The 44,712-nt window shown below is 58.5% G+C and carries 52 protein-coding genes and 4 pseudogenes (1 of these 56 cut by a window edge); 26 read left to right on the top strand and 30 right to left on the bottom strand.

Going from position 1 to position 44,712, the window contains the following annotated elements:
- The coding region (locus MF6396_RS21260; RefSeq protein WP_078481489.1) for a BufA1 family periplasmic bufferin-type metallophore at nucleotides 1–248 on the bottom strand (248 nt) is incomplete at its 3' end.
- Between the two features lie 342 nt (nucleotides 249–590).
- Between MF6396_RS21260 and MF6396_RS21255 the strand changes: the two genes are divergently transcribed.
- Nucleotides 591–1,232, top strand: a complete 642-nt coding sequence (locus tag MF6396_RS21255; protein WP_021703079.1) for a DUF1109 domain-containing protein — start codon at nucleotides 591–593, stop codon at nucleotides 1,230–1,232.
- Nucleotides 1,233–1,243: 11 nt separating this feature from the next.
- Here the strand turns inward: MF6396_RS21255 and MF6396_RS21250 are convergent, their stop codons facing one another.
- The 4 genes and pseudogenes from MF6396_RS21250 to MF6396_RS21240 form a co-directional block, all read right to left on the bottom strand.
- Nucleotides 1,244–2,134 carry an HD-GYP domain-containing protein gene (locus tag MF6396_RS21250; RefSeq protein ID WP_021703080.1) on the bottom strand — a complete coding sequence of 297 codons (891 nt, stop codon included), beginning with the start codon at nucleotides 2,132–2,134 and terminating at the stop codon, nucleotides 1,244–1,246.
- 40 nt (nucleotides 2,135–2,174) lie between these two features.
- Nucleotides 2,175–2,888, bottom strand: a complete 714-nt coding sequence (locus tag MF6396_RS29590) for a methyl-accepting chemotaxis protein (RefSeq protein ID WP_443217216.1) — start codon at nucleotides 2,886–2,888, stop codon at nucleotides 2,175–2,177.
- A gap of 141 nt (nucleotides 2,889–3,029) precedes the next feature.
- Nucleotides 3,030–4,106: pseudogene (locus MF6396_RS29585) on the bottom strand (methyl-accepting chemotaxis protein); the annotation flags it as partial.
- 206 nt (nucleotides 4,107–4,312) lie between these two features.
- Nucleotides 4,313–4,585: a BufA1 family periplasmic bufferin-type metallophore gene (locus tag MF6396_RS21240; protein WP_021703082.1), complete on the bottom strand. Its 273-nt coding sequence runs from the start codon at nucleotides 4,583–4,585 to the stop codon at nucleotides 4,313–4,315.
- A gap of 215 nt (nucleotides 4,586–4,800) precedes the next feature.
- Between MF6396_RS21240 and MF6396_RS21235 the strand changes: the two genes are divergently transcribed.
- The 3 genes from MF6396_RS21235 to MF6396_RS29580 all read left to right on the top strand — a co-directional run bounded on the left by MF6396_RS21235 (nucleotide 4,801) and on the right by MF6396_RS29580 (nucleotide 7,068).
- The gene (locus tag MF6396_RS21235; RefSeq protein ID WP_034011917.1) at nucleotides 4,801–5,382 is read left to right on the top strand and encodes a sigma-70 family RNA polymerase sigma factor; all 582 of its coding nucleotides are present in this window, start codon (nucleotides 4,801–4,803) and stop codon (nucleotides 5,380–5,382) included.
- A complete protein-coding gene (locus MF6396_RS21230; RefSeq protein ID WP_021703084.1) occupies nucleotides 5,369–6,010 on the top strand; it encodes a DUF1109 domain-containing protein in 642 nt (213 codons plus the stop codon). The genes MF6396_RS21235 and MF6396_RS21230 overlap by 14 nt, the downstream gene beginning before the upstream one ends.
- Nucleotides 6,011–6,780: 770 nt before the next feature.
- Entirely contained in the window at nucleotides 6,781–7,068 is a 288-nt protein-coding gene (locus MF6396_RS29580; RefSeq protein ID WP_073656513.1) for a helix-turn-helix transcriptional regulator, read from the top strand.
- Between the two features lie 107 nt (nucleotides 7,069–7,175).
- Here the strand turns inward: MF6396_RS29580 and MF6396_RS21220 are convergent, their stop codons facing one another.
- Nucleotides 7,176–8,102: a recombinase family protein gene (locus tag MF6396_RS21220; RefSeq protein WP_004574516.1), complete on the bottom strand. Its 927-nt coding sequence runs from the start codon at nucleotides 8,100–8,102 to the stop codon at nucleotides 7,176–7,178.
- A 201-nt stretch (nucleotides 8,103–8,303) separates the two neighbouring features.
- On the opposite strand from MF6396_RS21220, the gene MF6396_RS21215 reads away from it, so the two are divergent.
- Genes MF6396_RS21215 through MF6396_RS21205 form a run of 3 tightly spaced genes read left to right on the top strand, consistent with a single transcriptional unit; the run spans nucleotide 8,304 to nucleotide 11,953 of the window.
- On the top strand, nucleotides 8,304–8,543 hold the full coding sequence (locus MF6396_RS21215; RefSeq protein WP_004574517.1) for a ribbon-helix-helix domain-containing protein: 240 nt from the start codon (nucleotides 8,304–8,306) through the stop codon (nucleotides 8,541–8,543).
- A complete protein-coding gene (locus tag MF6396_RS21210; RefSeq protein WP_004574518.1) occupies nucleotides 8,543–8,953 on the top strand; it encodes a putative toxin-antitoxin system toxin component, PIN family in 411 nt (136 codons plus the stop codon). The genes MF6396_RS21215 and MF6396_RS21210 overlap by 1 nt, the downstream gene beginning before the upstream one ends.
- Before the next feature lie 3 nt (nucleotides 8,954–8,956).
- Entirely contained in the window at nucleotides 8,957–11,953 is a 2,997-nt protein-coding gene (locus tag MF6396_RS21205; protein WP_004574519.1) for a Tn3 family transposase, read from the top strand.
- A 137-nt stretch (nucleotides 11,954–12,090) separates the two neighbouring features.
- Here the strand turns inward: MF6396_RS21205 and MF6396_RS21200 are convergent, their stop codons facing one another.
- The 8 genes from MF6396_RS21200 to merT all read right to left on the bottom strand — a co-directional run bounded on the left by MF6396_RS21200 (nucleotide 12,091) and on the right by merT (nucleotide 16,236).
- Nucleotides 12,091–12,303 (bottom strand): DUF3330 domain-containing protein, encoded by a 213-nt coding sequence (locus MF6396_RS21200; RefSeq protein ID WP_004574520.1) that lies wholly within the window; start codon nucleotides 12,301–12,303, stop codon nucleotides 12,091–12,093.
- Between the two features lie 123 nt (nucleotides 12,304–12,426).
- Nucleotides 12,427–12,663, bottom strand: coding sequence for a broad-spectrum mercury transporter MerE (gene merE / locus MF6396_RS21195; RefSeq protein WP_004574521.1), 237 nt, complete (start codon nucleotides 12,661–12,663; stop codon nucleotides 12,427–12,429).
- Entirely contained in the window at nucleotides 12,656–13,018 is a 363-nt protein-coding gene (gene merD / locus MF6396_RS21190; protein WP_004574522.1) for a mercuric resistance transcriptional repressor MerD, read from the bottom strand. Before merD ends, merE begins: the two co-directional genes overlap by 8 nt.
- A complete protein-coding gene (locus MF6396_RS21185; protein ID WP_004574523.1) occupies nucleotides 13,018–13,434 on the bottom strand; it encodes a hypothetical protein in 417 nt (138 codons plus the stop codon). Before MF6396_RS21185 ends, merD begins: the two co-directional genes overlap by 1 nt.
- Nucleotides 13,435–13,454: 20 nt before the next feature.
- A complete protein-coding gene (merA, locus tag MF6396_RS21180) occupies nucleotides 13,455–15,137 on the bottom strand; it encodes a mercury(II) reductase (RefSeq protein ID WP_004574524.1) in 1,683 nt (560 codons plus the stop codon).
- Nucleotides 15,138–15,149: 12 nt separating this feature from the next.
- Nucleotides 15,150–15,581: an organomercurial transporter MerC gene (gene merC / locus MF6396_RS21175; protein WP_004574525.1), complete on the bottom strand. Its 432-nt coding sequence runs from the start codon at nucleotides 15,579–15,581 to the stop codon at nucleotides 15,150–15,152.
- A gap of 12 nt (nucleotides 15,582–15,593) precedes the next feature.
- Nucleotides 15,594–15,872 (bottom strand): mercury resistance system periplasmic binding protein MerP, encoded by a 279-nt coding sequence (gene merP / locus MF6396_RS21170; protein ID WP_004574526.1) that lies wholly within the window; start codon nucleotides 15,870–15,872, stop codon nucleotides 15,594–15,596.
- Between the two features lie 13 nt (nucleotides 15,873–15,885).
- Nucleotides 15,886–16,236, bottom strand: coding sequence for a mercuric ion transporter MerT (merT, locus tag MF6396_RS21165; protein ID WP_004574527.1), 351 nt, complete (start codon nucleotides 16,234–16,236; stop codon nucleotides 15,886–15,888).
- Nucleotides 16,237–16,307: 71 nt separating this feature from the next.
- On the opposite strand from merT, the gene merR reads away from it, so the two are divergent.
- Nucleotides 16,308–16,727, top strand: a complete 420-nt coding sequence (merR, locus tag MF6396_RS21160) for an Hg(II)-responsive transcriptional regulator (protein WP_004574528.1) — start codon at nucleotides 16,308–16,310, stop codon at nucleotides 16,725–16,727.
- 152 nt (nucleotides 16,728–16,879) lie between these two features.
- Here merR and MF6396_RS28255 read toward each other — a convergent pair whose 3' ends face one another.
- Entirely contained in the window at nucleotides 16,880–17,098 is a 219-nt protein-coding gene (locus MF6396_RS28255) for a co-regulatory protein PtrA N-terminal domain-containing protein (RefSeq protein ID WP_004574529.1), read from the bottom strand.
- Nucleotides 17,099–17,255: 157 nt separating this feature from the next.
- Here MF6396_RS28255 and MF6396_RS21155 point away from each other — a divergent pair.
- Nucleotides 17,256–18,056 (top strand): annotated as a pseudogene (locus tag MF6396_RS21155) (LysR family transcriptional regulator); the annotation flags it as partial.
- 335 nt (nucleotides 18,057–18,391) lie between these two features.
- On the opposite strand, the gene MF6396_RS21150 reads toward MF6396_RS21155, so the two are convergent.
- Nucleotides 18,392–19,579: a GGDEF domain-containing protein gene (locus tag MF6396_RS21150; RefSeq protein ID WP_060765293.1), complete on the bottom strand. Its 1,188-nt coding sequence runs from the start codon at nucleotides 19,577–19,579 to the stop codon at nucleotides 18,392–18,394.
- 261 nt (nucleotides 19,580–19,840) lie between these two features.
- On the opposite strand from MF6396_RS21150, the gene MF6396_RS29575 reads away from it, so the two are divergent.
- A complete protein-coding gene (locus MF6396_RS29575; protein WP_078481484.1) occupies nucleotides 19,841–20,008 on the top strand; it encodes a flagellin in 168 nt (55 codons plus the stop codon).
- A gap of 105 nt (nucleotides 20,009–20,113) precedes the next feature.
- On the opposite strand, the pseudogene MF6396_RS21140 reads toward MF6396_RS29575, so the two are convergent.
- The 7 genes and pseudogenes from MF6396_RS21140 to MF6396_RS21115 form a co-directional block, all read right to left on the bottom strand.
- A pseudogene (locus MF6396_RS21140) lies at nucleotides 20,114–20,372 on the bottom strand (Tn3 family transposase); the annotation flags it as partial.
- 20 nt (nucleotides 20,373–20,392) lie between these two features.
- Entirely contained in the window at nucleotides 20,393–20,851 is a 459-nt protein-coding gene (locus tag MF6396_RS29570; RefSeq protein ID WP_255260238.1) for a methyl-accepting chemotaxis protein, read from the bottom strand.
- An 87-nt stretch (nucleotides 20,852–20,938) separates the two neighbouring features.
- Nucleotides 20,939–21,697: pseudogene (locus MF6396_RS29565) on the bottom strand (PAS domain-containing protein); the annotation flags it as partial.
- A 252-nt stretch (nucleotides 21,698–21,949) separates the two neighbouring features.
- Nucleotides 21,950–22,516: an OsmC family protein gene (locus tag MF6396_RS21130; protein WP_004574805.1), complete on the bottom strand. Its 567-nt coding sequence runs from the start codon at nucleotides 22,514–22,516 to the stop codon at nucleotides 21,950–21,952.
- A gap of 14 nt (nucleotides 22,517–22,530) precedes the next feature.
- Nucleotides 22,531–23,307 carry an SDR family NAD(P)-dependent oxidoreductase gene (locus MF6396_RS21125; protein WP_004574804.1) on the bottom strand — a complete coding sequence of 259 codons (777 nt, stop codon included), beginning with the start codon at nucleotides 23,305–23,307 and terminating at the stop codon, nucleotides 22,531–22,533.
- A gap of 59 nt (nucleotides 23,308–23,366) precedes the next feature.
- On the bottom strand, nucleotides 23,367–23,951 hold the full coding sequence (locus MF6396_RS21120) for a TetR/AcrR family transcriptional regulator (protein WP_004574803.1): 585 nt from the start codon (nucleotides 23,949–23,951) through the stop codon (nucleotides 23,367–23,369).
- Nucleotides 23,948–24,628, bottom strand: coding sequence for a cupin domain-containing protein (locus tag MF6396_RS21115; protein WP_004574802.1), 681 nt, complete (start codon nucleotides 24,626–24,628; stop codon nucleotides 23,948–23,950). Before MF6396_RS21115 ends, MF6396_RS21120 begins: the two co-directional genes overlap by 4 nt.
- A gap of 336 nt (nucleotides 24,629–24,964) precedes the next feature.
- Between MF6396_RS21115 and MF6396_RS21110 the strand changes: the two genes are divergently transcribed.
- Nucleotides 24,965–26,023: a tyrosine-type recombinase/integrase gene (locus MF6396_RS21110; RefSeq protein WP_064492202.1), complete on the top strand. Its 1,059-nt coding sequence runs from the start codon at nucleotides 24,965–24,967 to the stop codon at nucleotides 26,021–26,023.
- A gap of 51 nt (nucleotides 26,024–26,074) precedes the next feature.
- Here the strand turns inward: MF6396_RS21110 and MF6396_RS21105 are convergent, their stop codons facing one another.
- Complete coding sequence (locus MF6396_RS21105; protein WP_177346340.1) at nucleotides 26,075–26,563, bottom strand: hypothetical protein; 489 nt, start codon at nucleotides 26,561–26,563, stop codon at nucleotides 26,075–26,077.
- A 538-nt stretch (nucleotides 26,564–27,101) separates the two neighbouring features.
- Between MF6396_RS21105 and MF6396_RS21100 the strand changes: the two genes are divergently transcribed.
- From MF6396_RS21100 to MF6396_RS21075, 6 genes are all read left to right on the top strand, one after another.
- On the top strand, nucleotides 27,102–27,968 hold the full coding sequence (locus tag MF6396_RS21100) for a hypothetical protein (RefSeq protein WP_004574797.1): 867 nt from the start codon (nucleotides 27,102–27,104) through the stop codon (nucleotides 27,966–27,968).
- A gap of 310 nt (nucleotides 27,969–28,278) precedes the next feature.
- On the top strand, nucleotides 28,279–29,769 hold the full coding sequence (locus tag MF6396_RS21095; protein ID WP_153046105.1) for a hypothetical protein: 1,491 nt from the start codon (nucleotides 28,279–28,281) through the stop codon (nucleotides 29,767–29,769).
- Between the two features lie 338 nt (nucleotides 29,770–30,107).
- Nucleotides 30,108–30,371: a hypothetical protein gene (locus tag MF6396_RS21090; RefSeq protein WP_061305565.1), complete on the top strand. Its 264-nt coding sequence runs from the start codon at nucleotides 30,108–30,110 to the stop codon at nucleotides 30,369–30,371.
- A gap of 10 nt (nucleotides 30,372–30,381) precedes the next feature.
- Nucleotides 30,382–30,630 (top strand): hypothetical protein, encoded by a 249-nt coding sequence (locus MF6396_RS21085; protein ID WP_061305567.1) that lies wholly within the window; start codon nucleotides 30,382–30,384, stop codon nucleotides 30,628–30,630.
- Nucleotides 30,631–30,769: 139 nt separating this feature from the next.
- On the top strand, nucleotides 30,770–30,994 hold the full coding sequence (locus MF6396_RS21080) for a hypothetical protein (RefSeq protein WP_078481483.1): 225 nt from the start codon (nucleotides 30,770–30,772) through the stop codon (nucleotides 30,992–30,994).
- A gap of 34 nt (nucleotides 30,995–31,028) precedes the next feature.
- Nucleotides 31,029–31,292, top strand: coding sequence for a hypothetical protein (locus tag MF6396_RS21075; RefSeq protein ID WP_023383768.1), 264 nt, complete (start codon nucleotides 31,029–31,031; stop codon nucleotides 31,290–31,292).
- 79 nt (nucleotides 31,293–31,371) lie between these two features.
- On the opposite strand, the gene MF6396_RS21070 is transcribed toward MF6396_RS21075, so the two are convergent.
- The gene (locus MF6396_RS21070; protein ID WP_064492198.1) at nucleotides 31,372–32,100 is read right to left on the bottom strand and encodes a hypothetical protein; all 729 of its coding nucleotides are present in this window, start codon (nucleotides 32,098–32,100) and stop codon (nucleotides 31,372–31,374) included.
- 110 nt (nucleotides 32,101–32,210) lie between these two features.
- On the opposite strand from MF6396_RS21070, the gene MF6396_RS21065 reads away from it, so the two are divergent.
- The 5 genes from MF6396_RS21065 to MF6396_RS21045 are packed head-to-tail and all read left to right on the top strand — an operon-like array spanning nucleotide 32,211 to nucleotide 35,894.
- Complete coding sequence (locus MF6396_RS21065; RefSeq protein WP_023383770.1) at nucleotides 32,211–33,008, top strand: DsbC family protein; 798 nt, start codon at nucleotides 32,211–32,213, stop codon at nucleotides 33,006–33,008.
- Between the two features lie 36 nt (nucleotides 33,009–33,044).
- Nucleotides 33,045–33,743 carry a type-F conjugative transfer system protein TraW gene (traW, locus tag MF6396_RS21060; RefSeq protein ID WP_023383771.1) on the top strand — a complete coding sequence of 233 codons (699 nt, stop codon included), beginning with the start codon at nucleotides 33,045–33,047 and terminating at the stop codon, nucleotides 33,741–33,743.
- Complete coding sequence (locus MF6396_RS21055; protein ID WP_023383772.1) at nucleotides 33,740–34,777, top strand: TraU family protein; 1,038 nt, start codon at nucleotides 33,740–33,742, stop codon at nucleotides 34,775–34,777. The genes traW and MF6396_RS21055 overlap by 4 nt, the downstream gene beginning before the upstream one ends.
- Nucleotides 34,725–35,456: a type-F conjugative transfer system pilin assembly protein TrbC gene (gene trbC / locus MF6396_RS21050; RefSeq protein ID WP_224459419.1), complete on the top strand. Its 732-nt coding sequence runs from the start codon at nucleotides 34,725–34,727 to the stop codon at nucleotides 35,454–35,456. Before MF6396_RS21055 ends, trbC begins: the two co-directional genes overlap by 53 nt.
- Nucleotides 35,457–35,498: 42 nt before the next feature.
- Nucleotides 35,499–35,894, top strand: a complete 396-nt coding sequence (locus tag MF6396_RS21045; protein ID WP_061305704.1) for a hypothetical protein — start codon at nucleotides 35,499–35,501, stop codon at nucleotides 35,892–35,894.
- 41 nt (nucleotides 35,895–35,935) lie between these two features.
- Here the strand turns inward: MF6396_RS21045 and MF6396_RS21040 are convergent, their stop codons facing one another.
- Together MF6396_RS21040 and MF6396_RS21035 are read right to left on the bottom strand one after the other, a co-directional pair.
- The gene (locus MF6396_RS21040; RefSeq protein WP_061305702.1) at nucleotides 35,936–36,316 is read right to left on the bottom strand and encodes a hypothetical protein; all 381 of its coding nucleotides are present in this window, start codon (nucleotides 36,314–36,316) and stop codon (nucleotides 35,936–35,938) included.
- Nucleotides 36,317–36,396: 80 nt separating this feature from the next.
- Nucleotides 36,397–37,293: a recombination-associated protein RdgC gene (locus MF6396_RS21035; RefSeq protein ID WP_064492197.1), complete on the bottom strand. Its 897-nt coding sequence runs from the start codon at nucleotides 37,291–37,293 to the stop codon at nucleotides 36,397–36,399.
- Nucleotides 37,294–37,415: 122 nt separating this feature from the next.
- Between MF6396_RS21035 and ligA the strand changes: the two genes are divergently transcribed.
- The 4 genes from ligA (at nucleotide 37,416) to MF6396_RS21015 (ending at nucleotide 42,437) form a co-directional block, all read left to right on the top strand.
- Nucleotides 37,416–39,422, top strand: a complete 2,007-nt coding sequence (gene ligA / locus MF6396_RS21030) for an NAD-dependent DNA ligase LigA (protein ID WP_064492196.1) — start codon at nucleotides 37,416–37,418, stop codon at nucleotides 39,420–39,422.
- A gap of 60 nt (nucleotides 39,423–39,482) precedes the next feature.
- Nucleotides 39,483–40,550: a toprim domain-containing protein gene (locus MF6396_RS21025; RefSeq protein ID WP_064492195.1), complete on the top strand. Its 1,068-nt coding sequence runs from the start codon at nucleotides 39,483–39,485 to the stop codon at nucleotides 40,548–40,550.
- Between the two features lie 145 nt (nucleotides 40,551–40,695).
- Nucleotides 40,696–41,793 carry a hypothetical protein gene (locus MF6396_RS21020; RefSeq protein ID WP_061305180.1) on the top strand — a complete coding sequence of 366 codons (1,098 nt, stop codon included), beginning with the start codon at nucleotides 40,696–40,698 and terminating at the stop codon, nucleotides 41,791–41,793.
- A gap of 104 nt (nucleotides 41,794–41,897) precedes the next feature.
- Nucleotides 41,898–42,437: a YcbK family protein gene (locus MF6396_RS21015; protein ID WP_061305182.1), complete on the top strand. Its 540-nt coding sequence runs from the start codon at nucleotides 41,898–41,900 to the stop codon at nucleotides 42,435–42,437.
- A 46-nt stretch (nucleotides 42,438–42,483) separates the two neighbouring features.
- Here the strand turns inward: MF6396_RS21015 and MF6396_RS21010 are convergent, their stop codons facing one another.
- The 3 genes in view from MF6396_RS21010 to MF6396_RS21000 are tightly spaced (at most 11 nt apart) and all read right to left on the bottom strand, a layout consistent with a single transcriptional unit that may run on beyond the window.
- Entirely contained in the window at nucleotides 42,484–43,389 is a 906-nt protein-coding gene (locus MF6396_RS21010) for a hypothetical protein (protein WP_064492193.1), read from the bottom strand.
- Nucleotides 43,390–43,400: 11 nt separating this feature from the next.
- Nucleotides 43,401–44,675, bottom strand: a complete 1,275-nt coding sequence (locus MF6396_RS21005) for a hypothetical protein (protein WP_064492192.1) — start codon at nucleotides 44,673–44,675, stop codon at nucleotides 43,401–43,403.
- On the bottom strand, nucleotides 44,668–44,712 hold the 3' end of the coding sequence (locus MF6396_RS21000) for a type IV secretory system conjugative DNA transfer family protein (protein WP_064492191.1). Its footprint extends 1,716 nt past the window's final position; 45 of the gene's 1,761 nt are visible here — the last part of the coding sequence; its start codon lies beyond the right edge, outside the window; the stop codon is at nucleotides 44,668–44,670. Before MF6396_RS21000 ends, MF6396_RS21005 begins: the two co-directional genes overlap by 8 nt.

Below are 44,712 nucleotides of genomic sequence, written 5' to 3'. Positions count from 1 at the left end.
CCCATGCCGTTGGGGGTCTTGATCGAGGTGCAGGTGCCTGCCGGGACGTTCTTCCAGGCATTGCCCTGGTAGTCGACCTTGGAGGTGCCGGCGCAGCTGGTGCCGGCACCGGCGGCGCAGTCGTTCTTGCCGGCCAGGGAGACGCCGTAGCATTTTTCCACGCTTGGCGTGGCCTGGTTGTCGGCCATGGCGGTGGATGCAATGGAGGCGAGGGCGAGTGCGGCGGTAGCGAGGGCGAAGCTTTTCATGGTGTATCTCCGTGAGAGGCTCAATGGCCGCCAGCGCAACGTGACGGTCCGACCAGTAATTCGCTCTGGCGGCGCACTTGGTTACAGCACATCGAATATTTCCTTCGACGTGCTCACGCTCGCCGCCTTGACGCCTGCCCATGCCCCGGGGGCGCAACCACCTGGTGCTACAGCGCGGGAAAATTCACCCAGGCTGTAACCGTTACCCCCTTGGCAGCGAACTACCTCCACAGGGCCTGGCCGGTGCCAACGGCACCGCGCTCGGCCGCACATGGCTTCGATGGCCGGGCGCCCGCTGGTGCCAAGGCCCGCTTGGCATCGGGTAGCAGAGGTAGTTGGACGATGAGGACTGACGAGCTGATTACCCTGCTGGCGACCGGTGTGCCGGCGGTCGACAAGCACCTGTTCGGCAAGCGCTTTGCCCTGGCGCTGGTGGTCAGTGTCCTGGGGGCCGCGTTGCTGATGACCCTGCTGTTCGGGGTACGTCCCGATCTGGCGCAGGTGGCTCGCTTGCCGCTTTTCTACGCCAAGCTGGCGTTGCCGGTCGCGTTGCTGCCGGGGGCGCTGTACCTGACGCGGCGCACCGCGTGTCCGGGCGGGCGGGTCGGCGGCGCCTGGGTCATGCTGTGCATACCGTTGCTGGTGCTGTGGTTGGCCAGTGCCTATACCCTGCTGGAGGCACCGCTGGCCGCCCGCTTGCCATTGACCCTGGGTAGAACCTGGAAGGGTTGCCCGTTCAAGATCCTGCTGCTCTCGCTCCCCGGTATCGTTGCCTTTTCCTGGGCGCTGCGCGGCCTGGCGCCCACCCGGCTGCCCCTGGCCGGGGCGGGTGCCGGTGCATTGGCCGGTACGCTGGCCACCCTGGTCTATTGCCTGCACTGCCCGGAAATGACCGTGCCGTTCTGGGGCGTCTGGTATGTGCTGGGCATGGCCCTGCCCACCGCATTGGGGGCGTTGCTGGGGCGTTGTGTGTTGCGCTGGTAGGGGCTGTCGGCTCAGGCCGGGCCACGGGCCGGGCTGAATTGCCGGGCCAGGCGGGCGAGCAGGTCGGTATCGGGTTGGGGCGCAAGGTCGTCCGCGCTGCCGGTTTGCCCGGTTGCACGCAGTGCCAGGGCAGCGTCCGGGGTGGGGCGAACCAACTCGTAGCCGCTGGCGCACGAAGGGCAGAAGACATGATCGCCCTCGACGTGAGCCTGCTGTAGGACCACGGTAGGGCCGCACATCGCGCAGCGACGCAGGGGAATGCCCGCGTCGGTATGCCCCATTACGGCGTCGAGCAGGCCCTCGTGCCCCAGTTCGATGAACAGGCGGCCATAGTGCGTATTGAACTGCGTGCCGAGGTTCTGACCGATGATGCCCAGCGCCCTGTCCAGCGGCATGCCCGGGCGGTAGGCGCGGGAGCTGGTCATGGCGTCGAAGGCGTCACAGATACCGGTAATGGCGGCCATCGTGGAAATATCCGCTGCGCCGAGCCCGTGGGGATAACCGCTGCCGTCTGGGGTTTCGTGGTGCGAGGCCACGGCATCCATCACCAGCGCGGCTATCGGATGGGTTTCGAGCATGCGCCGGCCGATTTCCGGGTGCGTGCGGATCACCGCGTATTCGTCATCGTTCAGCGGGCCGGGCTTTCTCAATATGGCATCCGGGATGCCGACCTTGCCCAGGTCGTGAACGAAACCACCCAGGGCAAGGCGCGCCACCTCCGCTGGTGCGAAGCCGCTTTTTTCGGCCAGCAGCGCACAGTATTGGGCAACGCGCCAGAGATGGCCGCCGGTGTAGGGATCGCGGGCTTCCACGACCCAGGCCAGCGTCAGCAGGCTGGACAGCAAGGCTTCGTCGATGACAGGGCGCGCGGGGCGCTTGCCCAGCAAGTGGAGAATGTTCATAGGCGTTCCTTGGTCGGGCCGTATGGTTTCAGTCGAATGCCTAGAACGTGAAGTGCCGTATCAGCTCGTTCAGTTCTGCGCCCAGGCTGGAGAGCTCCTGGCTGGCCGAGGCGATGCGAGCACCCGCCTTGGTCGAGTTTTCGGTGATGCTGCGCACGGTGGTGATGTTTTCGTTGATATGCTCGGAAAGCTGTGTCTGCCGGTCTGCGGCGACGACGATCTGTTGGTTGGCCGCCTGGATCGACGCCACCGACTCACGGATTTCCTCGAGTACATGCCCGGCGCTGTGCGCAAGCTGCACGCTGGTGTGGCTCATGCTTTCGCTGCGCTCCATCAGCGTGGTGGCTTCCTGGGTGCCGGTGTGCAGGGCATGGACCAGCGCTTCGATTTCCCGCGTGGAACTCTGGGTGCGCTGCGCCAGCGCCCGCACTTCATCGGCGACCACGGCGAACCCGCGCCCCGATTCACCGGCGCGGGCGGCTTCGATTGCGGCATTGAGCGCCAGCAGGTTGGTCTTGTCGGCGACGTCACGAATCACGTTGAGTACACCACTGATGCGCTCGCCATCATGGCGCAGGCGGGCCATGGCCTGGTTGCACACCTGCACATTGCTGGCCAGGGCTTCGAATTGCTCGACCGCTTCTCTGATGACCCGGTCGCCCTCGACGCTGCGGGCTTCGGTGGTGATCGCCAACTGTGAGGCCTGGCGCGCGTCCTCGGCCACATGCCGGGCGCTGGCGACCATTTCGTCCATGGCCGTCGCCACCTGTTCGGTCTGGTGGCGCTGGTCGCTGAGCCCGGCACTGCTGCGGGTCGCCACGCCCGACAGGTCGGTCGCCGATACCGTCAGGCGTTCGGTGCTCGCACCGATATGGCCTATGATCTGCCTGAGATGACGCGCCATTTCCCGCATGGCATCCATCAACTGACCCAGTTCATCGTGCAGGCGATGGTCCAGGTTGCCGGTGAGGTCCCCGGCGGCGATGTGCCGTGCCAGGGCCAGGGCCCGATGCAGTTGCGGCACGATCTGCCGGGTGATCAGCCAGGCGGCGCCGAGGCCCAGCAGCAATGCCAGTGCCTGGGCCACCAGCAGTTCGCCATGGGCGGAGCGCACATCGGTATCGCGCCCCTGCACCTGTTGCTGGTAGGCGATCGTGGCGAGTCGTTGCAGCTCCTCGGAGTGTGCGAGCAGGGTCTGCTTCACCGATTCGCTCTGGCTCACGCTGCTTTGCAACTCCTTTACCCGGTCCTGGTAGGCCAGCACGGCCCGCAACCCTTCCACCAGTTGCGCCTGCAGGGTGTCGTTGGGTAGCCGCTCCCACAGTTCATTGCCGCGATTGCGTATGCTGTCGGCGGTCTGGGCCACCCGCTGTTCGCCTTCGGCTGTGGGGCGGGCGATGTAGCTCTGGACCTGCTCGCGCAGCCGGGAAATGATGGTTTCGAGCTCAACGATCATGCGCGCCCGCTCGATGCTCTGCGGGTCGCCGCCCGGCAGCAGGTCAAACAGTGCCTGGCGGACATTGCCGAAGTGCTGCTCGATGGCCTCGATGGCGGGGAGCATGGCCTTTTCTGCGCTTGTCGCCTGGTGGCGTGCCGTTACCAGCTTGTCGAATGCTTGTTCGTAGTCTCCCGCCACGGCGCTGATGTGATCCAGGGTTTCGCTGGCCTCGGGGCCCAGGCTGGCGCGGATTTCATTCACCCGCGCACCCAGCTTCTCGACCTCGCGGGTGTAGGCCTGGGCAGCACTGCTCTGGCCATTGCGGTCGAATTCGTTTTCCTTGAGGCGAACCGCCGCGATCAGGGTGGCGAGAGAGGCACTCTCGACCAGCGCTTCGCTGCGGTCGGTCAATTGATTGATGCTGCGCAGGGCGATCCCGGACAGCGTGATCGATAGCAGTAGCACCGCGCCAAAGCCCAGGGTCAATTTGCCATGGACTGACTTACCGAAGAACCGACCCACTACGGCGAACATGCTGAACGCTCCCTGATCGTTGAAACGGCCTGGCGCGTTGCCTGTCGTATCGGCAAGGCGTCAGGGAATACACAACGTTGGTGCTTGCATCCCGCCGGGCTGCGGCCTGCATGGGCGCAGCGTGGTGACGGGCAGGCGGTGCTAAAGCGGTGCGCCGGCCACGCCACGCATCGGTGCCGTGCGGGCGTGGTCGGCAACCCCGTGGGTCAGGACTTGATCGGCGTGAGCGAACCCATGCCCTTGGGGGTCTTGATCGAGGTGCAGGTGCCTGCCGGGACGTTCTTCCAGGCATTGCCCTGGTAGTCGACCTTGGAGGTGCCGGCGCAGCTGGTGCCGGCACCGGCGGCGCAGTCGTTCTTGCCGGCCAGGGAGACGCCGTAGCATTTTTCCACGCTTGGCGTGGCCTGGTTGTCGGCCATGGCGGTGGATGCAATGGAGGCGAGGGCGAGTGCGGCGGTAGCGAGGGCGATGCTTTTCATGGCATATCTCCGTAATGGGCTGGATGGCCGTCAGCTCGGTGTGACGGTCCGACAGGTAATTCGTCGTAGCAGTCGATACGGTTACAGCGCGGCAGAAAAATGTTGAGATTTCTTTCGGTGCACCTGCGCCGATTGAAACCTTTGGCGTTGCGGCCGATATGATGCAGTCTGGGCTCAATGAAAAATATCCACCTGCGGTGTAACTAAGGCGGCCAATGGAGCGAACTACAAGCTATGAGGTCATGGCCACGCGCGAAGAGCGCCTGCAGTCATTGCTTCTGGGTGGGTTGGCTGGCGACGAGGCCGCATACCGCGAATTCCTCACCGCGCTCAGTTCGCACCTGCGCGGTTTCCTTCGCCGACGCCTGGCGCAGCGCCCGGGAGAGGTCGAGGACCTGTTGCAAGAGGTACTGCTGGCCGTGCACAACGCAAGGCACACCTATCGCGCCGAACAGCCGCTGACCGTGTGGGTGCAGGCGATCGCCCGCTACAAGCTGGCCGATCACTTCCGTGCGTTCGCCCGCCGCGATGCGCTGTCCGATTCGCTGGACGAAGACATGTTCGAGGTGGAGGATAGCCGCCCGGCGGAGGCCCGGCGTGATCTGGGCAAGCTGTTACAGCACCTGCCCGAGCGTCAGCGTCTGCCCATCATTCATGTGAAACTGGAAGGCCGTTCGGTAGAGGAAACGGCTCAACTGACCGGTCTTTCCAGTTCTGCGGTCAAGGTAGGTATCCATCGCGGCCTGAAAGCGCTGGCGATGGTGATCAGAGGTAAACAGAGCCATGAAAACGGATGACCTGATTTCCATGCTTGCTGCGGGTGAGCCTGCAATGGACAGGCTGGCCATGGCCAAGCGTTTCGCCCTGGCACTGCTCGTCGGCGGTGTCGCGGCAGTTGTGCTGATGGCGTTGTATTTCGGGGTGCGGCCAGACCTGGCCGAAGTGGCGCGCACACCGGTGTTCTGGGCCAAGCTCGCCTTGCCCGGGAGTCTCGCCCTGGGCTCGTTGTGGCTTTCCACGCGCCTGGCTCGGCCGGGTGTCGAAGGCGGTGCGGCCTGGGCGTCGCTGTGTCTGCCCATCATCGTTGTGTGGCTGGCCGCGATAGCGGCCCTGTGGCAAGCACCGACCGAGGCACGCATGCCCATGCTGCTGGGCATAAGCTGGAAAGAATGCCCATTCAACATCGCGATGCTTTCCGTGCCGGGTTTTATCTCGGTGTTCTGGGCCTTGCGTGGCCTGGCCCCGACCCGTCTGCGCCTGGCAGGCGCAGGCGGCGGCCTGCTTGCCGGCTCCACCGCAACCCTGGCCTACTGCCTGCACTGCCCGGAAATGGAGGTACCGTTCTGGGGCGTCTGGTACCTGTCCGGCATGCTGCTGCCCGCCCTGTTCGGCGCTATCGTCGGCCCCTACCTGCTGCGCTGGTAACGAACCCGCCCGGCGCACACCTGCTGCCGGGCCAGGGCGCCGGGGCTGCGCAGGCGCGATGAACACGGCGGCAGGGCTTGAATGACGCCGCCCCTTGGGCTCACCCTTTGCACCTGCCAGAAACCACCACCCACCCGCAGGAACCCCGATGCAACCCACGCCTCCCCAGCTGATCCGCGAAACCTTCCCCGTCGGGCCTTTGCAGTGCAACTGCAAAGCCTGGCGTCATGCCGGGGCCTTAAAGTACAGCCTGTAAGCGTTAAATCCCTTTATTTCCCTGGGCTGCGTCGGCGCTCTCGATAATCGTCGATCACGCTGAATCATCATTATTCACAGCTTCAGTGTGACAAAAGTGTGCCATGGTGGTTGAGCGGATGACTGCCAATGATTAGTCTGAATACGAACGCGCCGGCGAGGTACGAGAAATGCCCTGGCCTGAGGCCCCCCACTATCTGTTAATGGTGTGGCAGCCGATGAAGGTTAGCAGGGTCCCTCGGCCCGGCACCGTGGCAGTAGTAAGCGGACGAGACTGTCACGGAAGAAAGGATGCCCTCTCTCGGGGGTAATCGCCTGATTGACACCAAGCTACCGGCATTGATGGGGCCGGAAAATAATCGGCGCGGTGCGGAGGAAAGCGTGGGCGACTGTGGGTACAACCCCGCGTCTGGATGATCGCATCCTGGAACTGAAGCAGCAGTTCCACTTGCTCAATCACCAGCGCTGCCGTGGACCCATCCAAACCTGACCTTCTGGTCGGGCGAGGATGAATCATGTCGCTCGAAAAGCTTCTCACCGTTACTGATCTCGCTGAGATCCTAGGCCGGTCTACCGGCACCATCAAAAACCAGCATTCAAAGAATCCCTCGCGCTTGCCTCCTGTTTGCCGCATTCCTGGTGCAGGCAGACTATTGTGGCGTCGTGCGGATGTTGAGAGTTGGCTGCAGCTGCATGTTGTTCAACTCGACTTAATTGACTCTGCTGGGCCTGTCGCAAAACGAAAGCCTGGTCGACCTCGGAAGTCCGAGCGAATGACTCAGCGAGGAGGCACTTATGCATAAGTGCCATAAGGTCACAAAGTCCAATAGCCTGATCGCAGCAAGCTATAGATTAACTCTCAATGAACATGGGGTTTGGGGAGCAATGGAACAGAAAGTGCACTTAAGCCCTACCAGCGCCGTTCAGAGCCTTCTTCCCAGGCATCGGCTTCGATAAAGCAGTTGCGCATGTCGGCTTCCTGGCTGATCTCGGTCAGCAAGTCATGCACGGTCTTGTCCAGCTCATCGTCGCTCCGATACGGAATGGCCAGTTCGTAGTTGCCCGACTCCAGCCGTTTCATACTGTAGGGCTCCAAGCAGTAGCGCTCGATATTTTCCTTGGCCCGTTTCCGGCCGCGAACGAACTTGCTGTTGTTCACCACCGCCAGGCGCAGCGTGACGGTGGCCACCTGCTCGGCGGCGGGCTCTGCCGGCGACGCGACATTGCGTTGCTGACCTCGCGGCTGGGCGCTCTTCTGGTGTGCGCCGATCTCAACACCACGATGGCGCAGGTAGCTGTACAGCGTGCTCTTGGAGATGTGTAACTTCTCGCCGATGGCGCTGACGCTCAGGCGGCCCTCGCGGTACAGCGTCTCGGCCGCCATGGAGGTGGCCTCGGCCTTGGCTGGGAGGCCCTTGGGACGGCCACCGATCCGGCCCCGCGCCCGCGCGGCCGACAAACCCGCCTGAGTCCGCTCGCGGATCAGCTCGCGCTCGAACTCGGCCAGCGAGGCAAACAGGTTGAACACCAAGCGACCTTGGGCGTGGGTGGTGTCGATTGGGTCATTCAGGCTCTGCAAGCCGACCTTGCGCTCTGCCAGCTCGCCGACCAGCTCGACCAGGTGTTTGAGGGAGCGCCCGAGGCGATCCAGCTTCCAGATCACCACGGTGTCGCCCGCTCGAACATGGGCTAGCAACTTGTCCAACTCCGGCCGGGCGCTTTTCGCGCCGCTGGCGATGTCTTGATAGATGCGTTCGCACCCGGCCTGTTTCAGGGCATCGACCTGGAGGTCGGCGTTCTGATCCCGAGTGCTCACCCGCGCATAACCGATCTTCATCAAAAGTACCGTTTACTCGACTACGTTAGTAATAGTTGAACTTTGATTAAGCGTACCAGTTATTTGAACCGTAGCGCAGGTAGGTTAACCAGCCGATTCCTGTCCACTTAAAGTTCGGCAAAACGAAGGTTTTTTTGAACCATTGCATAGCCCTTTGTGATTGGCGTATAAACACACAAACACCTACTAGCGGGGAACGCCATGAATACGATTCGCTGGAATGTCGCCGTCTCGGCCGACACCGACCAGTCGCTTCGGATGTTTCTGGCCAGCCAGGGCGGTGGCCGGAAAGGCGACCTGTCGCGCTTCATTGAAGAGGCGGTGCGGGCCCACATCCTGGAACTGACGGCCGAACAGGCCAAGGCCGCTAATGCCCATCTGAGCGAGGCAGAGCTGACCGAAGCGGTTGACGAAGCGCTCGACTGGGCACGTAAGCGCTGATGCGGGTCGTGTTGGATACCAACATCCTGTTCAGCGCACTGATCTCGCCGCATGGCGCGCCCGATGCGATCTACCGTGCCTGGCGGGCGGCGCGTTTCGAGGTAGTGACCTCGCGGATGCAGCTCGATGAAATCCGCCGAGCCAGCCGCTACCCCAAGCTCCAGGCCATCCTTCAGCCCGCCAAAGTGGGAGCCATGATCAATAACCTGCAACGGGCTGTGGTACTGGAGCGTCTGACCATCGAGGTCGAAGCCGATGATCCGGATGACTCGTTTCTGCTGGCCATGGCCCTGGCAGGCGATGCGGACTACCTGGTGACCGGTGATCGCCGCGCCGGCCTGCTGCAACGCGGGCACATCGAACGCACGCGGATTGTCACGCCCGCCGTGTTCTGCGCCGAGGTGCTGTGATCGATGCCGGTCGGTTTTCTGACCCAGGAGCAACGCGACGGTTTTGGCCGCTATGTCGATGCCCCCAGTCGTGAGGAGCTGGAACGCTACTTCCACCTGAGCGACGACGACCACAAAATCCTCCTACCGCTGCGCGGCGAGCACAACCGCCTTGGCTACGCCACCCAACTGACCAGCATCCGCTACCTGGGCACTTTTCCCGACGACTTTTCAGCCGTCCCCCAAGAGGTGCTGCAAGCGCTCAGTCGCCAGTTAGGCATTACCGATCCAACTTGTATCCTGGCCTATGCCGAAACCCGCCAACGTCAACGTCATGCCGCCGAGATTCAGGAGCGTTACGGCTATCGGGTGTTTGCTGATTCCAGCGTCGGCTTTCGACTTGCCCGCTGGCTGTATGCGCTCTGTTGGACAGGGACAGATCGTCCTGGCGAGTTGTTCAATCGGGCGACGACCTGGTTGCTGACGCACAAGGTTTTACTGCCCGGCGTCACCGTTCTGGAACGGTTCATCGCCCAACTGCGCAGCCGGGTCGAAGAACGCCTCTGGCTAACCCTTGGCCGCAGTGTGAGCGAGGCGCAACGGCAGCAGCTACAGGACTTGCTGCTGGTCGCCGAAGGCAACCGCAGTTCCCGGCTGGATCAACTGCGCTCCGGCCCGGTGATGGTCAGTGGCCCCGCACTGATTCGGGCGCTGCGCCGGCTTGATGACGTGCGCGGCATCGGCATCGCCTTGCCAGCGGCGGCGCACATCCCGCCCAGCCGTATCGCGGCCCTGGCTCGCTTCGCCAACACCGCCAAGGTCACGGCGATCAACCGGCTGCCGGCGTCGCGGCGGATGGCGACACTGGTGGCGTTCGCCCTGTGCCTGGAGGCCACCGCGCACGACGACGCCCTGGAGGTCCTGGAAGCGCTGTTACGCGACCTGTTCAGCAACGCGGAGAAGGCCGACAAGAAAGCCCGCATGCGCAGCCTGAAAGACCTGGATCGCTCGGCGGCGACGCTCGCCGCCGCGTGCAAGGTCGTGCTGGACAGCTCAATCAGCGATGACAACGTGCGCGCCCGGCTGTTCAACGACCTGCCGAGGGCCTCGCTGGAGAAAGCCCTGGAAGATGTCAATGCGCTGATCCGCCCGGTTGACGATGTGTATTTTCTCGCCCTGGAGGCGCGCTACCGCAGTGTGCGCCGTTTCCTGCCCGACCTGCTCAAGCACATCCGCTTCGGCTTCAGCCCGGCCGGCAAAGGCGTGGTCGCCGGCCTGGATTGGTTGCAGCTGAACCTGCCCCGCCGGAAACCGGAGGATGACGCGCCGCAGGAGATCGTGGCCAAGGCTTGGCAGAAGCACATTACCCGCGAGGATGGCTCCCTCGACATGGGCGCCTATGTGTTCTGCACGCTCGATGCGCTGCGCACGGCCCTGCGCCGGCGCGACGTGTTCGTCTCGCCCAGTTGGCGCTATGCCGACCCGCGTCTCGGCCTGCTCGACGGTGCCGAATGGCTGGCGGCGCGGCCGATCATCTGCCGCTCGCTGGGCCTGACCATTGACGCCGGCACCACCTTGGATGCGCTGAGCGCCGAGTTGGATGCGACCTGGCAGGCGGTCGCGGCCCGCCTACCCGACAACCCCGCGATCCAGCTGAGCGAGAACGCCGAGGGCAAGACCGAGCTCTCGCTCGGCACACTGGACAAGCTGGAGGAGCCGAACTCGCTGCTGCAACTGCGAGCAGCCGTGGCTGATCTGATGCCGCGTGTCGATCTGCCGGAAATCCTCTTGGAAATCGCCGCTCGCACCGGCTTCGCCGAGGCCTTCACCCATGTGTCCGAGCGCAATGCGCGGGCCGACAACCTGGTCACCAGCCTCTGCGCGGTGCTGCTGGGTGGGGCCTGCAACACCGGCCTGGAGCCGCTGATCCGCACCGACAATCAGGCGCTACGCCGCGACCGGCTGTCCTGGGTCAGCCAGAACTATATCCGTGACGACACGCTGTCAGTGGCAAACGCCATTCTGGTGGGGGCGCAGAGCCAACTGGAGCTGGCCCAGGTCTGGGGCGGCGGCGAGGTCGCCTCCGCCGATGGCATGCGCTTCGTGGTACCGGTGCGCACCGTGCATGCTGGCCCCAACCCGAAGTATTTCGGCACCGGCCGGGGCGTCACCTGGTACAACTTGATTTCCGATCAGTTCTCCGGCCTCAACGCCATCACCGTGCCCGGCACCCTGCGCGACAGCCTGGTGCTGCTGGCCGTGGTGCTGGAACAGCAGACCGAGTTGCAGCCGACGCAGATCATGACCGACACCGGGGCCTACAGCGATGTGGTGTTTGGGCTGTTCCGCCTGCTCGGCTACCACTTCAGCCCGCGCCTGGCCGACGTCGGCGGTACCCGTTTCTGGCGCACGCGCCCGGAGGCGGATTACGGCAAACTCAACGGCCTGGCCCGGCAGTCGGTCAAGCTCGATCTGATCGCCGAGCACTGGGACGACCTGCTACGCCTGGCCGGCTCGCTCAAGCTCGGCCGAGTGCCGGCCACCGGCATCATGCGCACCCTGCAAACAGGGGATCGTCCCACCCGCCTGGCCCAGGCGCTGGCTGAGTTCGGTCGCATCGAGAAGACCTTGCACACCCTGACCTACATCGACGACGAGTCCAAGCGCCGCGCCACCCTGACCCAGCTGAACCGGGGCGAAGGCCGCCACAGCCTGGCCCGCGCCGTGTTCCACGGCAAACGCGGCGAGCTGCGCCAGCGCTACCGCGAAGGCCAGGAGGACCAGCTCGGCGCCCTCGGCCTGGTGGTGAACATCATCGTGCTGTGGAACACCCTCTACATGACGGCGGCCGTAGAACGGCTCAGGCAGCACGGCTACCCGGTGCTGGAGGAGGATGTCGCGCGGCTCTCGCCACTGATCCACGAGCACATCAACATGCTGGGCCGTTACTCCTTCGCGGTGCCGGAAGAGGTTACCCGCGGCGAACTGCGGCCGCTGCGCAATCCGGACGACGACCAGTAGGTGTAACGGCCTGGGTTCGAAATCGGCCGGGCACCGCACTCGATGCCACTTCCAGCTCAGACGGATTGCGACTGACGGAGTCCTCGGGCTCACGCTTTCTGCGACCAGCAAGAGCCACTTTTCCGGTGCAGCGCGAATTAGCCGTCCTGACGGGTACTGACCTTTTGTGTGCAGGGGTGATCAGGCTCGGATGCCGCCCTCTTATCTGCTCGCGACATGAAACGCTGATAGCACTCCAGGCCACAGAAGTGCACGACATACTCGGAACCTTCCGGCGTCAGTGCGGCGTCAAGGGGAATGTCCTTGCAGCATTCGCAGCAGCTGATGGTGGAGGTGTTGTTTGTGTTCATGATGGGGGTTCCTCCATCGTCCAAGAAAACCTAGCAACGCTTTCCCCCCGTGACTGAGCGCCGATCGACCTGCAGCCTCCCTGCCCAACTCGGCAGTGGTGGTCGCGCCGTGCTCCGAGCGGGTCACGGTCGCTTCCGAAAGGCCTGCAATGCCGCTCGCAGGAAGAGGATGAAGAAAACCGCCAGCACGAGCGTCGCGAGGCTCCACTGCTCGCTGACGAACGCGCCGGCCGCTGTCCCCGAAAGCAGCAATGCCAGCACCGGCAGATGGCAAGGGCAGGTGAGCGCGGCGAGCACGCCCCAGGTGTAAGCACGCCAGCGGAAGACCTTGCTTGACTCAACGTGATCGGCGTTACGCATAGGCAGAACCTTCGCCGGCGCAATGAGTCAGCCCGGCCAGCTGGGTTGCCACTGCGGCTAAGGCCGCCTGCCGTGCCGTGACTAGCCGGAGCAGGCACTCGACGCAGCCGATCAAGTCGGCGCCATCGTCCGCATCGAGCGCCCGGCAGAGCCGTGCCAATTCGTCGAGCCCGATACCAGACTCGAAGGCGGCGCGCACGAAGCGCAGACGCGCCAGGGACCGCTCATCGAAAATGCCGTAACCGCTCTCCGTGCGCCGCGCGGGGTGCAGCAAGCCACGCAGCACATAGTCGCGCACCACATGCACGCTGACGCCCGCGTCCTCGGCCAGTCTGGATATGGTGTAGGCATTCATCACCGACACTCCCGGTCTTCCCCGCAAACTAGGGCGCTCAGATATTTCCTTCCGGCTAGGCGTTCAGGTAGCCAGATGAGCAATGGCGTAACCCCTAGTGCCAGGAGCAACCACAGCCGGGAGTGATACTCGCCGTTTGGGGCAAACCCATAAGCCAGCAGCGCACCCAGCGCGAGCATCAGGAAATACGGCCCGGTGATGTAGCAGTGAAGGCGGCGACAGCGCGCGGCGTTGACCAGGCAGGCGCCGCCCATCACGAGTAGCGCGGCGCTCGCTGCCAGGAACAACGCAGGGCGTCGATCCGCCAGAACAAGCGCTATGGTCGCCACGACGGCAGGCAGCCCCCATAAGCTGATTACCTGCCAGGTCTTGCGCAGGCTGTCGCGACTGCCGAGATCGCTTGCCGTGTCGTTCATGCTTCAACCTCGCGCGCTCATTACCCGGCGCAGCAGGACAGCTGCTTGACGTCCTTGGCGAAGGTTTGCGCCGCGAGCTTCAGCCCCTCGACCATCGTCAGGTAGGGGAACAACTGGTCGGCCAGTTCCTGCACCGTCATCCGCGCCCGGATGGCGATGGCGGCGGTCTGGATCAGTTCGCCCGCCTCCGGGGCCACCGCCTGCACGCCGATGAGCCGTCCGCTACCTTCCTCGATGACCAGCTTGATGAAACCCCGCGTGTCGAAGTTGGCCAGTGCGCGTGGCACGTTATCCAGGGTCAAGGTGCGGCTGTCGGTCTCGATGCCGGCGTGGTGCGCCTCCGCTTCGCTGTAGCCCACGGTGGCCACCTGCGGATCGGTGAACACCACGGCCGGCATGGCGTCGAGATTGAGCTTCGCCTCGCCGCCGGTCATGTTGAGCGCCGCACGGGTGCCTGCGGCCGCCGCCACGTAGACGAACTGCGGCTGGTCGGTACAGTCGCCGGCCGCATAGATATCCGGGGCACTGGTGCGCATGCCCGAGTCGATCTGGATGGCACCGCGTTCGTCCAGCTTCACGCCGGCGCCTTGCAGATTCATGCCTTGGGTGTTGGGCGTGCGGCCGGTGGCGACGAGTAGTCGGTCGGCATGCAGCTCGCCATGATTGGTGCTCAGGATGAACTCGCCGTCGACGTGGGACACCTGGCTGGCTTGCGTGTGTTCCAGCACTTCGATGCCCTCCATACGGAAGGCTGCCGTCAGCGCTTCACCGATGGCCGGATCTTCGCGGAAGAACAACGTGCTGCGTGCCAGGACCGTGACCTTGCTGCCCAGCCGGGCAAAGGCCTGCGCCAGTTCCACCGCCACCACCGAGGAGCCGATCACGGCGAGCCGCTTAGGAATGGTGTCGCTCGCCAGCGCCTCGTCCGAGGTCCAGTACGGGGTGTCCTTGAGTCCGGGAATCGGTAGAACGGCCGGGCTCGCGCCGGTGGCGATCAGGCAGCGGTCGAAGGCGACGATGCGCTCGCCGCCCTCGGCCAGTTCCACGCTGAGCGTGCGGCCGTCCTGGAAACGGGCGGTGCCGCGTACCAGGGTGATCGCCGGCGTGCTCTCCAGAATGCCTTCGTACTTGGCGTGGCGCAGTTCGTCGACACGACCCTGTTGCTGGGCGAGCAACCGCTCGCGCAGGACGGTCAGGCTCGTGGTGGACAGTCCGGCGTCGAACGGGCTCTCGCGCCGCAGATGGGCCACATGCGCGGCGCGAATCATGATCTTGGAGGGCACGCAGCCAACGTTGACGCAGGTGCCGCCGATGATGCCGCGCTCGATCAGGGTGACGCGCGCACCGCCTTCCACCGCCTTGAGCGCGGCCGCCATGGCGGCGCCACCGCTGCCGATGACCGCCACGTGGAGCCTGTCGCCATCTTTCCCGGCGCCAATGCTGCCGCTCAACCAGCCCCGCGCCTTGTCGAGCAGGCCTGAGCGGGTAGGTGCCGTGGCGTCTTCGAACGCCGCTCGATACCCCAGGGCCTCGACGGCGGCCTGCATCTGTTCACGGCTTACGCCCTCGTCGACCTTCAGTTCGGCCTTCCCGCTGGCGTAGGAAACATCCGCCCGATGCACGCCGGGGATCTTCTCCAAGGCCTCTTTCACATGCTCGACACAGGAGGCGCAGGTCATGCCGACGATTTGTAGTTTGGTCATAGTGTTATTCCTTCATTTTGGCGGAGTCGGACAGGACGTCGGGGAGCAACGGCGGTGGGCGGGCGACACGAGATCCCAGATGGACACCCCAAACATGAGGGCCAGGCCGATATAGAGCAGCCAGCCGCTCCGCCAGCCGTGAGCCAGCATCAAATACACCGCTATCAGCACCAGGGCCGGGCCGATCAGGCCAGGCGCAGCGCGTCGCCACTGCCGGTGACTGAACCCGCCGAGGGCATTGACGAGCAGGGCCAGCCCGGCAAATAACGGCAGCAGCGTGGTGATGAACAGGCCTTCCCACTGGCTCAGAAAGCCCAGACCGATCGCGGCCCCCAGACCGGCAAGGGCGGGGAAACACGAGGCACAGCCTATGGCAGAAATCAGCACGCCAACGGACCCGGCTTTGTCACCGATCCGCGTGAACAAATTGAAAGGGTTTGCCATCGGAATGCCCGCCTACTGCTTGACGCTGGACGGGTAGCCGGCGTCCTCGGTCGCCTTAGTCAGCGCCTGGACATTGGTCTTGGCATCATCGAAGGTGACGATGGCCTCGCGGTTCTCATAGCTCACCTCGGCCTTGGTCACGCCCTCGACCTTGGTCAGCGCCTTCTTCACCGTGATCGGGCAAGCGGCGCAGGTCATGCCCGGCACCGCCAGAGTGACGGTCTGCGTGGCCGCCCAGGCAGGTGCGGCGACTAGGGTGGCGAGGGCGAAGGATGCAAGCAGTTTTTTCATGGCGGACTCCTGATCAGTAGAACAAGGGAAGGATGTAGGGGAAGCCGAGCGCGACCAGCACCAAGGCCGTTACCAGCCCGAACAGCAGCTTGTAGGTGGTGCGTACCTGGGGCACGGCGCAGACCTCACCCGGTTTGCAGACTTGAGCCGGGCGGAAAATGCGTCGCCAGGCGAAGAACAGCGCGACTAACGCCGCACCGATGAAGAGCGGGCGGTAAGGTTCCAGCACGGTCAGGTTGCCGATCCAGGCCCCGCTGAATCCCAGTGCGATCAGAACCAGCGGCCCAAGACAGCAAGTCGAGGCGAGAATCGCCGCAAGCCCCCCGGCGACAAGAGGGGCGCGCCCGTTTGATGGTTCAGACATGCATTTCTCCTTTCGAGCATGTGAGCGATGGTTTAAGGTTACTTCCGTAGTCAAGTACGGAGTCAAGCAGTATGGAAAACACTGTGGAAAGCCTGACCATCGGCGCCTTCGCCAAGGCGGCCGGGGTCAACGTGGAAACCATCCGGTTCTATCAACGCAAGGGGCTGTTGCCCGAACCGGACAAGCCCTACGGCAGCATTCGCCGCTACGGCGAGGCGGACGTGGCCCGGGTGAAATTCGTCAAATCCGCGCAACGACTGGGCTTCAGCCTCGATGAGGTGGCCGGGCTGTTGCGATTGGATGACGGCGCTCACTGCGACGAAGCGCGCGTGCTCGCCGAGCAGAAGCTCGAGGATGTGCGGGGGAAACTCGCGGATCTGCGGCGGATCGAGTCGGTGTTGGCGCGGCTGGTTCACGATTGTTGTGCGAGCCACGGGACGGTTTCCTGTCCGCTGATCGTTTCGCTGCAGGGGGAAAAGGAACTGCGCTGACTCCGCGCGTTAACCGAGGATTTCCCGATGCGTGAGGCACCTCCGGGGTCGGCTTGCGCTTGGCAAAACAGCGGCGCTCATTGAGCGCCGCTGAATGGCCAAAGGAGCACTTGCATAGGCCACAGGTTAGTACTGCATCAGCAGCTCATGTTCTACTTTGCAGGCGGACAGCCGGGCTGCGCCTCGACCCGGCCAGCCGCCGTGGCCCCCAGTTGCTCAATCTTCTTGGCGGTTTCCGCCACCAAGGCCGCCTCAGCCTTGTCGCGCATAGCGGCGATTCGCTCGATTGAACGGTCGCTCCCGCTCTCGGCCCATACGGTGGATGACAGCAGAGTCGCACCAACTATCAGCAGTAGTCTTAGGTATTTCATAACAGCCTCCTCTCGGGTTTTCTACCCACGAGCCGACTCTATCTCCGTAGTTAAGTACGGAATCAAGGAGAGATGGAGATGAAGGTCCTGGATTATGGCGCTGAGAGGAAATGGCAGGGCTTAAGTGCACTTTCTGTTCCGTTGCTCCCCAAACCCCAACGTGGGGCAGCCGGCAGTGAGCAAGCAGATCCGCGCTCTGGAGCAGCATCTCGGCGGGCCATTATTCGCCCGCAGTACCCGCCACCTGTCCCTGACCGACCAGGGACAACGGTTCTACGGCCACTGCCAGGAAATTCTCGCCAACCTCGAGACCGCCACGCGCAGCTTCGCCAGCGGCCAGGAGCAGATCGCTGGCCCGCTGCGCGTAGCCGCACCTGTCAGTTACGGGAGGCTGTGTATCGCGCCGCTGCTAGGGATTTTTCTGCAGCGCTATCCCGATGTGCGGATTGACCTGCGGCTGAGCGATCACAATGAAGACCTGCTCAAGGAGAATATCGACCTGGCCATCCGTATCGGCGTGGTGAAGAGCGAGGGGGTGGTGGCGATGCCTCTTGGCACCAGCACACGGCGGGTCTATGCCGCGCCCGCCTATCTGGATCGTCACGGTATGCCACGCGAGCCCGGCGCACTGACAGGTCACAACTGCATCGCGTTCACCCTGCTGGAGCATTACGACATCTGGCACTTCAAGCGCGATGCTAAAGAGCTCGATATATCCATCAAAGGCAATATCACCAGCAACAGCAGCGAGGCCATCCGTGAAATGGTCCTCTCCGGCCTGGGCATTTCCCTGTCTCCTGAATGGCTTTTCGCCGCCGATGTCGAACAGGGCCGGGTTTCCACCGTGCTCGACGATTATCAGACTACTGCGCTGCCTGTGAGCGCAGTGCTCAGTCCAGAGCGGCGACGCTCGGCGCGGACGATGGCTTTCGTCGATTTTCTCCGAGAGCACCTATGAGCGCGCCGACCGCGTTGGAGATGCTTGATTGAGGTCCATCCAGCAGAGGTAAAACTCAATCCGGCAAGTTGAATCACCGTAGTTGTTAGATTTCCCAAAGGACCGCTTTTTGGCCGATAGCAGCCGATAGTGAACGCTGCATTCGGCCAAAAAGCGGACTGATATGCTCTATTTTTGCTTGCCTCACTATTAGGCTTTGAACTCTCAGGGGAAAATGGGCTTTCTCAGTTCCCGATCCCGTCATACTGGGCAGCAGCTTCCGTAATGGTGATAGCAGCGGAGGCTGCCACCTTGACCGTGAAGGCGATTGTCGTGGTGGCGGGCGGTATTGTGCGCTATGAGTCAGCGATACTTTTCGCATCATTTTTAGCGTAGTCAAAGACAACCTGGTTGCGACCACGGCGTTTGGCTTCAAACAAAGCATCATCTGCCAGTTTGAGTAGTGCCTGGAAACCTGAGCTATTGTGTTTGTAGCTGCAAGTGGCACCAATACTGATGGTTAAGTTGACCTGATTACCCTCAATAACACGGGCTCGAAGTTCAACTTTTTGACGCAAGCGTTCAGCAATTGCTCGTGCTTCTGCTTCAGTGGTGTCGGTCATCACAATAGCGAATTCTTCCCCACCCATACGACCAATAAAATCGGTTTTGCGCAACTCTATTTCCAGTGCACGGGCGACCTGTTTTAGTGCTGCGTCACCAACGGCATGACCAAAGGTGTCATTGATGGATTTAAAATTATCCAAATCGAGCATCATAATTATCACCGACGAGCTGCCAGTGGCCTTTGCCATATAGGCGGAGGATTCACGTAAAAAATGGCGACGGTTGGGTAGCTGTGTCAGTTCATCTCTGTTTGCTTGCAACATAAGATTTTGTTCACGATGAACAAATAACAGCAACGGCAACAGCATACTGGCAATGGTTGTCAGCAGTAGGTGGCTGATGAGTGTTAGCTTTAAGTAGAGTTCTATGTGGCGCGTTAGCGGAAGCTGCCATTGATCTATATAGAGTGTAATTTCTGCAAACATGGCTAGCGCATGCAGCAGCAAAACGCCCTGCAATAGCCTGGATATAATGCGCTGCATTGTATTTAAATTAAGCAGCGCAATACACCAAAAGCATGCCAGTGCTATCGCTGCTGCCGTTAGGATCGGCGCGCTGTATGACAACTTATAAGTAAAAAACAAGAGCGTGGCGTAAACCGCAAAAATACTACCAAGCATTTTTGTCGGCAAGGCTGTTTCGGTACCACGAAAAAAACGCAGCAAACCGGTTGCAATCAGAATGGGTGGTAGGGCTAGTAAACTGTGGGCAAGCCAGACACTGATAATAGGGGTAACTTGATACAGGCGAGACACCGCAAGCAGGCTGGCAAAAATAAAAATAATGCATGACGCAGCCCAATGGTTAAACGCGGGCTGGGCTATATTTAACCTAGCTAACAACAACATATAACCTGCGACAATTCCGTTTATGGTCAGTGTAAGTGGCGTAAGTATGGCTAAGTCTATATCAGGCATAATTTTCTGCTAAACAAAAATAATTAAGTATGTGCCCGTAAAGCCAAAATTGGCCGGCACTTCTAGTTGTTAGCCAAAATTAATAATTATGTTTCAATTGGTATGCGTGTATCGGGCATCAGTAAATCGACTAATCACTTTTGCCGAAAAAACTTTCAAGTGTTTTGCCATTGGCCAGTCTATCAATCAGAATTTGGATACGGGCGCTGAGCCAGCGCTTATGCGGACAGTGTAGCCTGCGGGATAATGTAGCTGCTATTGATGTCAGCACCGCGTCAAGTGAGCAGAGCGCCTTGGGGGCATGACGCAATCAGCAACCTGGATAGTCAGCGTGCTCAGCTTGGTGTGGTGCAAAATCGTTTGGAAAACATCATCGCGAACCTGCAAAAAAAATCGGCGAGAACGGCTCGGCGGCACGCAGCCGGTTAGCGACTACTGCTCTGGCTAGCCATCCTTGTCCTCCCACACGTGGAGGACTTGCCATGAACATCATCGCTTCCTGGGGTGCCCGCAGAATTCGGAAAAAATCGTACGCTAAGGTTTTCCGGGCAATCGTAGCGGCCTGAACTTCCCGACCTCCAGCCTGCGGCTCTGCCGCCAGACGTAATCGCCAGTCAGGTTGATGTGCTCCCAGCCCAGCGGCAACAGGTATTGCAGCAGCTCGCCGCCCACCGACTTGCCTCGACCAGCCCCAAGTGATGCGCTCCAGATACATCGTGTTCCATAGCACGATGGCCGTCACCAAGTTTGGGCTTCTGGCTCTGTAGCGCTGCGGCTCGAAGTTCCGATCCTGATTTTGCCTAAAACTGGACACTAGCTATTGTCTTTGAACAACGTCGATACGGTACGGGCAACATGGTCTGCACCGTCACTGATTTCACGCATAATAGTTGTTACAGTTGCGATCTGATCGTTGTTTTCTTCGGCGCTTCTAGCGATGCTGTTCATATCTATATTCAGTTGCTGAGTAAGCTTTCCGTTAGCAGTTACCACATTCTGGATTTCCACGGTGGCACTGCTAGTTCGAGCTGCCAACTGACGAACCTCGTCGGCTACTACAGCAAAGCCTCGGCCCATTTCACCCGCTCGGGCAGCTTCAATTGCGGCGTTAAGTGCTAGTAAGTTAGTTTGTTCTGCCACGCCTTGGATGGTGGTAACAATTTTCTCGATATCTTTAGCCTGAGCATTTAGCTGTGTAATCAAAATAACCGCACCGTTTATTAAATTAAGTGTGCTCTGAGATAATTCAATTGAACTAGCAAGGGACTCCATGCCCCGCACGGAAATTTGAGATGTCTCCTCGGCGGTGGTGAAGGAAAGCTCTGCGGCTTGACGGATTTCATCAGCCTTATGCTTCTGCGAGCTGACGTCGGTGGCAAATTTTAACACTTTCACAACCTGGCCGGCTTCATCAACGACGGGGTTGTAGGTGGCCTCAAGATAGATGGTCTCTCCCGATGCGGTCTTGCGCTCAAATTGCCCGCTGAAAAAAGTTCCTCCCTTTAAACTCTGCCAAAAATTTGTATTTTCTTGATAAAAATTATCGAAACAGAACATTCGGTGGTGTCGACCCTTGATATCGCTGAGGCGATAACCCATAGCACGGAGGAAATTCTCATTTGCATGCAGAATGTCACCGTTAGGTGTGAACTCGATCTCCGCCATCGAGCGGGAGATGGCTGCATGGACGGCTCTTAGTGAGAGTAACTCGTTTTCTCTCTGAGTGACATCTGAGCCAATCTTAATGATTTCAATAACTTTTCCATCTTGATTTTGAACTGGAATATAAGTAGCCTCAATCAATACTAAGTTACCGTCTTTGCGCAGCCGCCTAAATAAACCTGATTGAGGATGGCCGTCAGCCAATTTCTGCCAGAAGCGCGAATAATCAGCTGTGCTAGCATAATTCTTTTCGCAGAAAATTCTGTGGTGCTGCCCTGCTATTTCTTCGAGTTTGTAACCAAGCATCTCTAGAAAGATATTGCTCGCATAGATTACGCTCCCGTCTGGCCTGAATCTGATTTCCGCGACATTTCGATTTATTGAATCAAGCTGCCACTGTAGTTCTGAGAGCTTATTTTCTGTGTCCAGCAGTTGTTTGTTTTTATTGAAAAACATAATCATTACCTTTGTGCAAATAAAATAATACTTGGGGCCTAATTTATACTGTATCGGTTAGCGCAACCGCTTCTTGAGAGCATAGCTCTTTATAGTTGGTAAATTAGCGATTTGCAGCCATGTGTCATATTGAGCTATACCTCAAATTGACACTGCGTATTCCAGAGAACGTGATGACGGAAGGTTGAACCTTCCGTCATAGCGCATCTGGTTTGGCCTCCCGTCAGCCAACCACGGGAAACACTGACTCGATCATTGGAGAATGGTCAGCTTGGCCTTGAGATCAATGGCTCTCGCGAAGTTGTGGTAATTCGGCGATGTTCGCTGCACCTGCGCGTGCAATGCTTTCAGCGCCGCCGAATCCGCCGACGACTCCATTTCGACCTCATACTCGACCTGGTCGTACCCTGGATTGATCCCAGGATCGATTCCAAGAAAACCTCTCAGATCGAGGCTTCCCTTCGTGCGGATAGTCAGCGATTGCAACTCGATGTTCATTGCCGCCGCATTTGCCGCGTAGGTTGCAGTCATGCATGCGTTCAACGCAGCCAGGATCAATTCTTGTGGATTAGCGGCCGTGTCGGTACCGAGCAATTCTGCCGGTTCGTCCGCGTCGATGACAAAGCCGCGCGCCAAGGCCGTGTCACCTAGTACGAGCGGCATGGTTCGCGCACGCGTCCGGGTGCCACCCTCCCAGGTTGTCACGACGCCGAACGTCGCGATGCCTGCGGCGGGCTTTGCTGCGACCTGATCTGCAAACTCACGCAATGCGCCGACGTTGATCCCGTTGCCGGGAGTTCCTTTAATGTTTGTGTTCATTTCTCGTTCCCCCATTATGTGTTACGCCCGGCCATCACGCCGCCGTCAACGTCCCAGATTGCGCCCGTCACCCATGCTGCCTTGTCCGACAACAGGAAGAGGATGACCTCGGCGACGTCTTGTGGCGTCCCAACCCTGCCGATTGGGTGGAAGCTGTTGAATCCCTGTAAGGCGCCATGAACCTCGGCCTTGGGTATGAATCCCTCGTAAATCGGCGTTTCGACAACCGCCGGAGAAACGGCATTGACCCTGATTTGTTTGGATGCCAGCTCCATCGCAAGGTGCTGGGTCAGCGAATGCAAACCTGCTTTTGCCATCGAATACGCGGACGACGGCGTAGCCGCAATCGCCTGCTTGCCCCACATCGAGCCGATGTTCACAATGGCGCCGGGACGCTCGCTGGCCACGAGATTGGCCACGACTTTTTGTGTGATGAAGAAGAACGCTTTATTCAACGTCAAATATTGTTCGTAATCACTTTCCGTGTGCTCAAGAAACGCCTTCGGGAAGAACACCCCAGCCGCGTTGACCAGAAGATTGATGTCCTTGTGGTGTTCATCGATGGTATGCAGGAGTCGCTTCACATCTTCGGCTCGCGAGAGATCGGCAGTCAGGGCGGTCACGGTGCCCAACGACGACAGCGCCTTGCGGGCCTCTTCGGCCTTGTCTTCACGGTGACCGACGATGACGACGCTTCCGCCTTGCTCAAGAACCATGCGGGCAGTTTGCAGTCCCATCCCGCTAGTGCCGCCGATGACCAACAACTTCTTGCCATTAAATTCAGTACTCATAATAATCTCCTTAACTACCAACTAAATGGTAGGGTTGTGTTGCAAAAAAAGTGCCGACCTCAGGTCAACACGGTGGAAAGAAAAGTGTTTCCAACTTCGGCCGGTCCGCGTGACGACCGCATGCCACGGCCCACCATCATCGAGCCTTCCAACGCGCACAAGAATGCCTCTGCGAGAGCCTCTGGGGTGGAATTCGAGGTGATCAGCGCGGCACGCTGACCATCGGCAACGACAAGAGTCAACCAGTCGAGATTGACTTTAAAGAATCGCTCGACCTCGCTCACAACGGCGTCCGGCAGCGAGTCCGACTCGGCACCCAACATGCCGCAGACACAAAGGCGCCGGTCCTTGGCGAAGGTGCGTTCGAAAAGTGCCGCATACGCAGTTAGCCTGTCAGGCGCTTTCGCATGCTGCCCTTCGATGCTCAGCAACTCCTCACGAAACCGGTGCGTGTAGCGCTGTGCGACCACGGCCACGAGTTCACCCTTCTTGGGAAAGTGGTGGTGGATACTTGGTTTTTTGATGCCTACCAACTGGGCCACGTCGTCGTATGAGAAGCCGTTGTAGCCGTGCTGCTGTACCAACCCTTCAGCGGCATCGACCACCCGCTCGGCGGTCGGCGAGATTTCGGAGAAATGCTTCATGCAAGCGCCTCATTTGATTCGGCGACTGGCAGGTGGCCTGTCTTGACCAGGATGGTGCAGCCTGTATTGCTGAAGGGACGGTGAGCACTCAAATGCGGACTGCGCATCCATGTGCCGGTAGGGTAGCTTCCGAACTCATCCTCAAAGACGCCTTCCAACACATAGATTTCTTCACCGCCGTAGTGACGATGCGAATTGAATCGTGTCCCCGGGGCCCAGCGCACCAAAGCCGTATGTTGTGTGTCGAACTCAGAAAGTGGCATCACCGACAGACCCGGCACGAGGCCTGGAAACCAGGGGCCGTTACGGGTGTCGACCACGGTGCGTTGGCTGTCGGCTAGATCAAGATGGCGCAGCTTGACGAACAACGTGCAACCCGTCGCGGAGCTCGGTGCATGCGAAGAACCTGGTGGATTCTTGATGTAAGTCCCAGGCCCGAAGGTCCCGGATTCGTCGCTGAATTCGCCGTCCAGGACCAGAATCTCCTCGCCCAAGTCGTGCTTATGATTTTCAAAAGCGGAGCCCGGCGCGTATCGCACGATCGAGGTGGCACGCGCCACTTCGTCGCCATCACGCTCCAGTAACTGGCGTTGAATCCCGGTCGCTGGCGAATCGACCCACTGTAAGCTTGAAGGCTCGACGACAACACGCTGCGAAAGATCTGAATTGAGTTTCATGGCTTTATTTCATCTACCGACTACTTGGTAGGTAAGTTATAAGATCCCGATTTGTTTGTCAAATAGCTTTCGCCATTTTCTTTCATCCATTGAAAAAACAATGAATTGGTTACAAGAACTCGCGAAGCTTAGCGTACGATTTTTTCCGAATTCTCTATCGTCCCCTTGAAGCCGCCGGTCCCTCTGGCCCGCGGTGCCGGCGGCTAGGCCACCCCCATTCTGTCAGTGAAAAACCAGGCGAGTACAAATGTTCTCCACTACACTTCACTGACATGCAATTAACAGTCAGAGCAGGCCGACCTAGCTCCCGTCTATCCTGTACCTCCGGAGTCGCCCATGAGCGCTACTGAAGACCTCTTCAAACCTGACAGTCCTTCTTGGAATGAACGGCCCAAGGAGACATTCGACCACTGGATCAGCCAGCAAGCGGGCAGGGGAACCTCAGCCCGCATTCGAATATCGTCCGCGGAGGTCTATCGCTCGCAGTGGGGCCGGTTTGTCGACTGGATTGAGCAAAAGAGCATTAAATTAGACGAAGTGGATGCAAGCAATATTTCAGACTTCCTAGATAGCCTAACCCCTGAGATCGAGAAGAACGAAAAGCGAGTGAACAATAGGCCGCAGCGCGACCGGTACCGCAAACTCATACAACGGGTGTTGGCCGACCTGTTCAAGGAAAAGGAAGAGCCAGGCTTCCTCAACCCGGCGGCGCAGGCGTTGAGGGCTGAAGGGGTCAAATGGAAGGATGTCGACGGCAACCTGCCTACGAGCTTTCTGCGGCCCCAGGAAGCCGAGCTGCTGGCCAATCACCTGGTGGCGCCGCTGACGGCGCAGAACGAGCGGGGGCGCTGGCGCGAGGCTCGGGATCGGGCGATGGTGGGTCTGTGCGTGGGGGCTGGACTCAAGGTGCAGGACATCGTCGGCCTGACTGTTAATTGCATCACTCCGCAAGCTGCCCCGTGGATCACCCTTTCCTATGCGGATTCGAAGTTCGAGCACCGCACCAAGCCGTTCGACTATGCCGCCCGGGCCCTGGCCACCTGGTTGCACATCCGCCTGCAGGCCGGCACCGAAGGTGACCTGGTGTTCCCCAGCGACATCACGCCGGTGATCAAGAACGGTCGGAAAATCACCGCGATCAACCCGTCCACGGTGAACCGCATCACCGAGGCCGTGATCGTCGAGTCTGGGGTGAAAGCCATTCGCGATCCCGAGCATCGAGCGAGCCCACAGACCCTGCGCAATACCTTTGCTGCGGAGCTGTTCGAGAGAGGGGAGACGCCGGCCCTGGTGGCGGAGTGGATGGGCTTTGCACAGCCCGTGTCGGCCGAGCGGCTGTATGAGTCCTGGAAGCTGTGGCGGCAGACCACCAAAGTCACGGAACAAGGGGAGTGAGCTGTGGCTGGGCAGAGGCGTGATCGCCTCCGCCCAGGTGACAGCAGACGCTTACGCAGACTGAGGGGCCTGTTCAACTTCGCACATGCTGATGGACACATGGCCAACGGCTGATGCATTCAAGGCGATGCGGACTTCGCGGCAAACATCCTCAAAGTAGGCGTCTCGCACTTCACGGAAGGCCGAGAACAATGTGAAGAGGCCAATCATTGGAGCTAGCAGGTATCGCGCAACCTCAATGATTTTGGTCAGCCCCGCAGTGATCTCAGCAGGGCTCGCAGACTGCAATGCAACGAGGGCGCTGGTGAATGCTTCAGGTTCCAACATTGCCGCAAGCAGCACCAAGGCGAAAACAGCCGCTGGGAGGGCTGCAACGGCTCCCCGCAGGGTTCGAGTCAAAGCGCTCATCACAACGATCAGGCCATGGACATACGTCCGAGGATCTCGACGCACACGGCTTCGGATCTCCTGGTATTTCTCCATCGAGAGAGAACCCACCCCTACACCGTTGACCTCCACCCTGACTCGCTTCTCGCTCATGCTCATATCCTGTGCTCCTAAAGGGGACAATTGGTCGGCCGCATGGCCAACCTGCGCAGAATAGCATTTAGATACAGTCGGTGTATGTTTCCGTGTTATAGCGCCAAGACCTGGGCCCGCGGGAGAGACGCGCATGGTCCACAAACGCCAGAAACCACAAGGCCCACTACGAAGTAGCGGGCCTTGTGGTCGCAAGTTCAACCTTTCGGTTGATTTTCCCAGCCTTTCAGGAGATTGGGTCGGTTGAGGCTTGATCGCCTACATGGGGCCTATTAAACACTGGTTTCGCTGGCAATGCAACATGGAACTATAAAAATCTGCGAAGGAGCAGTCAGAGCGCCAAAAATCCCGTAAATACGCCGTTTTCGTTGGGTATCGAGGCCAGAAGGATTGCCTGGAAACCCTCCATCCGACCCGCGAGATACTCACAGTATCGGAATGGACAAACTGAAGACGTGCATTCAGAATCACGAGGCGTATAGATACGAGTTATCGACCGCACGAGCGCGACTTCTGCCTCAACCCAACAGGGACAACGATGGCCACCATACTCTCTCACGACCAGCAGCAACGCCGGGAACACCCCGAGCTCATCATGCAGCCTATCAGCCGAGCCAAGCCTCCAACCATCAGCAAAGAGTCGACGCTCTGCGAAGTATTCATCAAAGAGTTCAACCAGATCAAAGGATGGACGTGTTATCCAGAGGCTGCAGGGTTCGATGTACTGGTGGTCAACGACGACGGCCGCCAGATCGGTGTCCAGGCAAAGCTCTCGCTGAATGCCAAGGTCGCTGAACAGATCCTTCCCAATCAAGGCGACGACTTTTGGGAGAGTCCGGGCCCAGATCACCGCCTGGTCATCGTCAGCAAAATCACCGATGCCAGTGCTGGCATTGCCAAGATGCTCCGTCGGCTTGGAGTCAAAGTACTCTGCCCATATGAGTCATGGACAGCACAAGGCTACGTGCACACGTTCGGACTTGATCATCGACTCTTTTACGCAGAGGGCAGCGCTGGCTCTGATGAACGTATGTTCGATTGGTCGCCCTCAGTGCGCTGCCGTGTACCAGCCATCGTGACCTCCTTGCCGGCTGGAGTGCCAGCACCGGTGCGACTCACACCGTGGAAAGAATCGGCACTGAAAGTGGTGGTCCTGATGCGCAAGCAGGGATTCATCACGGCCAAGCAAATCGCATCATTCGGAATAGGCGTCACCGCATGGACCCAGCCGGCCGGCAACAAGAGACCCTGGCTCGCTAAAAGCCAAATCCGCGGTCAGTGGGTAGAAACCGAACACATGCCTGGCTTCGACAAGCAGCACCCTGATATGTACGCCAAAGCGCTTGCCGAGTACGAAGCCGAGGCAGCGAGCTTACAGCTGGCAACCGAATCATCAAACGCCTGAAAATTGACTAGTCACTTACGGCGGCCACGGCCTCCTATATCGCGATAGCCTTGCCTGCGGGCGATACCGAGGACAATGAGGGGTAGGGGATAATAGCTGCGCCCTCTCCATGGCTCGAACGAGTCGAGGTACTCTGTAGGCTGCTGTTGTCCCTTTGATCAGTTGGAATTCGAGATTCACTCCCATGGACAAGGTTTAGTCGAATCAGCTTCTGCGGTCGTGTCGACAAGCTGGTAATAGTGACAGTGCCCAGCGCTGAGGGATGGTGTAAAGTACCACGCAATATCGTGCTTAGCATCAGGGAAGAATGATGTATCACCATTACAAGCCACTTCGTAATTTTGTTGCCAAGCTAGATCGTACTGCAGCCCTTCTTCAAATATGTCGCTTTTATCAGAATATCCAATACGGGGAATCTATTCCTCTTCAATTTTCACGAATTCACCCAAATGGCAAGTGCTCTATCAAGGGTGTAGTATTTCCTTGGGAGCTTGATATCCTAGCACGTGAGGTGATCTTGAACTCTGGTGTGGGTGCTACAAAAAATCTCTTTGAACTGAGAGACTTTGTTTCCGCCATCGAGAAAATCAGGAAACTACAAGACCAACAGGTTCACGGCCGCCTTGAAAAGATGATCTTCCAAGAAATGCATCGGATCATTCAGCAACAGTTTCCCTGGCAGGCCCATACTGTCGAATTGCGGCTTGCTCGATACTTTAGGATTTACAGGGCGCCTGAGGTTGAAGCCCTTTTGGAGAAGGAGACTGGCCTAACTATTAAGAAATTCTATCTCTTGGGAATGGCGACAGCCGGTGCGTTCATCTCAAAAAATTCATATGATCTGAACACCGATTTTACACAACTCGGAATTACTGACCAGCAACGTGATTCATTTTTTAGTTTGATTGTAATGGATTTTCAGTCACTCCGAGAGCGCACCAAGTCAGTTCAAGAATATAATGAGAACTGGTCGTACACTATTAACCCCCTACAAAGCACACCTTTAGTTCGTGTTTTTCCAGAGGCCCCTAATATTGTTATTTGTCCGGTCCCTCATTTCATTTTGTCGAGAGTGTCGGAAGGCTTATTTTTTGACTTAGGACGGATTGAAGGGTTTGAGAACCCATACGGGGCGGCTGTTGAGCGATATGTTGGTGAAATAAGTGCAGAACTTATAACAACAGACAGTCTATCTATTCGAGCGGGAGAAGAGTATTTCGTTAAAAAAAATAAGAAGGATGGAGTGGACTGGTATGTGTACGATGAATCAGCGGCTATGCTGATTGAGTGTAAATCGAAGCGCCTTGGACTTCCGGCTCGTTACCAGCTAGAAGATGGCGCTCTAGAAAAAGAGGTTAACCACCTTGCAAAATTCGTCGTTCAAAACTATAAGAATTTGGCAGATGTAGTGAGTGAGTATACGCCATGGAAGCCAGAAGGTCGGAGACTCTATCCAGTCGTATTAACTCTCTCGAACTGGTATCTCTTCGGCCCATCCATCTTCCAGAAACTTGAAGACGCTATTCTTAATCTACTTGAGAAGGCTGGTCTTGAAAGGGGTATGGTAGAACAGTACCCATATACAATCATGTCGATTGAAGAGTATGAGATCGCAATCCAAGTCATAAGCCAGGTTGGCTTGGCGGAGTTTTTTGAAGAACGTGCAAAAAGCGAGCATAAAGGGTGGATGGTTTCGCCGTTCATGGATACCAAATACCCGGATGTTGTCGCTAAAGCTCGCTTTGATTATTTGCGATCTGAACTAGACTTCATAGTCGATGATATTGAACCTGCGGTTTGATTTATTCGGCTCTGCCTCGGCAGTGTGCGCGGGCGGTTATGGTTGTCCACTGTTGAGGTAACCATGTGGAGTTTTTGTCTACCCGTTGTTTTTGTAGCTTTCTTAGTGCTGCGTTTGCATTTGCCTTGGATCTCGTACCTGCACTGCTCCAAACTAATTTGAGAAACCAGCACTCATTTTGAGCTGAGCCCTGTCCTGTCGGCCGATCGCAGGGCTTGCCGAGCTCGAACGCTCACATCAGCACCACCAACTCAAACCGAGCCCAGCTTTATAGCTCGATGCTCACCATCTCCGGGGACCAGGTCAACGCAAGACCTGCTTCATCCCAGGAGATCAGTATGTCCAAGCAAACCCTGCCAACTCAAACAGCAGTTCTCGTAGGTGACCGTGAGCAAGGTACAGTGCTCGCCGCACTTCGCCACTACCAGGAGTTCCTCCGAAGCGGTGCGCCAGCAGTTCCCGGCCTGCTTGATATCGCAAGCAACGCCGGCCAGCTCACCCCCCTGTCGACACAAGAGATCGAACTGCTGTGCGAGAAAGTAAATTTCGGGTCGACCGTCAAGGAGCTCGAATCGTTCGTCGCCAACGCAAAGGCTAAGTGAAGGGGGCTGTATGCATCCGATCATTGAGGCCTCGCGGCTGATGCAGGGCGCGCAGATCACGCGGAAGGCAGCGGTACATGCCAATGGGGGGACCATCTTCCTCTGGGAGCTCTCAACCGGTGGCACCATTGAGACCATACGTTCAACGCATGGCTTCAGTTCAACCGTGCTTAAGGCCATCCCTTTCATCGATCGCGTCAACTACTACAGCGCCATGCGTGGCACAAAGGTGACTGGCAGCTACCAGTTGCAAGCTTAGAAACGCTCCATCCAACCCGGCCATGCGCCGGGTTTTTTCATGTGGATTTATAGCCGCATGAACGTCATCTCCCGAGGCAAGTTCAACGCCTTATGGCGACACAAGTGCCTTGGCGCACCTCACATGAATGGAGCAGGCGATGGCCACTCTCACCGCAGTTCAAGCACGGAAGAAAATCGAGGATCACCTGTTGAAAGGGGCGGGCATCTACGCCTACCACCCGAAGCTGGGATGTCGCTACTTCAAAGCACGTGTGTCAGGCGAAAACCTGGAGGTCTGGGACGGATTCAGTTGGTTCGAGGTACCTCGCGAGACGAAGTTCAACAACGGCCATGGATCCGCGGGTGACCTGTTCACTTTTTGATTTGCCAGCAAAAAACGCCTTTCAGGAGAAACACATGAACACCCGCACCCCTATCGCGAAAATGGGCAAGACCATCAATGCTGCCGAAGTCGAATTTAAAGTCGCCCGCAGTTTTTACAAAGTAGAAGTCCCTGCCGGTACCCGCTGCTGCTACCTCGCCGGCGGAACCAACGGAGGACGCTGGGTCGTTGACGACCTGTCTTTCCTCAATCCGAACTCTGCCGTGTACCACGATGCGGACCACTACGGGATTCCGGTTCCAGAAACCAACGTAATTGAGGATCCACGCCGGACGTGAGTCGGCTGGACTCTTGCGAGTTCTCCAACTCTGCATAACTGCTTCACCCGCCCTCGAACCTATTGGTTCGGGGGTTTTCTTATGCCACCGACTGTTCCCAGGAGCTGGGCGCCGTATGAAGTGCCCCTTCCTCCGCCAGCATCTCGGCGCCTTCGCGCTCGATCGCTCCCGCAGTAGATACCTCAGGCGTTAGCGGCAGCTGGCAATCACCGCACACCAGGTTGAACTGGTCGCCGCCGAGCACAGATTTGTTGCAGCCAGCACATGTGTATTTCGTTCTGGCCCAGACTTTTTTTTGCGCGCTTCGGCGGCCAGCACCAGCAGGCCCGGCCGCACGCGCCAGATTGATATTCAGCCCCTGATCGTGAAGCTCGCGGATGAGGAGGCTCAGGCCCCCGCCTTCGAGAAGGTAGTGCGACACCTTCTGCCCGATCACTTGGCCACCAGGCAGGCCGGTACTGGACGGCTGCAGACCGATCTCGACCATTTTCTCGGCCCAGACCTGGTCGTGGTAGGCCCGCCGCGGGGGCTGTCCGGAGTGCTGCCGGTACTGATGACAGGCTTGATGCGCCAGCGATTCGATCATCTTGCTGCTCGAAAGGTGCGCCCCAACGGCGATTTGGTCCAAGGCCGGGCAGAGCTCCCCGCTCGGAAGAGCGCCAGGCCGGTAATGGCCTTCAGACCCTTGGCGTGTCGAGAATCTGATTTCACAGCCAGGTAATGACCCGGAAAAGAAGCGCTCATTGATTGCCTGATAGGCGTGGTGCAGTTGCTGCAACGGGTGAGATGGCGGCTTTGCGGTATCCATAACTCTCTTTTAATACTCGCTGCGTATAGTCACGCGTTGTCGGTATTGCTAGTATATGGTCACACGTACACATAATTCTACCGTCACCATTTCTAAATCTGAGGTAACCGATGAAAAAGCTCGTTGTCGCTATCGCTCTCGCCAGTTGCTCGCTGGCTGCATTCGCCCAGGCCGAGTCGCCTGCACCCGAGGTTGCTCAGGCCCCTGCCGCAGCCACCGCTCCAGCAGCTGCGGCAGCGGCGCCAGCTGCTGACATCGAGATCATGACCGTGCTCAACACGCTCAAGGGCAAATACCCCTCCACCAACTTCACCAACGTAGAGCGGGCGCCGATCGATGGCCTCTACGAAATCACCATGGGCAAGAACATTGCCTACACCGATGCCTCAGGTCGCTACCTGTTGTTCGGCAGCGTTTACGACATGCAGACTCGCAAGGACCTGACGGCACCCAAGCGAGCTGCAGCTGAGAAAATCGACGTTTCGAAGTTTCCGCTGGCAGACGCGTTCACTCGCGTAAAGGGCAACGGCTCCCGCAAGCTCTATCTGTTCTCTGATCCTGACTGCCCGTACTGCAAGAAGCTGGAAACGGAGGTCCTCAGCAAGTTGGACAATGTCACCATTTACACCTTCATGTATCCGCTGGAGTCGCTGCACCCGCAGGCTCGCGCCAAATCTGAATCGGTCTGGTGTCTGCCTGAGGCTGGCCGTGCTGCTGCATGGGAATCCTTGGCGCAAGGCACCCAGCCGCCGGCGAAGAAATGCGATAACCCAATCGAGCGCAACATCGCGCTGGCCGAAAGCATTGGCTTCCAGGGTACTCCCGCCATGGTGAGCGAAGACGGTCGGAAGATGCCGGGGCTGGTATCGGCCGAGCGGCTCGACGCCTGGCTCAACGGCGGTTCCTGATCTCCCGCCAACAGTCTTCTCCACGTGGCCATCTCGATGGCCACGTTGGTTTCTGATCACCTGATCGTCATGAGCCCCGGGCTGGGCATTCTCATTGGAGTTGTGATGAAGCTACGCCGCTTATGCGCATCCGCTTTCCTTACCGCCCTCTACCTCGCGTCATCCACTGTTCATGCCGAAGAGCTCGGCAAGTACGGAAACACCTGGGAGATCCAGGAGCAGGATGCAATCGACATGATCCAAGGTCGGTTGAAAGCGATGGACAAGAAAGGCGAACTCGACAAGTTCTGGAACGACTACCGCGACAAGCAGTTGGCCGGAGCAGAAAACCCCAAGCCGGTACCCGGCATTGGGCCCGTCGTTGAGCCGCAGATCAGGATGTACGACCCGACCTACACGTACCCTGAGACCGTCAAAGATCATCTGGGTAACATCCTGGTGCCGGCGGGCACTCGCATCAACCCGCTGGACCACATCACCCTCAGCAAAGCGATCATCTTCATCGACGCTCGCGACCCGAAGCAGCTGCAGTACGCCAAGAAGCGCACCGATGAGCATCCCCGGGACAAAGTGATATTGGTCGCGGGTTCGTTCCTGAAGCTCAACCGGGAGTGGGGTCGCCCGGTCTACTTCGACCAGATGGGCATCCTCACGAAGAAGTTCGGGATCGAGCGCGTTCCCGCGGTCCTGACCCAAAAGGGCAGGGAACTCCAGATCGAGGAGTTGAAGCTATGAAGAAACTGCTTATGGCCCTGGGCTTTGTGGCAACGGCCCTGCTCAGTACGGTCAGCTCTGCCGATGAAGGCGTGTGCACCGGTAAATTCCCGAACCTGATTTCGGACGTCTGCTGGTCCTGCATGTTCCCCATCAAGCTTTTCGGTTCAACGGAGCTCATTTCCGATGGCCAGGAAGACTTCGACAGCGGGAACAAAAGCGCATTCTGCACGTGCGATAACCCGCCCAAGGTCGGCATTCCCACCTCGTTCTGGGAGTTCGACATGATGACCGACGTTACCACGGTGCCTGGATGCTTCCCCTTGCTCGGTGGGGTGAAAGTCAACGTAGGCGTCAACGCAGATGCATTCGGCTACATCTCTGACGATCAGAGCAGCGGCATCGGCAGCACCCGCGACTCGTTCATGCAGGTCAACTTCTATATCAACCCGGCCATGTATGTGATGGGAGCCATCCTGGACGACACGTGCATGGACAACCGCGGTATCGACGTGCCCTGGATGTCTTTCGCGGACCCAACCCACAACGATGACGAACTCGCCGGCATCCTGACCCCCTACGCGTTCCCCTTCGGGAGCATGCTGGCGATCGGGGCCATGTCAGCCGATGCCGTTGCCGCTGCTACAGGCTTCCCACTGTCCACGATCTTCTGGGCCGCCGGCTCCTACGGTCACATGTACCCGCTGACCGGTCGGAACGAGGCGCACCTGAGCATGGAGCAAACCGCCCGGCTGCAAACCACGCGAATCCTCGCGAAACTCCATGCCGCGGGTACCCAGTGGGCGGCAATGGGAGGTGACGCAATGTGCGGCTACTACCCGCAGATCATCATGGACAAGCGGCAGTACAAGCTGACTCGCCTCTACCCCAAGCCTGAGACCGCAAAAATCGCAGGCAAGTGCTGCTCTCCAATCGGGCGGTCGACAATTCTGACCGAATCGAACACTGAGTTCCCTCTCCCAGGATACAAGGACTTTGGCTATGGCATTTTCCGTAAACGCGACTGCTGCGGCGGCGCTACTCTTAGCAACTAGTTTCTTCGCCGTGCCTGCCGTGTCCCAGCAGCTGGAAATGCCTTCCAACGAAGCTATCCAGAAGATCATGCAGGAGCAGGCGGCATCTCGAAGTGCCGCTCTGAACGGGAAGATCGATCCGGTGAAGCCGGGCACGTTCAAGGCCACGGTACCGGTCATCGACGCCCCAGCGCCCACCAAGACCGAGTCGCTTGACGACGTCATTGCGCGATTCAACGCCGCAAAACAAGGTGCAAAGGGTGGCCACGGCGCGAACGACTTCATCATCTTCGTGTCGTTCTCGATGCCCAAAGACAGGCTTGAGCGGCTGGCGCAACAAGCCCGCGAAACCGGTGCTGTCATGGTCGTGAGAGGGTTCAAGAATGGCTCCCAGATGCAGACCAAACAGGCTGCGCTGGAGGTGAACAAGGCCGGTGTGCCGTGGGAGATCAATCCCAATCTGTTCAAGGCCTTCAAAGTGGAATCGGTACCAACGTTCGTCGTGGCGTCTGCAGAAGCAGAGTCCGTTCTGGACGATGGCTGCTCACCAGATGCCACCTTCACGTCGATCACCGGCGACATCAGCGCAATGTTGGCCCTGGATACCATCCGCCTCCGTGCGCAGCCTGAGATCGCAAAGCTTGCCGAGGCCAGGTTGCAGAAGATCTACAAACAACAAGCCCCTGGCACCGTCCACTGATCACGATCGAGCCCGGCATCGCGCCGGGCTTCTGGTGAAACTATGCAAACTGAACTGACCACCATTGCTTGGGAGCCTGGCTTCCAACTGAACCTGAGCTCCTGGGCTGATTTGGAGATTGCGAAGCGTCGTGGAGAAAGCCCAGGCGAACTATCAGCATGCGCTTTGAATTCCTGCATCTTCTACCTAGGCGCCTATGTCATGACTCGCGACCTGGTCGCACACGTCGAAAAGGGCATCACCTGGAACGCGCAGGTTTATGAGGCATGGAACTACGGCCGCTGCGACGAAATTCACAGAATCTGCCGAGGGCTTTCACCGTCAGACGCCGACGCCCTGTTGCATGCCAGTGGGTATGCAGACGTTAGCCTGGATGAGCTCAGCGACGCCTCGGACGAAGCAGTCCAAGAGGCATGGGACGCGCTGTACGGCGAATAATAAAAAACCCGGCCTCAGGTGAGGCCGGGTGCTGTGAAACGTTAATCGGCTTGCGCCAAGCGCCCAGACCCGAATGCCACACGGCGGGCCACTGCATCCCATTCCTGTTCAGTAACCAGCATGCTGGTGCGAGCCTTCTCGTGACCGTTCACCGTCTGGCGATACCGCAAGCGCACATGACCAGGCGTGACGCTGGGATACCCTTCGAGCTCATACACGTTACGGAAACCGTCAACATCGATGTTGCTGGCGGTGTAGATCTGCGAAAAGAACATCCTGAAATAACCGGCCTTGGCCAGCATCACAGCAATCTCAACGATCAGTTTCAACCGCATGCAGCACGCGTTGATGAACAGAGCGAGCTCAAGCGACAGAGCTTGAGCTTTGCGTTTGCAAACATCGGTGTCGATAGTCAGTTTCATGGTCATTCTCCCGGGGTGAGTGGCTAAGCCTTGCGTTCGCCTAGTACCCGGTAATGCACATCACGCGACTACAAATCTGATTACCCCTGTGCGGACTCCTCACCGCCAAGGGCCTCCATGAGTGCGGGCACGAGCTTTGAAAGCACGCCGGCGTAAGTCACGAACATCGCGCCAAAGGCAGCTTCTTCATCCTCCTCATCGGGAATTTCTTTGTTCACGCTCTCCAAGAAAACAATGCGCTTGAGGGTCGACTTGTCGGTCAGGACGAAGGACACCTCTTCATTGAATGTCATGGCCAGCCGTACGGGCCGTCGACCTTCCAGCAGGTGCTGTCGGATCTCTTCGCGCTCCAGGCTGATCGAGGCGTAGCCGACCTTGGATTTTTCAAGGTCCAGCCCCTGCAGGTTGACCTCGCGGTCGACCGTGAATTCGTCGGGAGATTCGTTATTCATCAACCAGGTGGCCATCGCAGAGGAGGGGTCCATCGAGGTTCGAATCAGTGATGCGGGTATATCGATGGCATCATGGATTTGAGTGACGACATCATCGGCTTTCGCCGGTGAGCCACAGTCAATGCCGATCAGCCCCGCCGCAGTATCGATCCACACCTTCTCCGTGCTCTGTGACTCGAATGCCCTGGGCAGAAGTTCGATAAACGCTTCCTCCTTCATCGCCTTCAGCTGGTCCCGGCTGGGCTTGTAGCCCTTCTCGGAGAGCATCTTGGCCGCCTTCTTTGCCACGTGGCGCTGCAACACCGGCTCTGGGACTTTCTTTTCTTCAAAGCACAGATTCAGCAGGATCTGCTTCTGCACCTCCAGCACAAGCCCACCGCCCACACGGGGCTCAACCCACCCCTGGGTTTTGGTGACGCTACCCGAACAGGGGGTGAAAGCCCTTTTTTCCAGCCGTTTCGCAAGGTCGGCCGTAGACAAGCGCCAGGGCTCAGTAATCCGGTAGAGGTGAAGGTTCGAAAACATGTGCAAGTCACTCCTGGCCGGCTTGCCACCAGCACGATTTGGTGCGCCAAAAAAGAAACATGTACGCATAATACTGGCAGATTTATTATCATGCACACATCTATCCTGCCAGTGGAAAAACCATGTCTGAATTCGCCCAGGTTGAGCAACGCCTTCTTCAACTCCGTGTAGAGGTCGCTGGACACATGGATGCTTACCACCGACTCGATGCCCCGACGATTCCTGACGGAGAATTCAACCTCCTGTTTCGTGAACTGGAGCAACTGGAAGCAGCGTATCCAGATCTGGCTACCGCCGACTCACCAACGCAGCGGGTCGGTGGTCGGGTTCTGGAGGAGTTCGTCCAAGCACAGCACGATGTGCCAATGCTTTCGCTCAAAGACGCCATGAACGAGGAAGAGGCCCGGGCATTTGCAAGCTCTGTGGTGGATGAGCTGTCACAGCCGGCGGATATCGAGTTCACCGCTGAACTGAAGTACGACGGCTTAGCGCTTTCGGCTCGATACTTGGCTGGCGTCCTGGTTCGCGCAGTCACCCGCGGGGATGGTACGACCGGGGAGGATGTAACGGCACAGGCCAAAACTATCCTGAACTTGCCCCTGACCCTACCTGCGGCCATTGATCTGGAGGTTCGTGGCGAAGTTGTCATGCTCAATAGCGATTTTGAGATCGTGAATGAGCGCCTCAAGAGCCAGGACTTGAAGACCCTTGCCAACCCCCGCAACGGCGCCGCCGGCAGTATGCGCCAGCTGGACCCCAAGGTGACTGCCTCCAGGAGGCTGTCCTTCTACGCGTATGGAGCCCAGGAGCTCGATGGCACGCCTGCGTTCAAGGCAACCAAACAGTGGAAGATCATTGAGGGCTTGCTGGAGCTCGGATTCAGCATTGCCCCGGAAACGACCGTGGTCCGCGGCTGGGATGGCATCAAAGGGTTCTACGATGAGGTGGGTGCGAATCGCACCAACCTCCCAGTAGCCATCGACGGCGTCGTATTCAAGGTCAACTCCCTCGCCGACCAGAAAAGCCTCGGCTGGAACAATCGCACCCCCCGCTTCGCCATTGCGTTCAAGTATCCGGCAGAAGAGGCCGTGTCCGTCGTCGAAGACATCGTGGTGCAGATCGGCCGAACTGGGCCTGCAACCCCTGTGGCGAAGCTTAAGCCTGTGCGAGTCGGAGGTGTAGTGGTGTCCAGCGCCACTCTCCATAACGCTGATCAAATTGAGGCCAAGGGCATCAAGGTCGGTAGCACTGTTATCGTTCGCCGAGCGGGGGATGTGGTACCGGAGATCGTTCGGACAGTGCCCTCGATCGGCGATGAGTCCCTCACCCGCTATGTGATGCCGACAAAGTGCCCGTCATGCGATAGCCCCCTCGTTCGCCTGCAGGGCGCCGTCGAGCTGTATTGCCCAGGTGGCATCAAATGCCCAGCACAGAAGCAGGGCAAGCTCGCTCACTTCGGCTCTCGGCTGGGAATGAACATCGACAACCTGGGCGACAAGTCGGTCTCTACTCTGATCGCCGCAGGCCTGATCAGCATGCCTTCCGACTTGTACAGCCTGAACGACAAGGTAGTCGCACCGCTCCCGGGGTTTGGGACGGTCTCCGCGAAGAACCTGATCGCGGGCATTGAGGGCTCGAAGGCTCCCGAACTCCCGCGGTTCATTTTCTCACTGGGAATCGAGGGTGTAGGCGAAGCGACCAGCAAAGCGCTGGCGGCGCAGTTCGGGTCCTGGTCAGCATTCCGCTCAGCGACATTCTCACAACTGCTGGCCACCGAGGATGTCGGCGACGGTACCGCGACCAACATCACCCGGTTCTTCGAGGATTCGACACTCGGTGCTGAGGCGGATCGTCTGGCCACGATCACTACACCCAACGACTTCGCTGCCATCGGCGGGGCCTCGCTGAAAGGGAAGGTCGTCGTCCTCACCGGCACTTTTCCAACACTTAGCAGAGAGGCTGCCAAAGCCCTGGTCGAGGGAGCAGGGGGGAAGGTCTCCAGCAAGGTTTCAAGCAAAACCAGCTTCGTCGTTGCCGGCGAAGCAGCAGGCTCGAAACTCGAAGCCGCCAAGGACCTGGACATCGATGTGTGGGATGAAGCCCGGCTATTGGCCGCCGCCGCGGGCTGAGTATTACAGGCCGGCGTGAAGCATCACAGAGCATTAAGATTTCATCTGGAGAACCAGAAAATGTCGGTAATTGATGGTCCATACAAGCGCGATGCCAACGGTGTCGCCTATCAAGTCGACTTCGAATACGTGCAACAAAATGTCTCGCTCGACTGGTTCTTCGAGCACATGCTCGGTGCGAAAGCAAGACCATCGGCAGGCGCGATTCGGTACAACATCTGTCCAAACCCTGACTGTGGAGCTTCGTCCCTCCACTCGGTGAAGATCAGTGTGAAAAATGGCGGTTGGCTATGTTATTCGTGCGGTGAGCAAGGTGATGTTGTCGCAGCGGCAGCTTACTACTGGGGTAAAACCCATCGGGAAGCTGGCCTCGAACTCATGGGCGCCGACGTGGAGCTGCTTAAGCACTACATTCCGCCCAAGCCCATGGACGCGATTCAGCGTGATGACAGTGCTCTTGCACTGGTATTGCAACGAGTCGCCGAAGCTTGCACATATCCGTCGAAAGAAGCCCTGAAATACTTTGCTGGCCGCGGTATATCCGAGGATGTAGCCAGAGAAGCTTGCAACAGAGGCATCCTGATCACCATCCCGAACAGTCCGATGGAAGCCAAGGGGTTCTTGACTGAAGTCGCAGGGCAGGAACTGATGGTTAAAGCTGGCCTGTGGAACCCCGAAAAGAAGGCGCCAGCCTGTGCATTTCGACCACTGTGGTTTCGGTCGCAATCGCACTGTGCTGCTGAGTTCAGGCTCATGCGTGAACCCAAGGAAGGGGAGAAGAAGGCCATGCGGTATGGCGGAAAATCTCCTTGGATCTGGGAAGGCTCTGAGAGTGAATTCATGATCGTCGAAGGTCCGATCGACATGTTGTCAGCCGTCGAAATGGGCTCTAAAAGGACGATCTTCGCGTTACCTGGTTGCGAGAACTGGGAGCCTGAATGGTTCACCATGATGGCCAAGAAGAACGTGCTTCAAGCGCTGGATCCGGATAAACCAGGATTCAAGGCTGCAGAGAACCTCAAGCCTGTGCTAGAGGCTCTCGAAGCCAACCTTGGCACCTTCAATCCACCCAACAGGGTCGGCGACTTAAACGAGCAGCTCAAGCACATGCGAGGGCTCTTAAATTAACCCCCCAAAACCCGGCTCAGGCCGGGTTTTTTTATACCTGCGCATTAGGTGGTGATGCAATGGATCGATCGGTAGGACTACGCCCGTTGAGACATCCGCTACGCTGAGATCAACCTGCACACCTTTAGCTTATCGGAGCCCTCCCATGCACGAAGAGCCGTTCGTTTTGAGTTCGATGGATCGAGCTCGTGACTGGGTCGACTTATGCAGCCGCGGAGCAGAGCTGCCAAAGGAAAAGGTGGCAGCGATGCTCGCAAGTTTGTGTGGCTTCGGCAGCTGGGACATCATGAGTTACGCAATTGAAGCTCTCCCTCCCTCATTGGTCGACGAGAAGGTCCCTTCGGAGGTTGTTCAAAGCAGACTTAAGCATCATCTGCAGGTACTGACTGGGGCGCATCAACTCGATCCTCCTCTCGCGATCTTTATCTTAAGCATGGTCAACCCCACCTCGGGAAAGCCGCTCAAGGCTTTCTCCAAGTCAGATGAGTTCGCTGTCAGCACTGACCAGAGAGTGGCATTTGAAGCTTTCGTCAATGAGCTACATGAGGATGACGAACCCAAGTTTTTCGCAGCACCAGGTAACCCCGAACATTTCGAGCTGCAATGTGAACCTAACCGGACACACTTGGCGCTTACTCTTTGCGGTGACACCGAGCCGTTACTTTGGTGCCAGGTCTTTGATGCCCTCGGCTGGGAGTATGAGCTCGCAGATGACGATATCCCGGATATCGACGAGCCATCCTTTGAGATTTACGACGACATTCTCGGTGAGGTGCCGGTCTACATTACGCCACTGTCTCGACCACCCGCGACGCAAGGTGAACCGATAGACCGTGCCCTGCGCCTGCAAAGAGCAGCATGCTTGGGAGATTATCTATCCCAGGATTTTCCTGGTGAAGCTGCTCTGATGTTGATGCGCTGGCCAGTCATGAAGGAGATTGATGGGCACATCTACTGCCATGCGGGCAGCGTCTACCTATCTGAACTGGGCGAGTGGCAAGACCTACTATTCAACCTCCGATGCACAAGCGTATCCGAGCTTCTGAAGCTCAATAATCTCGTTGAAGACATCCATCAGGGGCACCCTGCGCTAGAAGACCATGGTGGGGATTTCTGCACCCTGCTCAGTATCTGTCTCTCCGGTCATAGCGTGGATGATTTTGAGGGTGGGATAGTCCCAATGATACGCCAACAAAATGAAGAAACGGGTTGGTTCATGCAGCGGGTAGACGAGGACGAATAGCCCTAGGAGCGAACGCACTTCAAAAATCATAATTTCATACTCAACACGTACACATACGATACGTGCAGTGATAAAGTCTGCTTCACTGTTAGTGGAGCTCTCCCTTGGATCGTCGATCATTCCTGCACTTTGCCCTCGGCTTGGCGGCTTCATCAGCGCCGCTGCTTTCAAGCGCCAGCACCTTCTGGGATCAGCCCAGACGCCTCTGGCTGAAGCGTGAGATCAAGCCCGGGCAATGGGAGGAAGTCGACAAGGTCTATTACCAGAACGGCCGACTCGATTGGTCCGGCTATGACCCCGTGTGCCGGCTGATGCGCGATGTACACACCGGCAAAGCTGTGCAGATGAGCCCTGTGCTCCTGGACATCGTCGCTGGAATTCAAGGTTGGTTCAAAATTCACGGGATAACGAAGCCCATCATCGTGCTTTCAGGGTATCGCGAAGAGTCGACCAACAAGAAGGTGGGCGGCAAAAAGCACTCTGCGCACCTAAGAGGTGGCGCCTGCGACCTCACAGTGCCAGGCGTCCCAGTAGAATACCTTCGACGACTAGCCCTATACCTTGAGGGCGGCGGCGTGGGCGTATATCCAGGCCGAAATTTCATTCACGTGGACGACGGAAATTTGAGGGTCTGGCGGGCGTAGCGCCAGGCTCTCGCTCGATTGAGAGCCTAGCTGCCACTGAGCATGGTTAGAACATGCTGGACCAGGAGATCTGGTTGACGAGGGGCTTGTGGGGGAGCAGGGCCAGGTCCACGGCCCTCAGTGCTGGGTTACGGCCGGTGAGGTACCAGCAATCATTTTGCTGACTTAGCATGTAACGATCACTCAGACGCTCAAGAGCCGAACGATAGGCCTCTGTGACATTGCCACCGGATGCGAGTGCCAGCAGGTCGGCCGATCGAATGCCAGGCTGCCCCCATGCTACCCGAGCAAGATCGTACCCTTCATCACCGGCCAGGATGAAGATCTCATCCGCAACCGCCTCTGGCACTGGGTCGATCATGAAAGGGAACTCCACAGGGAACACGTACCAGCGACGCCAGAACTCGTAGTGGATCCGCAGGCGGATGACGTCCTTTCGAGCGCCAAGCACCTCACAGCACTTATCAAATGCCCAGTCGCCAAGGGTAGGCCCGAACACCCATTGCGCCGCAGTCACATACACATCGGTCGGTAGCTTCTTCGCGAACAAGGCCTCGACGTTGGCCTTGATGATGCGAAACGCGAGACGCGTAACGCCGTCCTCGAAATCCTCTTCATCGAGCCGGCGCAGCTCATCCTTCTTCAGTTTTCGTCTTTGCGCTCCAAGGTTCGATAGATTATTGAGTGCGGCGAGCCCAAGTTCTTCAGCAAAAGGATATGACTCGACCACAGTTTCGTCAGTCCCCAGAAAATCCACTTGAGCGTCGTCTGAAGCGCCATCAAGATCGAAGGCGTCAAGATCTTCGAAAAGATTGGCGCTATCAAAGCTCTCAAGCCAGTTACGAACATCGCCAGGATCAGAAAGACCGCCAGAATCGTCAGATAGAAGCTCAGATCCGAAGACATCGTTTTCTTCCTCGTTGCCCAGGGGCATATCAGTGAATTCGTTCATTGGCACCACCCTTAAACCGGAACTGTCTGCGTGAATTGGTCTGCGCCGGCCATGCGGACATGTTGGCGCCTGGCCGGCCGTCTGATGTCGGCCGCAGTGGCGACTCTCGTTTCGCCCGGGGCGACCACACTCGCCCAGGTCACCTGGTGCTCACCGGAAACAATCGCGTAGTCGGTGGGGCTCATCGACAAGAGTTTTTGCATCACATCCGCTGTGCCCTGGACTTGCTCAGAGTCCTTAGGCAGCAGCTGGGAATAGACCTGTGCCGCCGATTCGGATTGGGGTTTGAACAGAACCAGGTTACGAGCTCGACTCAGGCAGGCCTCGCGCAGATCCAGTGACTCACGCCCAAGATCGTCGAGCGAACCAGCTGCAACCCATACGCTCAACACCGGTTCTGTCTCCGGCGAGAGCAGCTGCTCGATGCTCGGGTCATTGCAACCACCTGGATCGGTGAACACAGCCAGCGCGGTGGGTGCACCAGGCTCACCGATCGACCGCAGGACAGCATCCGCCAAGTTCGAGATCACGATGCGGCGAAGATTGGACGCAGCCTGGCCTCGGCCGATGTATGGAATTGCGAGATACACGATCTTCCGTGTTTCCAGCGCCTCGTGCAGCACGACGTCAGGCTGGTAGCTGTTAAACACTTCACCCGCTCTACCGGCGCCGAGCATGCACATGCTCCCAGCGAGGCCCGAGAAGCGTCCTTTCAGCTTTCCCGCACAGATGTCGCCATCAACACCCTTAAAGGTCTTGCAGGCCTGCTGCAGGGCTCCCAGCTGCACCGAACGAGGGTATGCAGTGGCCATGTGGTCCACCAGCGCTGAGATAGCGTCAGGCTTCATCACGAACATACCCAGATCAAGATACGAGTAGGGCAGGCCTGCGAGCTGCAGCGAGGACACAATCGCTCGAACAAGTGCAGCGGTTGAGGTTGAATCGTGACCTGCCGTCGCATCCTGATCCGCGAGGAAATTCAAGACATGGCTCGCGACCTTGGTAGGGGCAGTGTGCAGCACCGGGTTGTAGGTATGGCTCAACGCGGGACTACCTGGATTAACGATGAGCAAGTCAGCTCCCCGGCCAACGGCAGTGCTGGCGCCGATCATCGTTCCCAAAAGTGATTCATCGATCGATGCGCCAACCACGAAGACCGCAGCGCCGGAGGCAATTCGTCCTTGAATCACCTCCCTGATCAGTTGCCCCTGACCCACGGTATTCTCATCGAGGACAAGGGTATGCCCGGGCATCCCATGATCGCCCTTGGGTTCTAAGTTATTCATCTCTCAGCTGCTCCTGTTGTTTCTTCCGCCCACCCGT

The organism is Pseudomonas sp. MF6396 (assembly GCF_002018915.1).
GTDB classification, from domain to species: Bacteria; Pseudomonadota; Gammaproteobacteria; order Pseudomonadales; family Pseudomonadaceae; genus Aquipseudomonas; species Aquipseudomonas palmensis.
This window is presented reverse-complemented; position numbering and strand designations above follow the sequence as displayed.

Bases quoted from the DNA above. Each gene is read 5' to 3' on its own strand.
- MF6396_RS21250 (WP_021703080.1), bottom strand. From the start codon at position 2,134: ATGAACATTCTCCACTTGCTGGGCAAGCGCCCCGCGCGCCCTGTCATC.
- MF6396_RS21105 (WP_177346340.1), bottom strand. From the start codon at position 26,563: ATGAGCGAGAAGCGAGTCAGGGTGGAGGTCAACGGTGTAGGGGTGGGT.
- MF6396_RS21185 (WP_004574523.1), bottom strand. From the start codon at position 13,434: ATGAACGACACGGCAAGCGATCTCGGCAGTCGCGACAGCCTGCGCAAG.
- MF6396_RS21090 (WP_061305565.1), top strand. From the start codon at position 30,108: ATGTCCAAGCAAACCCTGCCAACTCAAACAGCAGTTCTCGTAGGTGAC.
- MF6396_RS21205 (WP_004574519.1), top strand. From the start codon at position 8,957: ATGCCGGTCGGTTTTCTGACCCAGGAGCAACGCGACGGTTTTGGCCGC.
- MF6396_RS21065 (WP_023383770.1), top strand. From the start codon at position 32,211: ATGAAAAAGCTCGTTGTCGCTATCGCTCTCGCCAGTTGCTCGCTGGCT.
- MF6396_RS21110 (WP_064492202.1), top strand. From the start codon at position 24,965: ATGAGCGCTACTGAAGACCTCTTCAAACCTGACAGTCCTTCTTGGAAT.
- MF6396_RS21025 (WP_064492195.1), top strand. From the start codon at position 39,483: ATGTCGGTAATTGATGGTCCATACAAGCGCGATGCCAACGGTGTCGCC.
- merC (WP_004574525.1), bottom strand. From the start codon at position 15,581: ATGGCAAACCCTTTCAATTTGTTCACGCGGATCGGTGACAAAGCCGGG.
- MF6396_RS21035 (WP_064492197.1), bottom strand. From the start codon at position 37,293: ATGTTTTCGAACCTTCACCTCTACCGGATTACTGAGCCCTGGCGCTTG.
- MF6396_RS28255 (WP_004574529.1), bottom strand. From the start codon at position 17,098: ATGAAATACCTAAGACTACTGCTGATAGTTGGTGCGACTCTGCTGTCA.
- MF6396_RS21210 (WP_004574518.1), top strand. From the start codon at position 8,543: ATGCGGGTCGTGTTGGATACCAACATCCTGTTCAGCGCACTGATCTCG.
- merP (WP_004574526.1), bottom strand. From the start codon at position 15,872: ATGAAAAAACTGCTTGCATCCTTCGCCCTCGCCACCCTAGTCGCCGCA.
- MF6396_RS29580 (WP_073656513.1), top strand. From the start codon at position 6,781: ATGTCGCTCGAAAAGCTTCTCACCGTTACTGATCTCGCTGAGATCCTA.
- MF6396_RS21075 (WP_023383768.1), top strand. From the start codon at position 31,029: ATGAACACCCGCACCCCTATCGCGAAAATGGGCAAGACCATCAATGCT.
- merA (WP_004574524.1), bottom strand. From the start codon at position 15,137: ATGACCAAACTACAAATCGTCGGCATGACCTGCGCCTCCTGTGTCGAG.
- merR (WP_004574528.1), top strand. From the start codon at position 16,308: ATGGAAAACACTGTGGAAAGCCTGACCATCGGCGCCTTCGCCAAGGCG.
- MF6396_RS21115 (WP_004574802.1), bottom strand. From the start codon at position 24,628: ATGAAACTCAATTCAGATCTTTCGCAGCGTGTTGTCGTCGAGCCTTCA.
- MF6396_RS21120 (WP_004574803.1), bottom strand. From the start codon at position 23,951: ATGAAGCATTTCTCCGAAATCTCGCCGACCGCCGAGCGGGTGGTCGAT.
- MF6396_RS21040 (WP_061305702.1), bottom strand. From the start codon at position 36,316: ATGAAACTGACTATCGACACCGATGTTTGCAAACGCAAAGCTCAAGCT.
- MF6396_RS21240 (WP_021703082.1), bottom strand. From the start codon at position 4,585: ATGAAAAGCATCGCCCTCGCTACCGCCGCACTCGCCCTCGCCTCCATT.
- MF6396_RS21005 (WP_064492192.1), bottom strand. From the start codon at position 44,675: ATGAATAACTTAGAACCCAAGGGCGATCATGGGATGCCCGGGCATACC.
- ligA (WP_064492196.1), top strand. From the start codon at position 37,416: ATGTCTGAATTCGCCCAGGTTGAGCAACGCCTTCTTCAACTCCGTGTA.
- MF6396_RS21215 (WP_004574517.1), top strand. From the start codon at position 8,304: ATGAATACGATTCGCTGGAATGTCGCCGTCTCGGCCGACACCGACCAG.
- MF6396_RS21080 (WP_078481483.1), top strand. From the start codon at position 30,770: ATGGCCACTCTCACCGCAGTTCAAGCACGGAAGAAAATCGAGGATCAC.
- merD (WP_004574522.1), bottom strand. From the start codon at position 13,018: ATGAATGCCTACACCATATCCAGACTGGCCGAGGACGCGGGCGTCAGC.
- MF6396_RS21070 (WP_064492198.1), bottom strand. From the start codon at position 32,100: ATGGATACCGCAAAGCCGCCATCTCACCCGTTGCAGCAACTGCACCAC.
- MF6396_RS21055 (WP_023383772.1), top strand. From the start codon at position 33,740: ATGAAGAAACTGCTTATGGCCCTGGGCTTTGTGGCAACGGCCCTGCTC.
- MF6396_RS21130 (WP_004574805.1), bottom strand. From the start codon at position 22,516: ATGAACACAAACATTAAAGGAACTCCCGGCAACGGGATCAACGTCGGC.
- trbC (WP_224459419.1), top strand. From the start codon at position 34,725: ATGGCATTTTCCGTAAACGCGACTGCTGCGGCGGCGCTACTCTTAGCA.
- MF6396_RS21230 (WP_021703084.1), top strand. From the start codon at position 5,369: ATGAAAACGGATGACCTGATTTCCATGCTTGCTGCGGGTGAGCCTGCA.
- MF6396_RS21095 (WP_153046105.1), top strand. From the start codon at position 28,279: ATGTATCACCATTACAAGCCACTTCGTAATTTTGTTGCCAAGCTAGAT.
- merT (WP_004574527.1), bottom strand. From the start codon at position 16,236: ATGTCTGAACCATCAAACGGGCGCGCCCCTCTTGTCGCCGGGGGGCTT.
- MF6396_RS21255 (WP_021703079.1), top strand. From the start codon at position 591: ATGAGGACTGACGAGCTGATTACCCTGCTGGCGACCGGTGTGCCGGCG.
- MF6396_RS21100 (WP_004574797.1), top strand. From the start codon at position 27,102: ATGGCCACCATACTCTCTCACGACCAGCAGCAACGCCGGGAACACCCC.
- MF6396_RS29575 (WP_078481484.1), top strand. From the start codon at position 19,841: ATGTCAGCACCGCGTCAAGTGAGCAGAGCGCCTTGGGGGCATGACGCA.
- MF6396_RS29590 (WP_443217216.1), bottom strand. From the start codon at position 2,888: ATGGACGAAATGGTCGCCAGCGCCCGGCATGTGGCCGAGGACGCGCGC.
- MF6396_RS21150 (WP_060765293.1), bottom strand. From the start codon at position 19,579: ATGCCTGATATAGACTTAGCCATACTTACGCCACTTACACTGACCATA.
- MF6396_RS21085 (WP_061305567.1), top strand. From the start codon at position 30,382: ATGCATCCGATCATTGAGGCCTCGCGGCTGATGCAGGGCGCGCAGATC.
- MF6396_RS21200 (WP_004574520.1), bottom strand. From the start codon at position 12,303: ATGAACACAAACAACACCTCCACCATCAGCTGCTGCGAATGCTGCAAG.
- MF6396_RS29570 (WP_255260238.1), bottom strand. From the start codon at position 20,851: ATGGAGTCCCTTGCTAGTTCAATTGAATTATCTCAGAGCACACTTAAT.
- MF6396_RS21010 (WP_064492193.1), bottom strand. From the start codon at position 43,389: ATGAACGAATTCACTGATATGCCCCTGGGCAACGAGGAAGAAAACGAT.
- MF6396_RS21020 (WP_061305180.1), top strand. From the start codon at position 40,696: ATGCACGAAGAGCCGTTCGTTTTGAGTTCGATGGATCGAGCTCGTGAC.
- MF6396_RS21125 (WP_004574804.1), bottom strand. From the start codon at position 23,307: ATGAGTACTGAATTTAATGGCAAGAAGTTGTTGGTCATCGGCGGCACT.
- MF6396_RS21220 (WP_004574516.1), bottom strand. From the start codon at position 8,102: ATGAAGATCGGTTATGCGCGGGTGAGCACTCGGGATCAGAACGCCGAC.
- merE (WP_004574521.1), bottom strand. From the start codon at position 12,663: ATGCGTAACGCCGATCACGTTGAGTCAAGCAAGGTCTTCCGCTGGCGT.
- traW (WP_023383771.1), top strand. From the start codon at position 33,045: ATGGCCACGTTGGTTTCTGATCACCTGATCGTCATGAGCCCCGGGCTG.
- MF6396_RS21235 (WP_034011917.1), top strand. From the start codon at position 4,801: ATGGAGCGAACTACAAGCTATGAGGTCATGGCCACGCGCGAAGAGCGC.
- MF6396_RS21045 (WP_061305704.1), top strand. From the start codon at position 35,499: ATGCAAACTGAACTGACCACCATTGCTTGGGAGCCTGGCTTCCAACTG.